This window comes from Streptococcus vicugnae (assembly GCF_016461705.1).
In the GTDB taxonomy this organism is placed as follows: Bacteria; Bacillota; Bacilli; order Lactobacillales; family Streptococcaceae; genus Streptococcus; species Streptococcus vicugnae.
Window position 1 is genome coordinate 634386 of sequence record NZ_JAEMHW010000002.1, and the last position, 53452, is coordinate 687837.

At 37.1% G+C, this 53452-nt stretch carries 55 protein-coding genes, 7 tRNA genes and 1 pseudogene (1 of these 63 running past the window's edge); 10 read left to right on the forward strand and 53 right to left on the reverse strand.

The features are described 5' to 3' along the window. From JG537_RS06645 to JG537_RS06685, 9 genes are all read right to left on the reverse strand, one after another. On the reverse strand, positions 1 to 357 hold the 5' end (the start) of the coding sequence (locus JG537_RS06645; RefSeq protein ID WP_199544446.1) for a UDP-N-acetylglucosamine--N-acetylmuramyl-(pentapeptide) pyrophosphoryl-undecaprenol N-acetylglucosamine transferase. It extends 720 nt beyond the left edge of the window; the window shows 357 of its 1077 coding nt (coding positions 1–357); the start codon lies at positions 355 to 357; the stop codon falls past the left edge of the window. A gap of 2 nt (positions 358 to 359) precedes the next feature. After that, positions 360 to 1715 carry a UDP-N-acetylmuramoyl-L-alanine--D-glutamate ligase gene (gene murD, locus JG537_RS06650; RefSeq protein ID WP_199544448.1) on the reverse strand — a complete coding sequence of 452 codons (1356 nt, stop codon included), beginning with the start codon at positions 1713 to 1715 and terminating at the stop codon, positions 360 to 362. Positions 1716 to 1857: 142 nt separating this feature from the next. After that, positions 1858 to 2130 (reverse strand): DUF3165 family protein, encoded by a 273-nt coding sequence (locus JG537_RS06655; RefSeq protein WP_199544450.1) that lies wholly within the window; start codon positions 2128 to 2130, stop codon positions 1858 to 1860. A gap of 89 nt (positions 2131 to 2219) precedes the next feature. Continuing rightward, on the reverse strand, positions 2220 to 4064 hold the full coding sequence (gene typA, locus JG537_RS06660) for a translational GTPase TypA (RefSeq protein WP_199544457.1): 1845 nt from the start codon (positions 4062 to 4064) through the stop codon (positions 2220 to 2222). Positions 4065 to 4241: 177 nt separating this feature from the next. Further along, complete coding sequence (locus tag JG537_RS06665) at positions 4242 to 5288, reverse strand: hypothetical protein (RefSeq protein ID WP_132869550.1); 1047 nt, start codon at positions 5286 to 5288, stop codon at positions 4242 to 4244. A 14-nt stretch (positions 5289 to 5302) separates the two neighbouring features. Beyond that, on the reverse strand, positions 5303 to 5683 hold the full coding sequence (locus JG537_RS06670) for a rhodanese-like domain-containing protein (protein WP_132869549.1): 381 nt from the start codon (positions 5681 to 5683) through the stop codon (positions 5303 to 5305). A gap of 13 nt (positions 5684 to 5696) precedes the next feature. Further along, complete coding sequence (locus JG537_RS06675) at positions 5697 to 6665, reverse strand: ROK family glucokinase (protein ID WP_039697292.1); 969 nt, start codon at positions 6663 to 6665, stop codon at positions 5697 to 5699. Beyond that, positions 6658 to 6867 (reverse strand): YqgQ family protein, encoded by a 210-nt coding sequence (locus tag JG537_RS06680; RefSeq protein ID WP_006531568.1) that lies wholly within the window; start codon positions 6865 to 6867, stop codon positions 6658 to 6660. The genes JG537_RS06675 and JG537_RS06680 overlap by 8 nt, the downstream gene beginning before the upstream one ends. A 134-nt stretch (positions 6868 to 7001) precedes the next feature. Continuing rightward, complete coding sequence (locus tag JG537_RS06685) at positions 7002 to 7526, reverse strand: Dps family protein (RefSeq protein WP_132869548.1); 525 nt, start codon at positions 7524 to 7526, stop codon at positions 7002 to 7004. Between the two features lie 137 nt (positions 7527 to 7663). On the opposite strand from JG537_RS06685, the gene JG537_RS06690 reads away from it, so the two are divergent. Both JG537_RS06690 and JG537_RS06695 read left to right on the forward strand, forming a co-directional pair. Beyond that, a complete protein-coding gene (locus tag JG537_RS06690) occupies positions 7664 to 8335 on the forward strand; it encodes a prepilin peptidase (RefSeq protein ID WP_199544460.1) in 672 nt (223 codons plus the stop codon). A 71-nt stretch (positions 8336 to 8406) separates the two neighbouring features. Further along, complete coding sequence (locus JG537_RS06695) at positions 8407 to 9747, forward strand: Nramp family divalent metal transporter (RefSeq protein ID WP_199544463.1); 1341 nt, start codon at positions 8407 to 8409, stop codon at positions 9745 to 9747. A 33-nt stretch (positions 9748 to 9780) separates the two neighbouring features. Here the strand turns inward: JG537_RS06695 and trpA are convergent, their stop codons facing one another. From trpA to rsmD, 22 genes are all read right to left on the reverse strand, one after another. Further along, positions 9781 to 10563 carry a tryptophan synthase subunit alpha gene (gene trpA, locus JG537_RS06700; RefSeq protein ID WP_132869561.1) on the reverse strand — a complete coding sequence of 261 codons (783 nt, stop codon included), beginning with the start codon at positions 10561 to 10563 and terminating at the stop codon, positions 9781 to 9783. A gap of 3 nt (positions 10564 to 10566) precedes the next feature. Next, positions 10567 to 11769 (reverse strand): tryptophan synthase subunit beta, encoded by a 1203-nt coding sequence (trpB, locus tag JG537_RS06705; RefSeq protein ID WP_074563251.1) that lies wholly within the window; start codon positions 11767 to 11769, stop codon positions 10567 to 10569. Beyond that, on the reverse strand, positions 11766 to 12347 hold the full coding sequence (locus tag JG537_RS06710) for a phosphoribosylanthranilate isomerase (protein ID WP_132869562.1): 582 nt from the start codon (positions 12345 to 12347) through the stop codon (positions 11766 to 11768). The genes trpB and JG537_RS06710 overlap by 4 nt, the downstream gene beginning before the upstream one ends. Continuing rightward, positions 12334 to 13101 carry an indole-3-glycerol phosphate synthase TrpC gene (trpC, locus tag JG537_RS06715; protein ID WP_132869563.1) on the reverse strand — a complete coding sequence of 256 codons (768 nt, stop codon included), beginning with the start codon at positions 13099 to 13101 and terminating at the stop codon, positions 12334 to 12336. The genes JG537_RS06710 and trpC overlap by 14 nt, the downstream gene beginning before the upstream one ends. Further along, entirely contained in the window at positions 13098 to 14102 is a 1005-nt protein-coding gene (gene trpD / locus JG537_RS06720) for an anthranilate phosphoribosyltransferase (RefSeq protein WP_199544465.1), read from the reverse strand. The genes trpC and trpD overlap by 4 nt, the downstream gene beginning before the upstream one ends. A 15-nt stretch (positions 14103 to 14117) precedes the next feature. Beyond that, a complete protein-coding gene (locus tag JG537_RS06725) occupies positions 14118 to 14687 on the reverse strand; it encodes an aminodeoxychorismate/anthranilate synthase component II (RefSeq protein ID WP_074481843.1) in 570 nt (189 codons plus the stop codon). After that, positions 14684 to 16039 (reverse strand): anthranilate synthase component I, encoded by a 1356-nt coding sequence (trpE, locus tag JG537_RS06730; protein WP_199544466.1) that lies wholly within the window; start codon positions 16037 to 16039, stop codon positions 14684 to 14686. Before trpE ends, JG537_RS06725 begins: the two co-directional genes overlap by 4 nt. A 728-nt stretch (positions 16040 to 16767) precedes the next feature. Beyond that, entirely contained in the window at positions 16768 to 17925 is a 1158-nt protein-coding gene (locus JG537_RS06735) for a permease (protein WP_199544467.1), read from the reverse strand. Positions 17926 to 18054: 129 nt separating this feature from the next. Then, a complete protein-coding gene (locus JG537_RS06740; protein WP_199544468.1) occupies positions 18055 to 18651 on the reverse strand; it encodes a response regulator transcription factor in 597 nt (198 codons plus the stop codon). 1 nt (position 18652) lies between these two features. Further along, the gene (locus tag JG537_RS06745; protein WP_199544469.1) at positions 18653 to 19744 is read right to left on the reverse strand and encodes a sensor histidine kinase; all 1092 of its coding nucleotides are present in this window, start codon (positions 19742 to 19744) and stop codon (positions 18653 to 18655) included. Further along, positions 19741 to 20472 carry an ABC transporter permease gene (locus JG537_RS06750; protein WP_199544470.1) on the reverse strand — a complete coding sequence of 244 codons (732 nt, stop codon included), beginning with the start codon at positions 20470 to 20472 and terminating at the stop codon, positions 19741 to 19743. Before JG537_RS06750 ends, JG537_RS06745 begins: the two co-directional genes overlap by 4 nt. After that, a complete protein-coding gene (locus JG537_RS06755; protein ID WP_199544471.1) occupies positions 20469 to 21347 on the reverse strand; it encodes an ABC transporter ATP-binding protein in 879 nt (292 codons plus the stop codon). Before JG537_RS06755 ends, JG537_RS06750 begins: the two co-directional genes overlap by 4 nt. Positions 21348 to 21500: 153 nt before the next feature. Next, the gene (locus tag JG537_RS06760) at positions 21501 to 23246 is read right to left on the reverse strand and encodes an ABC transporter ATP-binding protein (protein ID WP_199544474.1); all 1746 of its coding nucleotides are present in this window, start codon (positions 23244 to 23246) and stop codon (positions 21501 to 21503) included. Further along, positions 23236 to 24981 (reverse strand): ABC transporter ATP-binding protein, encoded by a 1746-nt coding sequence (locus tag JG537_RS06765; RefSeq protein ID WP_199544483.1) that lies wholly within the window; start codon positions 24979 to 24981, stop codon positions 23236 to 23238. The genes JG537_RS06760 and JG537_RS06765 overlap by 11 nt, the downstream gene beginning before the upstream one ends. Before the next feature lie 113 nt (positions 24982 to 25094). Beyond that, on the reverse strand, positions 25095 to 25601 hold the full coding sequence (locus JG537_RS06770; protein WP_199544485.1) for a VanZ family protein: 507 nt from the start codon (positions 25599 to 25601) through the stop codon (positions 25095 to 25097). Between the two features lie 9 nt (positions 25602 to 25610). Then, positions 25611 to 26711, reverse strand: coding sequence for a dual-specificity RNA methyltransferase RlmN (rlmN, locus tag JG537_RS06775; RefSeq protein ID WP_132869404.1), 1101 nt, complete (start codon positions 26709 to 26711; stop codon positions 25611 to 25613). A gap of 20 nt (positions 26712 to 26731) precedes the next feature. Next, positions 26732 to 27292: a YutD family protein gene (locus JG537_RS06780; protein WP_199544487.1), complete on the reverse strand. Its 561-nt coding sequence runs from the start codon at positions 27290 to 27292 to the stop codon at positions 26732 to 26734. A gap of 31 nt (positions 27293 to 27323) precedes the next feature. Beyond that, the gene (locus JG537_RS06785) at positions 27324 to 28646 is read right to left on the reverse strand and encodes a bifunctional metallophosphatase/5'-nucleotidase (protein WP_199544488.1); all 1323 of its coding nucleotides are present in this window, start codon (positions 28644 to 28646) and stop codon (positions 27324 to 27326) included. Positions 28647 to 28770: 124 nt separating this feature from the next. Continuing rightward, positions 28771 to 29007 carry a DUF3923 family protein gene (locus JG537_RS06790; RefSeq protein WP_132869401.1) on the reverse strand — a complete coding sequence of 79 codons (237 nt, stop codon included), beginning with the start codon at positions 29005 to 29007 and terminating at the stop codon, positions 28771 to 28773. Positions 29008 to 29148: 141 nt separating this feature from the next. Further along, a complete protein-coding gene (locus tag JG537_RS06795; RefSeq protein ID WP_199544490.1) occupies positions 29149 to 30234 on the reverse strand; it encodes a SepM family pheromone-processing serine protease in 1086 nt (361 codons plus the stop codon). After that, positions 30212 to 30709, reverse strand: coding sequence for a pantetheine-phosphate adenylyltransferase (gene coaD / locus JG537_RS06800; protein ID WP_132869924.1), 498 nt, complete (start codon positions 30707 to 30709; stop codon positions 30212 to 30214). Before coaD ends, JG537_RS06795 begins: the two co-directional genes overlap by 23 nt. 32 nt (positions 30710 to 30741) lie before the next feature. After that, positions 30742 to 31281, reverse strand: a complete 540-nt coding sequence (gene rsmD, locus JG537_RS06805; RefSeq protein WP_199544494.1) for a 16S rRNA (guanine(966)-N(2))-methyltransferase RsmD — start codon at positions 31279 to 31281, stop codon at positions 30742 to 30744. 131 nt (positions 31282 to 31412) lie between these two features. Here rsmD and JG537_RS06810 point away from each other — a divergent pair, with 131 nt between their 5' ends. Together JG537_RS06810 and JG537_RS06815 are read left to right on the forward strand one after the other, a co-directional pair. Beyond that, complete coding sequence (locus JG537_RS06810; RefSeq protein ID WP_199544495.1) at positions 31413 to 32255, forward strand: hypothetical protein; 843 nt, start codon at positions 31413 to 31415, stop codon at positions 32253 to 32255. Positions 32256 to 32380: 125 nt separating this feature from the next. Then, on the forward strand, positions 32381 to 33124 hold the full coding sequence (locus JG537_RS06815; protein WP_199544498.1) for a hypothetical protein: 744 nt from the start codon (positions 32381 to 32383) through the stop codon (positions 33122 to 33124). A 107-nt stretch (positions 33125 to 33231) separates the two neighbouring features. On the opposite strand, the gene asnA is transcribed toward JG537_RS06815, so the two are convergent. The 12 genes and pseudogenes from asnA to JG537_RS06875 all read right to left on the reverse strand — a co-directional run bounded on the left by asnA (position 33232) and on the right by JG537_RS06875 (position 45083). Then, complete coding sequence (gene asnA, locus JG537_RS06820) at positions 33232 to 34224, reverse strand: aspartate--ammonia ligase (RefSeq protein WP_199544499.1); 993 nt, start codon at positions 34222 to 34224, stop codon at positions 33232 to 33234. Between the two features lie 331 nt (positions 34225 to 34555). After that, entirely contained in the window at positions 34556 to 35761 is a 1206-nt protein-coding gene (locus JG537_RS06825; RefSeq protein ID WP_199544501.1) for an MFS transporter, read from the reverse strand. Positions 35762 to 35862: 101 nt separating this feature from the next. Further along, complete coding sequence (locus tag JG537_RS06830) at positions 35863 to 36945, reverse strand: MmcQ/YjbR family DNA-binding protein (RefSeq protein ID WP_199544503.1); 1083 nt, start codon at positions 36943 to 36945, stop codon at positions 35863 to 35865. A 72-nt stretch (positions 36946 to 37017) separates the two neighbouring features. Then, positions 37018 to 37423: pseudogene (locus tag JG537_RS06835) on the reverse strand (oleate hydratase); the annotation flags it as partial. 188 nt (positions 37424 to 37611) lie between these two features. Further along, positions 37612 to 37815 (reverse strand): type II toxin-antitoxin system mRNA interferase toxin, RelE/StbE family, encoded by a 204-nt coding sequence (locus tag JG537_RS06840; protein WP_199544506.1) that lies wholly within the window; start codon positions 37813 to 37815, stop codon positions 37612 to 37614. 94 nt (positions 37816 to 37909) lie between these two features. After that, positions 37910 to 39328, reverse strand: coding sequence for a hypothetical protein (locus tag JG537_RS06845; protein WP_199544507.1), 1419 nt, complete (start codon positions 39326 to 39328; stop codon positions 37910 to 37912). Between the two features lie 103 nt (positions 39329 to 39431). Further along, positions 39432 to 39764 (reverse strand): hypothetical protein, encoded by a 333-nt coding sequence (locus tag JG537_RS06850; RefSeq protein ID WP_199544509.1) that lies wholly within the window; start codon positions 39762 to 39764, stop codon positions 39432 to 39434. Positions 39765 to 40411: 647 nt separating this feature from the next. Continuing rightward, the gene (locus JG537_RS06855) at positions 40412 to 43063 is read right to left on the reverse strand and encodes a valine--tRNA ligase (RefSeq protein WP_199544511.1); all 2652 of its coding nucleotides are present in this window, start codon (positions 43061 to 43063) and stop codon (positions 40412 to 40414) included. Between the two features lie 59 nt (positions 43064 to 43122). Next, positions 43123 to 43701 (reverse strand): GNAT family N-acetyltransferase, encoded by a 579-nt coding sequence (locus tag JG537_RS06860; protein ID WP_199544513.1) that lies wholly within the window; start codon positions 43699 to 43701, stop codon positions 43123 to 43125. After that, entirely contained in the window at positions 43694 to 44263 is a 570-nt protein-coding gene (locus JG537_RS06865; protein ID WP_061459268.1) for a flavin reductase family protein, read from the reverse strand. The genes JG537_RS06860 and JG537_RS06865 overlap by 8 nt, the downstream gene beginning before the upstream one ends. A gap of 245 nt (positions 44264 to 44508) precedes the next feature. After that, positions 44509 to 44826: a helix-hairpin-helix domain-containing protein gene (locus tag JG537_RS06870; RefSeq protein ID WP_199544515.1), complete on the reverse strand. Its 318-nt coding sequence runs from the start codon at positions 44824 to 44826 to the stop codon at positions 44509 to 44511. A gap of 2 nt (positions 44827 to 44828) precedes the next feature. Beyond that, complete coding sequence (locus JG537_RS06875; protein WP_004230643.1) at positions 44829 to 45083, reverse strand: DUF1912 family protein; 255 nt, start codon at positions 45081 to 45083, stop codon at positions 44829 to 44831. Positions 45084 to 45338: 255 nt separating this feature from the next. On the opposite strand from JG537_RS06875, the gene JG537_RS06880 reads away from it, so the two are divergent. The 3 genes from JG537_RS06880 to pnuC all read left to right on the forward strand — a co-directional run bounded on the left by JG537_RS06880 (position 45339) and on the right by pnuC (position 47872). Continuing rightward, positions 45339 to 46106: a nucleoside phosphorylase gene (locus JG537_RS06880; RefSeq protein WP_199544517.1), complete on the forward strand. Its 768-nt coding sequence runs from the start codon at positions 45339 to 45341 to the stop codon at positions 46104 to 46106. Positions 46107 to 46495: 389 nt separating this feature from the next. After that, entirely contained in the window at positions 46496 to 47134 is a 639-nt protein-coding gene (locus tag JG537_RS06885) for a deoxynucleoside kinase (protein WP_199544519.1), read from the forward strand. Between the two features lie 6 nt (positions 47135 to 47140). After that, positions 47141 to 47872 (forward strand): nicotinamide riboside transporter PnuC, encoded by a 732-nt coding sequence (gene pnuC, locus JG537_RS06890; RefSeq protein ID WP_199544521.1) that lies wholly within the window; start codon positions 47141 to 47143, stop codon positions 47870 to 47872. A gap of 83 nt (positions 47873 to 47955) precedes the next feature. Here pnuC and JG537_RS06895 read toward each other — a convergent pair whose 3' ends face one another. The 3 genes from JG537_RS06895 to JG537_RS06905 form a co-directional block, all read right to left on the reverse strand. Then, complete coding sequence (locus JG537_RS06895) at positions 47956 to 48528, reverse strand: GNAT family N-acetyltransferase (RefSeq protein ID WP_132869427.1); 573 nt, start codon at positions 48526 to 48528, stop codon at positions 47956 to 47958. A gap of 136 nt (positions 48529 to 48664) precedes the next feature. Further along, positions 48665 to 50017 carry a 23S rRNA (uracil(1939)-C(5))-methyltransferase RlmD gene (gene rlmD, locus JG537_RS06900; protein ID WP_132869425.1) on the reverse strand — a complete coding sequence of 451 codons (1353 nt, stop codon included), beginning with the start codon at positions 50015 to 50017 and terminating at the stop codon, positions 48665 to 48667. After that, the gene (locus tag JG537_RS06905; RefSeq protein ID WP_246454340.1) at positions 50017 to 50919 is read right to left on the reverse strand and encodes an aldo-keto reductase family protein; all 903 of its coding nucleotides are present in this window, start codon (positions 50917 to 50919) and stop codon (positions 50017 to 50019) included. The genes rlmD and JG537_RS06905 overlap by 1 nt, the downstream gene beginning before the upstream one ends. Before the next feature lie 59 nt (positions 50920 to 50978). Between JG537_RS06905 and recX the strand changes: the two genes are divergently transcribed. The 3 genes from recX to JG537_RS06920 all read left to right on the forward strand — a co-directional run bounded on the left by recX (position 50979) and on the right by JG537_RS06920 (position 52739). Next, positions 50979 to 51755 carry a recombination regulator RecX gene (gene recX, locus JG537_RS06910; RefSeq protein ID WP_199544523.1) on the forward strand — a complete coding sequence of 259 codons (777 nt, stop codon included), beginning with the start codon at positions 50979 to 50981 and terminating at the stop codon, positions 51753 to 51755. Between the two features lie 85 nt (positions 51756 to 51840). Continuing rightward, complete coding sequence (gene ntdP / locus JG537_RS06915) at positions 51841 to 52374, forward strand: nucleoside tri-diphosphate phosphatase (protein WP_199544524.1); 534 nt, start codon at positions 51841 to 51843, stop codon at positions 52372 to 52374. A 53-nt stretch (positions 52375 to 52427) separates the two neighbouring features. Next, positions 52428 to 52739, forward strand: coding sequence for a DUF960 domain-containing protein (locus tag JG537_RS06920; protein WP_132870052.1), 312 nt, complete (start codon positions 52428 to 52430; stop codon positions 52737 to 52739). A 54-nt stretch (positions 52740 to 52793) separates the two neighbouring features. Here JG537_RS06920 and JG537_RS06925 read toward each other — a convergent pair. From JG537_RS06925 to JG537_RS06955, 7 genes are all read right to left on the reverse strand, one after another. Next, positions 52794 to 52865: transfer RNA gene (locus JG537_RS06925), tRNA-Glu, on the reverse strand. An 11-nt stretch (positions 52866 to 52876) separates the two neighbouring features. Further along, positions 52877 to 52950, reverse strand: a tRNA-Ile gene (locus JG537_RS06930). A gap of 27 nt (positions 52951 to 52977) precedes the next feature. After that, positions 52978 to 53050, reverse strand: a tRNA-Thr gene (locus JG537_RS06935). Between the two features lie 14 nt (positions 53051 to 53064). Continuing rightward, positions 53065 to 53146: transfer RNA gene (locus tag JG537_RS06940), tRNA-Leu, on the reverse strand. A 9-nt stretch (positions 53147 to 53155) separates the two neighbouring features. After that, positions 53156 to 53228, reverse strand: a tRNA-Lys gene (locus JG537_RS06945). 3 nt (positions 53229 to 53231) lie between these two features. Beyond that, positions 53232 to 53304: transfer RNA gene (locus tag JG537_RS06950), tRNA-Asp, on the reverse strand. Between the two features lie 24 nt (positions 53305 to 53328). Further along, positions 53329 to 53401, reverse strand: a tRNA-Val gene (locus JG537_RS06955). Between the last annotated feature and the right edge of the window lie 51 nt (positions 53402 to 53452).

Here is a 53452-nt window from a genome sequence, read left to right on the forward strand (position 1 = left end):
AGGAACACCTAGTGTTTTCGCTGCAATAACTGGTGGGACTGACACAAAGCCACCTTTTGAAAAGAGGGCTTGTGGACGAATTTTAGCAATAATAGCAATTGATTGAAGAATACCAAATGAAACTTTAAACACATCAAGCATATTTTGCCATGAGAAATAACGTCTTAGTTTTCCTGTTGCAATAGAATGGAAAGTGACATCTAGACCTGATTTTTCAATTTGTTCATGCTCGATTCCGTGTTTATCACCGATATAGTGAACTTCCCAACCATCTTTGATGAATTTCGGGATAAGAATCAAATTCAAGGTAACATGACCTACGGTACCACCACCGGTAAAGACAATTTTCTTAGCCATGCTTATTCTCCTTTAATGGCTTCAAAAGTTGCGATGAATTCATCACCACGAACTTCAAAACTCTTGTACATATCCCAGCTTGCGTTAGCAGGACTTAGGAGAACGACATCTCCAGCTTCAGCTTTACCATAAGCAATACGAGCTGCATCAGCAACGTCTTTAGCATCAACATAAGGAACATTAGCTTTATCTGCTGCACGTTTCACACGAGGTGCCGATTCACCAAGAATAACCATTAATTTAACGCCAGTAATATCTGGAACAAGTCCATCAAATTCGTTTCCGCGATCAAGTCCACCAGCAATCAAGATAACTTTTGAATTATCAAAACCAGAAAGAGCTTTTTGAGTAGCTAGAATGTTAGTTGATTTAGAATCGTTATAGAATTTAATACCATTAACTTCACCAAGGGATTGAAGACGGTGTTTAACACCACCAAAGTGAGCTAATGTTTCCTTAATGGCATCATTTGCAATTCCTGACAATTTAGCTACTGCAATTGTTGCCAAAGCATTTTCAACATTGTGGCTACCAGGAACACCGATTTCAGATGCTTTCATGATAGCTTCATCTTTGAAATACAAAGTATCACCATCTAGGTAAGCACCGTCAACTTTCTCAGTTGTAGAGAATGGGACAACTTGTGCTGCTGTTTTTTGTGCTAATTCTTTTGCCAAATCTTGGTTAAAGTTAAGTACCAAATAATCTTCTGCTGTCATATTCTTTTGAATATTCCATTTTGCAGCAACATATTCTTCAAAGCTACCATGGTAGTCAATATGTGTTGGCATAAGGTTTGTAATAACAGCCATGTGTGGGTGGAAAGTATCTGTTCCCATCAATTGGAAAGAAGATAATTCCATAACCAAAGTGTCTTTATCTGTAGCAGTCTGTGCCACTTCAGAAGCAGGAAAACCAATATTTCCTGAAAGAAGACCTGATTTACCACCATTATTAAGTGTTTCAGCAATCATAGTTGTTGTTGTTGTTTTTCCATTTGAACCTGTAATCCCAATAATTGGAGCATCAGAAATCATATAGGCTAATTCAACTTCTGTGATGACTGGAATATTTTTTTCAATCGCACGAGCTACCATCGGATTGTCGTAACGAATACCTGGGTTTTTAACCATTAATTCGAAATTTTCATCCAAAAGTTCCAATGGGTGGCTACCGCAAATAACTTTAATTCCTTCTTCAAGAAGTGATTGTGCAGCTGGATTTTCATCAAATGGTTTACCATCATTAACGGTGACAATGGCACCCAATTTTTCAAGGAGTCGCGCTGCAGCTTCTCCAGATTTTGCTAAACCAAGAACTAAGACTTTTTTATTTTCAAATGTTTCAATTTTTTTCATAATATATCCATTCTAACATTGCAAATATAATATTATTCTACCTTTATTTAAGGCGTTTTTCAATCATTCTACGGCATTTAAGACAATCTTAGTGTCGCAATGTCTGATAGAGTGTTTATGACAAAAAAAGCTGAGTAAATACTCAGCCTCTTTCGCTATATTGCTCTTTTTCATTTTTCTTAACAGGTAAGCGATAGACGTCCCTTAATGCGAAAAATCCCAAGGCAACCATAGCAAGTGCAAGAAAAATTTCTGGTGGTGATTGCATGATTCTAACAAAGCTCATTACCGCTAATACAAGTAGCATAGCTACTAAGCCAACCAAGCCAATCATTCCAAGAGTATTACGAACTGTTTTAGGAGCCATGAAAATATAATATGAAATAATTAAGATTGCAATAATTAAATAAAACATTTCATGATTCCTTCCTACAATTCAAATTTATGTGTATTGTTTTCCGAGTTTATTTTAAGTTTAGAACTAAAATAGTCTAGCAGACTATTTTACTCTTCAGCTGATTTTTTCTTTTTAGCTGCTTTTGCACGTAAGTTTTTATCAAGGATTTGTTTACGCAAGCGGATTGATTCTGGGGTAACTTCCATGTATTCATCATCATTCAAGAATTCAAGTGATTCTTCAAGAGTCAAGATACGTGGAGTTTTGATAACAGCTGTTTGGTCTTTAGTAGCTGAACGAACGTTTGTCATTTGTTTAGCTTTAGTGATATTAACTGTCAAGTCGTTTTCACGTGAATTTTCACCGATAATCATACCTTCGTATACTTCAGTACCTGGGTTAACGAAGATTGTACCGCGTTCTTCAACAGACATGATTGAGTATGTTGTTGCTTTACCTGTATCGATAGATACAAGAGCACCACGACGACGTCCACCGATTTCAGCATTGATTACTGGCATGTATTGGTCGAATGTGTGGTTCATGATACCGTAACCGTGAGTCATTGAAAGGAACTCAGTTGGGTAACCGATAAGTCCACGAGCTGGTGCCAAGAAGACAAGACGTGTTTGACCATTACCAGTTGATTGCATGTCAATCATTTCACCTTTACGTTCTGACAATGATTGAATTACTGAACCTTGGTATTCTTCTGGTGTGTCGATTTGAACACGTTCGAATGGTTCGCATTTCACGCCATCAATTTCTTTAATGATTACTTCTGGACGTGATACTTGAAGTTCGTATCCTTCACGACGCATTGTTTCGATAAGGATTGACAAGTGCAATTCACCACGACCTGAAACAGTCCATTTATCAGGTGAATCAGTTGCTTCAACACGAAGTGATACGTCAGTTTGCAATTCAGCAAGCAAACGTTCTTCAACTTTACGAGATGTAACGTATTTACCTTCACGACCAGCAAATGGTGAGTTATTTGCCAAGAATGTCATTTGAAGAGTCGGTTCATCAATGTGAAGGATTGGAAGTGGTTCAACACAATCAGTCGGAGTGATTGTTTCACCAACGAAGATATCTTCCATACCTGAGATAGCAATCAAATCACCGGCTTTAGCTTCTTGGATTTCACGACGTTCAAGCCCGAAGAAACCAAACAATTTAGTAACACGGAAGTTTTTAGTTGAGCCATCAAGTTTAGAAAGTGTAACTTGGTCACCAACTTTAACAGTACCGCGGAAGATACGTCCGATACCGATACGTCCAACGAAGTCGTTATAGTCAAGAAGTGACACTTGGAATTGAAGTGGTTCTTCTGAGTTATCAACCGGAGCTGGAATATGGTCAATGATTGTATCAAAGACTGGAGCCATTGTGTGTTCTTGATCAGCTGGATCATCAGAAAGTGATGAAGTACCGTTGATAGCTGATGCGTAAACAACTGGGAATTCTAATTGATCATCGTCTGCACCAAGTTCGATGAAGAGTTCAAGAACTTCGTCAACAACTTCTGCTGGGCGAGCTGATGGTTTATCAATTTTGTTAACAACAACGATTGGTGTTAAGTTTTGTTCAAGAGCTTTTTTCAACACAAAACGTGTTTGAGGCATAGTACCTTCGTAAGCATCGACAACAAGCACAACACCATCAACCATTTTCATGATACGTTCAACTTCTCCACCGAAGTCCGCGTGTCCTGGTGTGTCCATGATATTGATACGAACACCATTGTAAGCAACTGCAGTATTTTTAGCAAGGATTGTAATTCCACGTTCTTTTTCAAGATCGTTTGAGTCCATTGCACGTTCTTGCAATTCTTTACGTTCGTCAAGTGTGTGTGATTGTTTCAATAATTCATCAACAAGGGTTGTTTTCCCGTGGTCAACGTGGGCGATAATCGCCACGTTACGAATATCTTCTCTTAATTTAGTCATGATTCCTCGATTTATTTTTAATTTATTCTAACTTTTGAATTATACCACAAATCCTATGAAAAAACAGCGATAAAACAAGTGTAAATGTTTTCAGACATGGATTTAGCTTCTATAGTATGTAAAAAGATGGGAACCACATCCCATCTTTTGTTATGCTTTAACTATTTCAGCATTGTCTTATTCGACATAAGCGGTGCTGACAACGCTCCAATTGGTTGCTTCGAGTGTTCCTTGTTCAAGATAGCCGTCTGCGTTAACACGATATAAGGCTAAACGTGTTTTTGAATCGCTGTTTTTACGGACACTAGCATAAACCAAATTGTCATCATATGCTTTGACATTTACAAAATAATTCTCTTTATCTTCATCAGATAATTGATTTTGCGAAGCATAAATGGTAAGAACCCAAGCTTCCACTTGCTCAGTCGTTAAATTTTTAGTATCAATGGCATCAGCAACAGCTGCTTTGTCGGTTGGTACTAATTTGAGATTAGTGTTTAACGAATAAGTGAATTTGCTAGAGGTTGTTGTCCAGAATTGTGGATAAATATAGCCATTTTTGACATAAATTCCCGAAGCAAATTTTGGTGTTGTTTGGTAACTACCACCGATACCACCAAAAATAAGTGCCCCGATGGCTTCACTACCACTTCCATCAGCAGGATAAAAACGATAAACACCTTGCGCCACTTCCTCATAACCAGAAACACGCTCTGTAACAATATAATTAGACTGATTTTTGGTCATTGTGCCATCTTCACTGATTGTCAGAATAACTCCGTCATAATCAGCTGTTTTCCAATTTCCAACAAGCTCCGCAGGGACACCTTGTTTTATCGTTGAAGAGGTCTTGGTCTCGCTCGTGCTTGAAGAACTTGAAGAACTTGATGTACTTGTTGACGTAGCCGTTGTAGATGGCGACCATTCCGCCTTATTATTGGCGGTTGTTTCGCGATTGAAAGCTGTGACGAGATACAAAATAATCAGAGCCAAGAAAACCAATGGACTGATTAAAAGAATCCTGATTAAACGACGTTTCTTGTTTTCTTGCAGCTTCTCGACATAAACATTGCGTAACGCTTCAAGTTTCTTTTTCTCATCTTCGTCTGTTACTTGGCTTAATTCCAAATCCAATTGAAAAATCTGATTTTTGAGGTATTTTGATTTCAGGGTATCCTTACTCTCATCGTTTTTTCTCTTTAAATTTTCTTTTTCAAATTCCATATTTTGGTAAATGATTAACTTTCTTTAACTTTTCCTGTCCAGTAGTCAAAGCCGTCTTTAAGGACGTAAAGATTTGTGTAACCAGCTTTTTTAAGTGTTTTTATAACACGTGGAAGAGAAGTACTTCTACTGCTGTCGTATAAAAGAACTGGTTTGTCTTTACGAATAGCTGAATATGACATTTGAATTTGACTAGCTGGGAGATTACGTGCTCCCATAATATGTTTTGTTTTAAAAGCAGCCGCTTCACGAACGTCAATTAATTGACTAGTGTGAATCATGCTTTCAAACTCCGCGTTATCAATGAATTTTGCTGCGCGACGTACACTAATGTATGTCCATGCGAACCACCCTACGATAACGACTAGAGCAATTAGAAAAACTATCCAGTTCATTTTTTGCCTCTTATTAATCTACGAATTGACTTGCAAGACTTGCAGCACCGATGATACCTGCATCGTTACCAAGTTCAGCGATTTTCACTTTAGTTGTTTTACGAACTTGTGGGAATGCGTAAGTAACGAAGTATTTTTCAACACGGCTACGCAAGAATTCACCTGCAGCAGATACACCACCACCGATAACAACTGAATCTGGGTTCAAGATGTTTGCGATGTTTGCAGTTGCTTGTCCAAGGTAGAAACCTACTTTTTCAACAACTGAATCTGCGAAATGATCACCAGCTTCAGCAGCTACAAAGATATCTTTACTTGTTACAACATCACCATTGTCGATAGCTGCTTTAATTTTTGAATCACCTTCATATTCTTCTGCCAAGTGACGAGCTACACGAACAACACCTGTTGCTGAAGCAACTGTTTCAAGACATCCTTTGTTACCACATGTACATTCGAAACCATCGACTGGTTCAACATTCATGTGACCAATTTCTCCACCAGCACCAGCAACACCGTGGATAAGGTTACCGTCAGCGATAACACCACCACCAACACCAGTTCCAAGTGTTACGAAAACAACATCAGGGTTGTTAGCACCAGCACCTGTCCAACGTTCACCAAGTGCGGCAACGTTAGCATCGTTATCGATAGCAAATGGAATACCGAGTTCACGTTCGATAACTGAACCAACTTCTTCAGTATGTGCCCAGTTCAAGTTGAAGGCACCTGTAACAGTTTTGTTTTCACGGTCAACAGCACCTGGTGAACCCATACCGATACCTGCAAAATCATCTTTTGTCAAACCATAAAGGTTCAAGCGGTGTTTGATTGATTCAACGATGTCAGGAACGATGTGTTTACCATCTTCAAGTGTATTTGTATCGATTGCCCATTTTTCTTGAACTTCACCTTCAAGAGTTAGGATACCGAATTTAATCGTTGTTCCACCTAGGTCAATCCCTAAAAGTTTTTTAGTCATTATTTTCTTTCTCCATTTCTAAACGGTGCTCGCGACGCAAAATTAATTCTGCATTCAGGTAGTCAGCCTTGTCAATCAACCCATTTTCATACAATTTCTCAAGCTCAAGTTTCATGACCTCTATATCATAAAGACGTTTACCGATATAGACAAAAATACCGAACCGTTTTAACAGTTGCTGCACGTCAAATAAAGTTTTCATACAATGCATTTTATCAAAAATAAGACGTTTTTTCAATAGGACATGCAATCGTTTTCTTTATTTTCACGTTTTCATTTGTTTTCATGAAAAAAATAGCGGACCAATCAGCCCGCTATTTGCTATTTTTTAGAAAATTATTTGATTCCAGGAGCTTGTCCACGTTCTGCTTGCAACATCCAGATTGTTTTTTCAGCATCAGCTTTTGCTGCTGTGAAAATGTCATTTGATGGAGCATCGCCTTCTTCATCAGTCACGTCTAGACCAACTTGATAAAGAGCTGAAAGATAAGTGTAAACTTCAACCAAACGAGCCAAATTTTCATCCATTGTTTTGTCAAATGAACCTTTAGTTTCTTCTAACTTGGAATTGTCATCGAATTCTTTAAGAGTTGAGTATGGTGCTCCACCGATTGTAATCAAACGTTCGCTGATTTCATCCAAGTTAGCGTTAAGAGCATCCATCAATTCGTCCATTTTTGGATGAAGATAGAAGAATCCTGCACCACGCATGTACCAGTGAATTTGGTGAACAATAGAAGCAGCTTTTGAAAGGTCTGCTACTGCTTGATTAAGCACAGCTTTTGTTTTAGCATTTTTTGCATTTTGTGAAATGTTATGTGTTACAGATGCATAAATTGTTTCAGTCATTGTTTGAGTCATAAGCGACCTCCTCTAAAAAATAAAATCAATGTTTTTAGGAAATATTTCCTTTTCTTTACGATTCTATTTTAGAATAATTCTAAATAAGTAGCAACTAATATGCTCATAACTTTTAAATTTTTTTCGAATAATAAGGTATGGACACTTTATTATTCTTTTTTCTTGGGGCATCGCTTGCTTCATTTATTGGTTTAGTCGTTGATCGTTTTCCTGAAGAATCCATTTTATTTCCAGCTAGTCATTGTAATGCTTGCGGGAAACAACTGAGACCAGTAGATTTAATTCCAGTCGTTTCTCAGATTTTAAACCGTTCACGCTGTCATTTTTGCAAGGCTAAAATTCCTTTATGGTACGGATTTTTTGAATTTGCCTGCGGATTAGCTACCGCTTTTTGTTACCACGGCATTATCGCTTTATCAACTCTTTTTATTTTCTTCTTTAGTTTAACCCTTAGCTTATATGATTTTAAGCACCAATCCTTTCCAATATTAATATGGTTAATTCCTAGTTCACTACTTCTCTTTTTTCTCCCTATTAATAAACTAACCATTATTCTTCTTTTACTTGGAATCATAGCTTATCTTTTTGACATAAAAATGGGAAGCGGTGATTTTTTCTATCTTGCAACTTTGAGTCTCTTTTTTGACTTACAAGGTGTTTTATGGATTATTGAATTTGGATCATTGGCTGGCATTCTTTTTTGTATCTTTTATAAAAATAGACGTATTCCCTTTGTTCCCTTTCTATTTTTAGGATATGTTTTGGTTGTATTTTTAAGCACACTTAATTTTTTTGTTAAATATAGTTAAAAATACTTTATTTTTAAAATTCTTCTGCTATAATAGGCCTTGAGTAAGAGTTTTAGAAAAGAGGGCTGCCTTTGGAAACTATTGTCAATTCTCAAAAGTCACTCAGTGAGGTCAATCAAAGTATTGCTGTTCCAAAAAATGCCTCATTTTGGCGTACACTTCGAGCCTTTGCCGGTCCAGGAGCCTTAGTGGCTGTTGGTTACATGGATCCTGGTAACTGGATTACTAGTGTTGTCGGCGGAGCTACCTATAAATATTTACTTTTATCAGTTGTATTGATCTCATCTTTGATTGCTATGCAACTGCAGCAGATGGCAGGAAAATTGGGTATTGTGACTCAGAAAGATTTAGCACAAGCAACTGCTGCTCATTTGCCAAAAAAGTTACGTTACTTTTTATTTGTTGTCATTGAATTAGCCTTGATGGCGACTGATTTGGCAGAAGTTATTGGATCTGGGATTGCGCTTCATTTATTATTTGGATGGCCGTTACTGTTTTCCATTTTGATAACTATTTTAGATGTTTTTATTCTCTTATCCCTGATGAAGCTTGGTTTTCGTAAAATTGAAGCCTTGGTTTCAACCTTGATTGCAACGATTTTGCTTATTTTCTTATATTTAGTCCTGTTATCAAAGCCAAGTTTTTCAGGTATTTTACATGGCTTCATCCCACATCCATCTATTATGGATTTACACCAAAGTGCTGTTAATAGTAAATTAACACTCGCTCTAGGAATTATTGGTGCAACCGTAATGCCACATAATCTCTATCTTCACTCATCCATTTCACAAACACGTAAAGTTGATTATTCCAGTCAATCTTCTATTAAACAAGCGGTTCGTTTTATGACTTGGGATTCTAATATTCAACTAACAGTTGCTTTTGTGGTGAACTCACTTCTTCTTATCTTAGGAGCATCACTCTTTTATGGACACGCTAATGACATTAACGCTTTTTCACAAATGTATGATGCCCTTCAAGATTCAAATATTGCAGGAGCTGTTGCTAGTGCTGCTTTGTCAACTCTATTTGCTATTGCGCTTTTAGCCAGCGGACAAAACTCTACCATCACTGGAACTCTAACTGGACAAATTGTCATGGAAGGTTTCTTAAAACTGAGATTACCTCAATGGTTAATCCGACTAGTCACGCGCTTAGTTGCCTTAGCTCCAGTCTTGATTATCGCACTTCTTTACGGTAGTCAAGAAAGTGTCCTTGATCAATTAATTGTTTACTCGCAAGTCTTCCTATCTCTTGCACTTCCTTTCTCTATTTTCCCTTTGGTGTATTTCACATCAAATCGCAAGATTATGGGAGACTTCGTCAATAGCAAATGGAATTCTATTTTAGGCTACTTAGTAGCAATCATTTTAACTGTCTTAAACTTAAAATTAATTATTGATTTGTTTTAAAACCAAAAAAACCACTCATTGAGTGATTTTCTTTTATTTTTGATAAGATGAACCGTATTTAACAAATTCTGCAACGTCTGCAGCCTTTCCTTCGTGTAAACCTCGAACGATTTTAGTTCCGACAATAACGCCGTCAGATACTTTATTAAAGCGTTCAATATCAGCTTTTGTTGACACTCCAAATCCTGTTAATACTGGAATATCAGCTACTGCTTCTAGGTTCGTCAAATGTTTATCCAAATCATCTCGGTAATTACCTGTTTTACCAGTGACACCATTAATGGCTACTGCATAAATAAAGCCTTCTGCCCCTTGGCACAATGTTTTTTGACGTTCAATACCAGTTGTCAAACTAACAAGTGGAACAAGCGCAATATCTGTATTGTCAAGATATGGTTTAATCATATCTTCATGTTCATGTGGCAAATCAGGAATAATCAAGCCTTTAACAGACGTATTTTTTAAATCATGGATAAATTTTTCGATGCCGTATTGATAAACAGGGTTAATATAAGTCATGATCACCAAAGGCACATCGACAGTTTGTTCTTGCAATTTTTTAACAATCGCTGTCAAATTCACACCCTTAGCCAAGCTACGTTGACCAGCTAATTCAATAACTGGACCATCAGCGACGGGGTCAGACCATGGAATCCCTACTTCAATGGCAGAAGCTCCACTATTTTCCAATAAATCAATCGTCTCAAATAAGCCATCAAGACCTTTATCATGGTCACCTGCCATAATGTAAGGAACAAAAATTCCTTTGCCGCTAGCTTTAATCTCTTGAAGATGTTTTGTAAGTGTCTTAGTCATCGTTTACTTCCCTTCTGCTTCCAAACGTTCTTTTACTTGAACAACATCCTTATCTCCGCGTCCTGATAGACAAACGATAATTGATTTGTCTGGCCCAAGCTCCTTAGCAACTTTTTGGGTAAGCGCAACAGCGTGACTTGATTCAAGCGCTGGGATAATCCCTTCAAGTCGTGACAAAAGCATAAATGCTTCAAGTGCTTCTTCATCCGTAATTGAATCATAGGTTGCACGACCGATATCTTGGAAGTGACAGTGTTCAGGACCAACCCCAGGGTAATCAAGACCTGCTGAAATTGAGAAAGCTTCCATGATTTGTCCGTGACGGTCTTGGAGAACATTCATCAAAGCTCCATGCAAAATGCCTGGACGACCTTTGGCAAAAGTTGCTGCGTGCTCTTCAGTATCAAGACCATGTCCTGCAGCTTCAGCACCATAAAGGGCAACAGATTCATCTTCAACAAATGGATAGAAAAGTCCGATTGCATTTGAGCCACCACCGATACAAGCTAGAACAGCATCTGGTAGTTTACCACCTGAGATTTCTGCGTATTGTTTTTTAGCTTCTTTACCAATAACTGATTGGAAGTCACGTACGATTTCAGGAAATGGTGCAGGTCCAAGTGCTGACCCCATAATATAGTGAGTATCTTCGATATTTGCTACCCACGCGCGAAGAGCTGCATTAACAGCGTCTTTCAAAACACGTGAACCATCTGTGACAGCGTGTACTTTAGCACCAAGCAATTCCATACGGAAAACATTGAGGGCTTGACGTTTGACATCTTCTTCACCCATGTAAATAGTACATTCCATGTCAAAAAGTGCAGCTGCTGTAGCTGTTGCCACACCGTGTTGACCAGCTCCAGTTTCGGCAATGATTTTCTTTTTACCCATGCGTTTTGCAAGGAGAACTTGACCAAGGGCGTTGTTGATTTTGTGAGCACCAGTGTGGTTAAGGTCTTCACGTTTAAGGTAAATCTTAGCACCACCGATATGCTTAGTTAAGCGCTCTGCGTAATAAAGCGGTGTTTCACGTCCAACATAGTTTTTAAGTAGTTCATCAAGTTCTGCTTGAAAACTTGGGTCAGCTTTTGCTTCGCGGTAAGCTTTATCAAGTTCGATAACGGCTGTCATCAGCGTTTCAGGGACAAACTGTCCACCGAATTTTCCATAAAATCCATTAATATCTGGTTGGTTATAGCTCATTTTTTCACACTTTCTATAAATCTCATAATCTTCAATAAATCTTTTTTACCATCCGTCTCAACACCAGAAGAAACATCAACAGCGTAGGGTCGAAAGAAAGTTATAGCTTGTCCGACATTATCGACAGTCAATCCACCTGCTAAAAAATATGGCTTCGCTATTTTTTTATCCTTTAGCAGCTCCCAATCAAATGTCTTTCCGGAACCAGCTAGGGGGGCGTCAAATAATAGAAAATCCGCTTTAGTATGAATTTCTCCCAGTGTTTTTTGGACAGGAATGGCACGAATACTTGGAACTTCAATTTTGTCAAAGTCCTCATCCGCAAATTCTCCATGAATTTGCACAAGATCAAGAGGCACTTTGGTTATGGCTTCTTGAAGTTCCAAGAGAGTCGGACTTACAAAAACACCCACTTTTTGGACAGTTTCTGGAATAAACTGAGCTAAATGGCTAGCTTGTTTTATGCCGACTTGACGTTTACTTTTGGCAAAGACAAAGCCAATGTAATCAGCTCCGCTTTTTACCGCTTGTTCGACAGCTTCTTTAGTTGAAAGTCCGCAAATTTTAACCTTTGTCAACTTGCAACTCCTTCACTTTTTCAGCAACATTATCAGCTTTCATAAGTGCTGTTCCTACTAAAATCCCATTGAAAAATGGAGCAACAAGGCTAGCATCTTCTTTAGTAAAAATAGCTGATTCTGAAATATAAACAGCATCTGATTTAAAATGCGCTGATAATTCTAAACTTGTATTGATATCTGTTTCAAAGGTCACTAGATTACGGTTATTAACTCCAATAATCTTAGCTCCAATACGATGAGCAACTTCTAACTCTGCTAACTTATGTGTCTCAAGCAAAACTTCCAGGCCAAGACCAGTTGCAAAATCGTAAAGTTCTTTTAAACGCGCTTCAGAAAGAGCCGCTACAATCAGTAGAACAACAGTCGCTCCTGCATTACGGCTTCGAATAATTTGTTTTTCATCAATGATAAAATCTTTAGCTAAAGTTGGAATCTTAACTTGACTTGAAATCTGACGCAAATAATCAATATTCCCCTTGAAGAAAAAGGGATCAGTCAAAACAGAAATCATCACCGCGCCGCTATCTTGATAAGTCTTAGCTTGTTTAACAATATCAACATCGAGATTAATATCACCTAGACTTGGACTGGCTTTTTTTACCTCAGCAATAACTTGAAGATTATTAGCGTTATTTTTAAGATAGTCATATAATTTATAAGTCTCACGAAGAGGTTGTAATGGTTCAAGTTCTAGACTTTCAACTTCCTTAGCTTTTTGTTTCAAGATGGTTGGTAAAAATTCTTTACTCATACTTGTACCTCTTGCAGTTGACGAAGCTTAGCAAGTGCTGAACCATCAGCAATTAATTGACGAGCAAGTTCAACACCGTCTGCTAGGCTGTCAACTTTTCCGTTAGCATAAAAACCAAGTCCCGCATTAAGTACGGTTGTTTCAAGATATGGACTAGCCTGATTTTCCAAAACACTCATCAGAATTTCAGCATTTTGTTTGGCATCACCACCAACAATGTCATCTAGTTCAACTTTTGGCATACCTAAATCTTTATAGGTAAAGCGATGTTGGCTGATTTTTCCATCTTCAAGCAAAGTATAAGTATTTTCACCATAAAGCGCTGCTTCGTCCATATTATTTGGGCCAGTGACGATAATGGCACGTTTACGACCAAGTTTTTGCATCACTTGTGCCGCTGTTTCTTGTAAATCTGCACGATACAAGCCCATTAACTGCGTTTCAAGGTCAAGTGGATTTGCTAAAGGACCAACAATATTCATGATAGTTGGAATGCCAAGTGTTTTGCGAGCTGGACCGATAAAGCGCATAGCTGGATGCATGGTTTGCGCAAAGATAAAGGCAAGTCCCACTTCATCAAGTGCTTTTGATAATGTGGCTGGTGAAGCAGCAATATTGATCCCTAAAGCTTCAAGAACATCAGCTGAACCAGATTTTGAGGATACCGAACGATTGCCACCTTTTGCAATACGAATGCCACCTGCTGCTAAAATAAAGCAAGCCGTTGTTGAAATATTAAAACTGTAAGATTGGTCACCACCTGTACCGCAATTACACATAGCATCTGTAAAATCTTCTGGTAAATCAACGGCATGACTTTTCAGAGCACGAACAATACCAGTAATTTCAGAAGGTGTTTCACCTTTTACTTTAAGTCCCATTAGAAAAGCGGCAATTTCACTTTCTGAAATAGTATTATTTAGAATACTATCAAATAATGCTTCGACTTGTTCTTCTGATAAATCTTCTCTGTTAGCAATTTGATTAAAGAGTTCTTTCATTATCTCTCCCTCACTTTACTTTTCAACAACTAATCGTACAAAGTTTTCAATCATCTTAAGCCCATCTGGTGACCCAATACTTTCTGGGTGAAATTGAAGGCCATAAATTGGTAACTGTTTATGCTGGATAGCCATGATTTCTTGGTCATCAGTCGTTTTTGCAGTAACCTCAAAATCTTCTGGCATATCTGTCACCACGATTGAATGGTAACGCATGATAGGCATTTTCTTAGCTAAGCTTGCAAAAACTGGTGTTTGTGTCAGTACTTCAATCTCACTTTGTTTACCATGCATAACATTTTTAGCTAAACCAAGTTTGCCACCAAAGCTCTCTGCAATAGCTTGATGCCCAAGACAAATGCCTAACATTGGCTTTTGACCCGCAAAAGCTTGAATCATATCTTCCATCTTTCCTGCATCTGCAGGCCAACCTGGACCTGGTGATAGAACAATGGCATCTGCTTCTTGAGCAGTTTTTTCAAGTGTGTCATCATCATTTCGTAGAACTTTTACCTCTGCAAATGTCCCAAGGTACTGTGCTAGGTTATAGGTAAAAGAATCGTAATTATCAATTAATAAAATCATTTGCTATCCCCTATTCGTGTCATGGCTTTGGCTTTATTGATGGTCTCGTAAAATTCATTTTCTGGAACGCTGTCATAAACAATTCCTGCACCTGCTTGCACATATGCTTTTTGATTTTTAAGAATCATTGTTCGAATCGCAATGGCAAAATCCATGTCCCCAGTTGCCGAAAGATAACCAATCGCTCCCGCATAAACGCCACGCTTTTCTTCTTCCAATTCATAGATGCGTTTCATGGCACGAATTTTCGGTGCCCCTGATACGGTACCAGCTGGCAATGTTGTTTTTAAGGCATCAATACTTTGAACACCTGGTAACAGTTGCCCTTTAACCACACTGGTTAAGTGCATGACATAACGGAAATACTCTACTTCCATGTATTTGGTTACTTTGACTGTGCCGTTTTGAGAAATCCTTCCAATATCATTTCGCCCTAAATCAACTAACATGCGATGTTCAGCTGTTTCTTTGATATCAGATTGCAAGTCTTTAGCTAGCGCAGCATCTTCAGCATCATCAGCACCTCTTGGACGAGTTCCAGCAATTGGATTCGTTGTTACTTCACCATTTTTCACAGAAACCAAACTTTCAGGACTTGCTCCGATAATTTGATAATCCCCAAAGTCATAGAAATAAAGATAATTTGACGGATTAGTCACGCGCAAATTACGATAATAATCAAGTGGATCACCAGCAAACGGGCTTGAAAAACGTTGACTCAACACACATTGGAACATATCTCCTTGTCGAATCAATTGCTTGGCTGTATCAACCATGTTTTCAAATTTTTCTTTTTCAATGTGGTGTTTAAACTCAAGAGAATGCAATTCCTGTGGTGAAAATTCGTTTGGCGCTTGCGTCTGCAAATCTTTGACGACCTTACCAAGCGCTTGACGTGTCGCATCATTGTCACGATGACTGTAAATATTATCTTCAACCACGTAAACTTTCTCCGTCTTATGGTCAAAAATCAAATAAGATTCATAAACAAAGAAATGCATATCTGGCGTTCCAATAGTGTCTTCTGGAATCTCACCGATATTTTCATAAAGACTAATCATGTCATAACCAACAAAACCAATCGCGCCACCACCAAACGGTAGATCACTACTTGCTCCTTTAACCGTCAGCTGATTAAGATAGTCTAGTGGATCACCAGCAATCACTTGACCATTTTCTGTTAGTTGTCCATTTTCATATTTGATTTCAAAGACTGGGTTATATGCCACAATTGAAAAACGTGCATTTTCTTTTTCTCGTGGAATTGATTCAAGAATAACTTTGTGCTCACCCTGAACTCGCATATAAGCAAGAATAGGGGTTAAAGTATCAGCAGTTAGAATTTTTCGCATGTCATGTCCTCTCTACATGAATTTTTAATAGTGATTAATTTTTTAATTCTAGCAGCTACTTCGCCAGCCTTTATCTCTTCTTCTCATGATTTCCTCCCAATTAAACAAAAATCCCCACACAGAAAAAACCTTCTGTGTGAGGGCGTCTAATGATAGCGCGGTACCACCTCAATTAACGAAAAATATTTCGTCATCTCTATCTCCTCTAACAAGGAGCTGCACGATAAGGAGTGCCTACCTGAGACTTACCATCACTCACGATGTTTATCTCACTTGTATCTTGAAATCTTCTTCAGTATTATATCAATCACCGAATCTAAACAAAAAACCTCACACAGAAAAAACTTCTGTGTGAGGACGTCTAATGTATAGCGCGGTGCCACCTCAGTTTAACGGAAATCTCATCTTCCGTCATCTCTATCTCCTCTAACAAGGAGTTGCACGATAAGGGGTGCCTACCTGAAAAATATTTCTTATCTTCAACAATATACCATCAGCCCAATTTCACAACCACCTGCTACTCGTTCACAGTAACCACGAGCTCCCTGTAAGCAAATCCTTGCTACTTTCTGATTGATTATCATTATAAACACCTAATTCTATCTTGTCAAGTATTTTTGCGAATTTTCTAAAAAATTAAACATTTTTCATGTTTCTGTTGATTTATTCAAAAAAATCCCCAAGCTATCTTATCGACAATCCGCTAAAATAGCTTAGAGATTCAATCATTATTCCAATGTTACAGTCATTACCTTCGTTTCAGGAAGCAATAAGGCTTCTAAGTGAGTGATTAAGCGAATCAACCAGGCAAAAGCTAGCATGAAGGCACTCAATTCAAAAGCCGTCAATGACAAGTAATGCACCACTTGAAAAGCTATTTCTAGACCAACCAACATACCACCGATAGCATATGACATGACTAAGAAATCACGTGTCACTTCTGGTAACAACCATTTAACACTAATAATCAAAGCAATGATAATCAAGACTAAATAACCTGCTACCCTTGTGTGTAAAAGGTGAGAACTCGCATCATTTGGGAAAAAGCCAACTGCTCCTAAATCAATTCCCAAAATGGTTAACATGACACGAATCGCCGTTAATTTCCAATTCTTACCATATTTTTCACTAAGAGCGACAAATAAATAATCAACCAAGGCAACTAAGATTAAGGCTGACAAAATCAAGGTTAAGTTAAATTGCCAACTTGCCTTAGCTGCTTGTGTGCCTAAAAAGCTAAGATTAAAATGCCACCACTGCAATGTACGATTACTTGCCATTGCGACAAAGACACCACTCACCATAATAATCGTAAAGACAGTTGTTAGCCAAGTCGCCCTAATCTGCTCTGCAATTTGTCCCCAGAAAAGACTAACCACATAAACAGAAACGCCTAGAATCAAAGTCGAGGTAAATTTATCAAAAGATGCACCTGTAAAAATCTGCTCCAGCAGCCAACCAAAACCCAGCAATGCTAACAATAAAATCACTGCAAATGACGCCACAATAACTGGAAGCATCCGCCAAAAAACACGCACCTTAATACCACCAAGAAAGACCGTTCGATTACGAATAAGCGTCGTGGTAAAGATGGTCATTCCCAGAATCCCACCAAATCCTATCAAAAAAGTAATGATAGAATAATCACCAACTAATAAAATCTGGTCCATCTTCTCGATGGAACTAGCTGCGTAAAACAAGCAACACAAAACAATAGTTGATATAATTAGAACCCAACTTGATAAGCGTCCTTGCTTAGGAGACTCCTCCTTTTGCAAAACTAATTTATCGTTATATAATTCAGCTTTTAATTGCTGCCCTTTATCAAGATCTAGTTGATCAATAATGGCTTGATCAAGCACAATACTCACTTTTTTATTTTCCATAATTATCATTATAGTATGCTAATGACTACTTGTAAAACGCAAACAGTAATAAACTATCAAAAAACTGAAATAGATTTTATAAAATAAAATAGTCTGAAATAAATCATCTTATTCCAGACACATTTTCTTTTATAACCAGCCTTTATCTTCAGCAATTCTGACTGCCTCAGTACGATTATTAGCAGATAATTTATTAAAAATAGATGACGTGTAATTTCGTACAGTGCCATTTGACAGATAAAGCGTGTCAGCAATTTCCTGATTCTTCTTACCAAGTGCTACTAATTTTAAGATACGTTTTTCTTGTTGGCTAAGCGGATTATCCTGAATCATCATGTTTTCCATAAGCTCTGGCGAATATTCTTTTTTCCCAGCAAGCACTGTGTGAATCGTTGTCATTAATTCAGAAGTCGAACGATCTTTCAAAACATAAGCATCAACACCAGCTTTTACGGCACGCTCAAAATAACCAACTCGTTTAAAGGTTGTCACAATGATAACCTTCATCTCCTTATTTTTTCGAATCCACTCCAAAACATCAAGGCCTGATTTTTGTGGCATTTCCACATCAAGAATCGCCACATCTGGAGACTCCGTTTTTAATAATTCAATAGCTTCTTTACCATCTCCAGCTTGCAAAATCTCATCGACATCATCTTCCATGAGCAACAATTGGCACAAAGCATCTCGCAACATGGATTGATCTTCAGCAACTAATAATTTCATCCTATTTCTCCTTTAATCCCAATTCAACTTGGATAAGTGTCGGTTGAGCTTGTGACAGAATCTGAATATTCCCCTCAACTAGAAGAAGCCTACCACGAATAGATTGAAGTTCATCTCCAGTTATTTTTTCAAAACCAACACCATTGTCTTCTACTCTGACAAATACCTTTCCTTCTTTTTCAAATAAATGAAAACGACATTGATTAGCTTGACTATGCTTAATGACGTTATTGCTTAGTTCTCGCAAAATCATGCACAAAGTCGATTGCAAAACCGGTGCCATAGTTTCTAAATTCAAATCATTTTGCAACTGATAATCAATCTCCGTCATAGCAAAGAAATGCTCCAACTGCTCAATCTCTTCTTCAAGTGTTCTAAATTTGAGGTTATTGATAATATTTCTAACATCATGCATCGAAGAGCGGCTAGCTTGGTTTAATTCTTCTAATTGCTTTTTGACAAGGTCGTATTTTCCCTTCTCCAATTGCTTAAGTGCTAACTCTGTTTTTAAGGTCATGGCAGCAAAGACATGGCCCAAGGTGTCATGCAAATCACGTCCAATACGGTTTCGCTCATTTTCAGCTAATAACAAATTAATGGTACGATTCTTTTCCATGATAGCTTTTTCTTGCGCTTCATTTTTTCGAGCATTCATCCAGTGAAATAAAATGGCATAATTCACAACAGGAACAAGAAAAATCATCACACGAGTCGTTATGTCCTCTGCCAAAGTCATTCCTACAAACATCATCAAAAGCATGGCTAAATCATAGGAAATAAAACGAAATGAGCGATAATCATCTTGAAATTGAAAAATAAGCAAACTATTAAAATAAAAAGTAAACCACATCATGCCACCGTCAACACAAATTGTCATGTAGATAATATAAGATAGCATGAGTAACCAGCAAGGATTGGTTAGGGTATTTTCTTCAAAATTGACAAGAAAAAGGTAACCAAGCAAAAAAGCTGCCGTTATTCCCAATGTCCAAACTGGATAGCCTAAAAAGAAAACACCCAAAACAGGAAAAGCTAAGAAAGCTAAGGGCATATAAAACAAGGGATGAACATTCCTAATCCTTTTCAACATCATTTAACCTCAGTTTTATTCTTAATCATAAGCGCTAACGCTGCTATTATTATGGCATAGCCAAGCACGATAATCAAGGACTGCCAGTTTAATTGAGCATTTTTAGCGAAGTCTGTCACCAAGGTATTCACATGATAAATCGGTGTTACTTTGGATAACTTTTGCATCCAATCTGGAAAAGTCTCAATTGGCATCCAAGAGCCACCGATAATAGCCAATCCAAGAAAGGCAATATCACCGACAATTGTCATTAACTGCTGTGACTTAATTTGTGAAATCAATAGCCCGAAAGCTAAAAATAGCAAACTTGACAATAGCAATAAAGCTGCTGAGCCCAACCAGCGGCTAAGCGACATTGTCACCCCACGAAAAATCGCACCAAATAAAAACGTTGCTGAAATAGACAATAAAAAGCAAACCAAAACTCGAATCACTTTTGATAGATAATACTGCCAAATTGAAACCGAAGAATGTTCAATAAAAGTCAACCAATAGCTAGTCTTATCTTCCACAAGCATAGCTGGAAATGAGAAGAAGCCAAAGCTTGACATTGAAAATGCTGTCATGGTTAACATATAACTCATCACCAGCACCTTCTGCTCTTTTAAATCTGGAGAGAGTTCCATCCCAGAAAAGCACAAGAAAAAGAAAACCGGCATTCCAATAGATAATACAAAGGTTATCCAAGTACGTTTCGTTTTAATCCATTCAACTTTTAATAAAGCACTCATTTTTCATTCTCCTGTGTTTGGTCAAATAATGTATTTAATAAGGTTTTGTTTTGAATCTCAATGTCAGAAATCTGGCAACCTTGTTTCTGTAATTTCTGCCAGACACTCTCAATCTCTTTCGTCATAAAAGTCACTGAATCATTCTTTACTTTAATGCGATAACCATTTGCTAAGCTATTAACAAACGGTAAAAATGTTTTTGGCAAGGTAACTTGTTTTTCATGTTCAGCTTCTCTCATAGCAAATGGAGTCGTATCACGTAGCAACTTTCCATGATGTAAAACTAAAATGCGCTCAGCCGTGTGTTCGACTTCTTCGATATAATGACTTGAGTAGATAATGGTCACGCCTTTTCCCTTTAACGATTGGATAATTTGCCAAAAATGTTGTCGTGTTGAAGTATCCATTGCTGCCGTTGGTTCGTCTAAGAAAAGAATTTTGGGTTGGCTAATAAGGCATAAAGTAAAAGCCAACAAGCGTTTTTGGCCCCCCGATAATTTCTCGGTTAGCTGATTTTTTTGTTCCTTGCTAAATTGCAAAATGTAATCAATCTCTTTATCAGTTAAAGGGGTCTTGCTAATCGCTTTAAAAAATGCAATTAATTCACATACTCTCAATTTTTCTGGCAAGCGATTTTCTTGTGGTAAAACAGCTACTGAATCTTTTAATCGCTGACTATTTGGGGCTAAACCATTGATGACAATCTTTCCTTTACTAATTTTCAAATCTCCTAACAAGCATGACATCAAAGTGGTTTTCCCGGCACCATTTGGACCAATCAGAGCCACACAATCTCCGTCAGCCACTTCAAACGAGATGTCCTGTAAAATAGTTTTTCCTTTAATGGTCTTTGAGATATTTTCAACCGTAATCATTTCATAAGCTCCATTTTTCTCTTTATTTGATGATTTTATTTTAGAAAAAAATAGCTGAGCTTTTTAGCTTATAATGTCATGACATCGCATGACTTTTGTCATGTTTTTGGTAACAAAAAAACCAATCTGCTCTTTAGCAAATTGGTTATCAGTTTAATTTTCCATCATACCTGCTTGCAGTTGATACATACGATGGTAAGTTCCTTTCAAACTTAGCAATTCATCATGAGTTCCTGACTCAATAATCTTACCTTTGTCTAGGACATAGATACAGTCAGCATCTTGAATGGTTGATAAGCGGTGAGCAATGGCAATGGTTGTACGACCTTGACGCATTTTCTTCAAAGACTCTTGAACAGTGTTTTCCGTTTCTGAATCAATGTTTGCTGTCGCTTCATCCAAAATTAAAATCTTCGGCTGAATAGCTACGGTTCTTGCAAATGCCAAAAGTTGACGTTGACCTGTTGAAAAACTTGAACCACGTTCTGTCACTTTTGTCTCATATTTATCAGGTAATTTTTGAATGAACTGATCAGCATCCACAAAGGCTGCGGCAGCTTGAACAGCATCATCAGAAATATCCTGATACATTTTAATATTAGATTTCACAGTACCATGATACAAGAATGGTTCTTGCAGTACCAAACCAACATTTTTATGCAAAGCTTTTTTAGAATAATCACGAATATCTTTACCATCCAGTAAAACTTGACCTGATTGGAACTCGTAAAACCTCATAAAGACATTAATAATTGATGACTTTCCTGATCCAGTCGATCCTACAAAGGCAATCGTCTCACCTTGATTAACCTTAAAGGAAATATTGTCTAAAATCCGGCGTCTTCCATCATAAGAAAAACTCACATTTTTAAACTCAATATTGCCATCTTGCACAAAATCTAACACACCATTTTGTTCAGGTTCATATTGCCGTTCATCAATCAAATCAAACACCCGTCCAGCTGAAACCATTGAGGTTTGCAAAGTTGAAAAATTCTGAGTCACTTCAATCAAAGGATCAAAAAGACGATTAACGTATTGGATAAAGGCATACATCAAACCAGCAGAAATACCAATTTCCATTCCACGAAAACCAAAATATGCCATTAAAATAGCATATGCTAATAACTTCAGAAGTGACATAGCAGGGCGCAAGAAAAGACTATCTAATGCCATCGAACGATTAGCATAAAATACATGTTCTTCATTGATAGCTTCAAATTCATCTTTCAAACGCTCTTCTTGACTAAAGGATTGAATAATTCGGATCCCTTCGATGCTCTCAGACAATTTACTGTTAATATCTGACAACAATGCACGTGTTTTTTCAATCACACTTACCGATTTTTTGCGATAAAGATTAACCAAAACAAAGATAAATGGCAAGAAAATCACAACCCAAGCTGTCAATGTCGCATTCAATTTCAACATGGTTAACAGAGTTACTGAAAAGATAAAAATAGCCGAAATAAAGCTTGATAAAAGGCCTGAAAACATATCACTGATAGCTTCAGTATCATTTGTAATACGAGACACAATGGAACCCGCGGGAGTTTTGTCAAAGTAAGCCATACCGAGTTTTTCCATGTTTGCAAAGGCATCTCTTCGAATATCTCTAACAATGCTATAAGACACACGCGCAAAGAAGAAATTTCCAAAATACTGGATAAGCGTCTGCAAGACATACATGAGGTAATAACCAACTAAAATCAGCATGGCAGTCTGATTCATATCCGTTAAAAAATGATCAATAAAGTAAGAAGCAATCAGTGGAATCAGACTCTTAACAACCGTTGTTAGTAGTAAAAGACCTAGAGGTAAGGCGGTTAAGAATTTATAAGGTTTGAGATAGCTCATGTGGCGCTTAAATACACGCCACTGATTTGCATTATTCTTCATCACTATCTCCTTCCATTTCTAATTGCTGAGCTTCATAAGTATCTGCATACCAGCCACCTTGCTTAATAAGATCCTCATGACGTCCTCGTTCAATGATATGCCCATCTTGCAAGACTAAGATTAAATCAGCATGAACCACCGCACTCAAACGATGTGCTGTGATAATTGTCGATTTATGTTGACGAGTTTGCTTAAGATTCTCAATAATAGCATGTTCTGTCTTAGCATCTACTGCTGATAAAGAATCGTCCAAAATCAAAATTTCAGGATCAAGAATCATGGCACGACTCATAGCAATCCGCTGTTTTTGACCACCAGAAAGACTAACCCCTTTCTCACCAATCAAAGTTTCAAAGCCATCTGGTGTTGCCATAATGTCATCATAAACTCGAGATAACTTCGTTGCTGCTTCAACCTTTTCTAAAGAGGCACCAGGATTTCCAAAACGAATATTTTCTAAAATACTAGTGGCAAATAAGAATTGATCCTGTGGGACATAACCAATCAAACGGCGTAAATCAGATAACTTGTAATCCTTGATATTGTTGCCATCAAGCATAATCCGACCATCAGTCAAATCATATTCACGTAACAACAAACGAATCAAGGTAGTCTTACCAGAACCGGTCTGCCCAACTAATCCCAGCGTTTGTCCCTGTTCTAGAGCAAAATGAATATCTGATAACGTCTCCTCATTTTCATAATGAAACGAATCAATATCATAAGCCAAAGTTCCATTCTGAATAGTCTGCAAAGGCTGTTTACTTTCTTGGACATCAGATGTTTCTTTCAAAAGACGATTAATACGATTATAAGAGACAGAACCGCGTTGAATCATATTAAAAAGAAAACCAATTGCCATTAAGGGCCAAACTAGCATATCTAAGTAAGTGATAAAGGTTACTAAATTACCAACCGTCACTTGACCGGCTGATACCATAAAAGCTCCCATCAACAATGACAAAACATAACTTGCCCCGATAAATAAAAGTACTAAAGGATCAAACATGACATCATATTTCATGGTTTTCATGTTCTTAACAAAAGTCATGTCATTGATTTCTTGAAAAGACTGAAGTTCATCTTCTTGATACCCAAATGACTTGGTCACTTTGATACCTGACACGGACTCCTGAACCTTATTATTTAATTCTGAAAAGGCAGCTTGAGATTTTCCAAACGCTTGGTGAGTCTTTCGTCCTAAACGACTTGTTGCATATGCCATAAATGGCAAAGGAATCACCGCTACCAAGGTCATTTGCCAAGAAATACTAAAAGCCATTGTCACCAAAGTCACAAAAGCCGTAATTGTCGCATCTACTGCTGACATAACTCCAGCGCCTGCTAAACGTGTCAGCGCATTAATATCATTAGTAGCATGCGCCATCAAATCACCCGTACGATGTTTTTGATAAAAACTAGGTGACATTTTTGTAAAATGATCAAATAAGCGAAAACGCATAATCTGACCAAGACGATACGACGTTCCCAAGATATACATTCGCCAAATATAACGTAAAAAATACATAGCAAAAGCTGATAAAACCAACAAAAATAAGCTCATCAGCAATTGCCCTTGTGTTAACTCACCAGATGTCACTCGATCAATAACTCCGCCCATAACTTTTGGAGGGACAAGGTTTAAAATTGCCACCAAAATAAGAGCAAGAATTCCGATAATATACCGTTTTTTCTCCAGCCTAAAAAACCACCAGAGATCCTTTATAATTTTCATTAAAACCTGCTTTCTAGCTGATATTATACACCCTTGAGTAGACTCTAAGTCAAGTTTCCTGCCCTAAGTTTCTCATATGAAAAAGGTCAGGAGTTTTTCCTGACCTATAATAACTACTTGTGATATTTTTTGTAAATAACTGTGTAAAGCACCAAAGCTAGTAAGCCACCTAATGAATTAGTCCAAAGATCATCAATTTCAAAGACCCGATTAGCATTATAGAGTAAGTCTACAAGCAACTGAGTCGTTTCAATCACTAGACTCACTCCAAAAGCAAATAGCCAAGCTCTCTTCCAATGACGTAGTTTTGGAAATAGCCAAATCAAGCCAAACATCAATGGAAAAACAAGAAACATATTGGTGACATTTTGCGCAAATACCCAAAATGCTTCAAAGGCACTATCAAGCTGACCAATACCAATCAAACTGTTAAACGGCACCAAAAGCAAACGTAAGTGTCCATAATAAATGATATTGGGTGTCTCAACCCCATCGATTTTAAATGGTTGCGGACTAAAACACAAGAAGCAAAGGGCAAGGATGTAAATCCCCACCAAAGTTATTGCCACCTTACGCCCTATGCTTGTCAACTCAAGTTCTTCATCACATAGCTTTCTCATTTTACCTTCTTATTTTGCTTTAGCAGCTTTTTGGCGGTCACGTTTCATTGTATTTGAACGCAATTGACCACAAGCGGCATCAATATCAGTTCCATGTTCTTGACGAACGACACAGTTGACACCATTTTTCTTAAGAACATCGTAAAAGGCTGCAACGTTTTCTTTACTTGAACGACGGTATTGATCGTGTTCAGAAACTGGGTTATATGGAATCAAGTTGATGTAAGACAATTTGCGGATTTTTTTCGTCAAATCAGCCAATTCTTGTGCGTTTTCTGGTGAGTCATTAACATCATTTAACATGATATACTCAAACGTCACACGACGGTTAGTTGTTTCAACGTAGTATTCAATCGCAGCAAAGAGTTTTTCAAGTGGGAATGAACGGTTAACACGCATGATTTGTGAACGTAATTCATTGTTTGGTGCGTGAAGCGAAACAGCCAAGTTAACTTGCAAGCTTTCGTGAGCGAATTCACGGATTTTGTGTGCTAAACCTGATGTTGAAATTGTGATGTGACGCGCACCAATAGCAAGACCATTGTCATTGTTAATGGTACGTACAAAACGAAGAACATTGTCGTAGTTATCAAATGGTTCACCAATCCCCATAACAACGACGTGACTCACGCGCTCATCTTGACCACGTTCGTCAAAGTATTTTTGTACCATCATGATTTGTGAAGTGATTTCACCACTTGTCAAATCACGTTGTTTTTTAATCAAACCACTGGCACAGAATGAACATCCCATATTACAACCGACTTGTGATGTCACACAGACAGACAAACCATAGTGTTGACGCATCAATACAGTTTCAATCAACATACCATCTGGCAATTCAAATAGGTATTTGACCGTTCCATCTGACGCTTCTTGGACAACACGTTGTTTCAATGGGTTAACGCAGAAATTTTCGTTTAAAATAGCGATAAAATCTTTTGAGATATTAGTCATCTCTTCAAAAGATTGGACACGTTTACGGTAAAGCCAATCCCAAATTTGTGTTGCACGGAATTTCTTTTCACCGTGTTCGATTGCCCATTCGATAAGTTCATCACGTGTTAAACCGTAAATAGAGGGCTTCATGTCCTTAGTTTCTGTTTGCATTCTGTAAATTTATTTCCTTCCTATTTCTCTTTGCGGCGAATGACAAATTGTTTAGCCGACTGAATTTCTTTTTGCTGTTCACGTTTTTGGTGGCGTTCATTGCGTCCTTTACTTTCTTTACGTTTTTGACTAGTAAAGTGTTGATTGCCGGAGCGCTCTGCTTTTTTCTTACCAGAAGAACGTTTTTGTGATTTATGACGTCTTGCTTGTTTTTCTTCTTCAGATTTCACAGGACGTGGTTCTTTATTTTCAAGAACAAAATAAGCACAGCCAAAGTTACAATATTCTTTAAGGTAATCATCTAAACGTGAAATACGATTAGCCTTTTTAACGTCTCGGTCATCTTTGTAAAAACCTTTTAGACGTAGTTGCTCATTTCCCCAATCTCCGACGATATAGTCATACTTAAGCAAGATATCTGAAAAACGTTGACTAAAAACAGCTGCATCAAAAGCATTCTTCTCATTTTCCAAAATTAACAATTCAATATCATCACTCTTGACACGGTCAGAAAACGCCACAAATTGCGGACCAGGAAATTTATTGTAATTGTACATTTCAGGAGAGATATCTTTTCTCATCGGTCTCCTCTCTTAATCGCTAAAATTCATATTATTTTTTTAGGTAGGTCTCTACCAGTTCACGTAGTAATTCGGGAAAAAGTAACTCTGCTTGGTGAGATTTTATGGTCTCAAAATAACGTGCAAAGTAATATTGATCAACCAAGACTAAACTGATAGTGTCCTTTTCATTCGTAACCTTTTTATTATACACTATTTTTCCGTTTTTGTAAGCAAAGCCACTTGTTAAAACGGTCCCAAATTTCTTACCACGAAATCCCATTCCTCGGATTTGTTGTCTAGCTAATAATTCTGCTTGCGAATAAACATCCTGACAAATTTCTGCTAACTCAGCAGTCGTAATTTCTAACCTTGCTAATCGCATTTGGTGCGGAAGCGAATGGTGCAAGGTATCTTTGGTTATTTTCTTAGTAAATGGTTCGACAACTAAACCTGAATTTATCATAGCAATATCAGCATGAGCATAGTCTTTCATAGCATCCATAACTAGCTGACAAGAAGACTCTAAAGTCAAGTCTTCATCAAATTGCTTAATTTCTTCTCCATCTAAAAGCTGACGTCCATCTGAAACAATATTTTCTACCCACTCTTTATCACCAGGTTTGCTAGCCATATGACTAGTTTCGTGCGCGTGAATGGTGATGTCTGTTAATTCATGATTATCAAAACTTAAATTAATTTCACCAACGAACTGACCGTACTTTCCTGCTGCAGCCATATAAGTGCCGTTAAGGCACGCCCCATCTTCAAAGACATGGTGTGTATGTGCTCCTATAATAAGATCTATCTCTGGGCATTTTGTAGTAATCTTCTCATCCCAAGGAAGTCCAAGGTGACTAAGCAATATCCTAAAATCAGCTTCTTGTACTTCCTTGATTGCAAGATCTCTTTTTAAACACTCTAAGGGATCAAGAACTGTCCAACCACCTGGTTTATAAGTTAAATAATAAGGAAAAGTATAGGCTAAAAAAGCAACTTTAGTTCCTGCTTTGGTCTCATAAATTTTATAAGGTACTGCCCAGTCGGGGCGACCATTATCGTCTTCTAAGTTTCCTAAAATAACATCAAAGTCAGCCTCTTGGTAAACTTGATTTAACCAGTTTTTAGCTAAACCAATACCTTCATTATTTCCAATCGTCGCAAAATCAATCTTTAAATCATTTAGCAACTGAACATTACATTTTCCTTTACTAATATCCGTCATTGGGTGCCAGCGGTCAATATTATCACCAATATCAAGACGAATCACCTCATCTGTCTCAGGATATTCTTGAAAATAACGTTTGATTTTTGGATAGGTCTCAAAATGAGAGTGCCAATCATTCAGATGTAAAATCGTTAGCTTTTCTGTCATAAAAATATTATAGCATTTTCAACCACAATAGTGATATTTCAGTGGTTTTACAAATCGATGATCAATAAAAACAGCTAGATGACTCACCTAGCTGTTACATATAATACGACACTCAGTGAGTGCTCTAGTGCTTTTTAGCTAATTTCACATGCTTAACAAACATATAAGCAATTCCCTGGAACATCCATAACGAAGCATAGCAAAGCAGCCAAATAGAGAAAGTTATCCATTTCATCCCTAGTGTCTGGTAAATGCCGTTCCCGTTAACTGACCTGATAAAGATTAACAAACTAACATCTAAAAAAATAAATAAGGCTGCAATATTAAAGCCTATAATAAAACGTTTCTGCCAGTTTGTCATATGCCCCTCCAATCTTCTGAATTTGTTTCTTCCGCTCCATTTTAAATCATTGTAATCAATAAAGCTTAAGAAAACATTAACTGATTGGAAAAATATAAAAACTCCCCTCCTCTAGACTAAATAGAGGGAGGAGTTTCATAATTAATTTGTACTTCTCAAATAATCGATTGCCTCTTGAACCGTTGTTACCGGAACAATTTTCATATCTGTATCAAGATCTTTTGCTGCTTCTTTGGCTTCTTCGTAATTTGTTTTAGCATCAGGATCTTTTTTCAATATTTCTTTATCAACAGGATTATTTGGAACAAAGAAAATATCCGCACCAGACTTAGCAGCCGATACAACTTTCAGACCAGCGCCGCCAATATCACCTACAGAACCATCTGATTCAATCGTACCAGTACCTGCAATTTTACGACCTTTACGAAGGTCTTCGTTATTAACTTGATCATAAATATCAAGGGTAAACATCAAACCTGCACTTGGTCCACCAACACCACTCGTATCAAAATCTACATCAACATCAGATAACACTTTGGTATGGTCAACCAAGCCAATTCCAATACCATTTTTACCATTTGGCAATTCAATGATTTTACCAGAAACCTCTTTTGTTTTACCGTTTGAAATTTCTTGAACAGTGACTTTAGAACCAAGATCTAAATCAGCAACATAAGCCATGAGCTCTTGCGAACTCTCAAAAGTCTTACCATTCACACCAGTCACAGTATCGGCCAGATGCAAAAGCCCTTTGAAGGTCGAATTTTTGGTCACGTTTAAAACATAAACCCCTTCATAATTCAACTTAACATCTTTTCCTGCTAAAGTTAGAGCTTGATAAGTCGCTGTATTTTGTGACGTTTCCATATAATACTGATTAATACGCATATAATCTTCATTACTGTAGCCACCTGTTGTCGCTGCCGCAGTTGAAATTTCTGTATGCGGTGTTAACCAAGCGTAAACTAGTTGAGCTAATGTTGCTTGACTCACACTTACAGCTACAAAATTATAAGACCCTTTATCCTTATCAGCTTTATTATTAACCGTTAAAACACTACGAACATCGTAGGCACCACCAGGCATTTCAATATAATAATCAAGTGGATAGAATAGACTAAAGATGAGAAAAATTGTTCCCACGGCTCCTAAAATCCACCATTTTAAGCGGTATAAAATACGACCTAACTTTTTCAAAATCCCTTTAAATGCGTTTAAGATTGTCATATTTTTCCTCCACTTTTTTCACAACACTGTCTGGAACAAATGCTGAGATATCAGAATGAAAATGCATCAATTCGCGTACACGACTAGATGACACATAATGCCATTCAGGTGAGGTAAGTAAATAAACACTCTCAATATCATTAGCTAAGTGATGATTGAAGAAATCCATACTTGCCTCATATTCCAAATCTTTAGCATCTCGAATTCCTCTAACCAAATAGCCAGCCTTTAACTCTCTTGCCACGTCAACAGCTAAAGAATCCTGTGCTGTCACTACTTTCACGTTAGAATAAGGCTCTACTGCCTCTTCTAGCATCTGCTTTCTCTCAGCAATCGTAAACAGACCAGATTTATTTCTATTATATAAAATCCCCACATAAAGCGTGTCAAAGAGTCTACTTGCACGAGCAATGATATCAAGATGCCCTTTTGTCACAGGATCAAAGGACCCAGTCACCAAACCAATTTTAGCCATACTGCCTCCATTAGTGATTAAATCATACTGGTTTATCTAACATAAACCGTCACCTTACTAATTCCATACGTTTTTTGCTTCCAGATACCAAAGTTTGAAATTTCTTCTGGCAAATCAACCGATTTATCTGTCTCACAGACAATCATAACATCTTCAGATAAAAGACCATTTTCTTCCAACGTTGTAATATTTTTAACAATTTCTTCCTTAGCATAAGGTGGATCCAAAAGTACTAAATCAAATTTTCCACTAACAACATCCAAAGCCTTATTAGCATCCATCTTCATTAGGTGAAATTGCTTTTCAGCCTTAGTCATTTTGATATTTTCTGTGATAATAGCTTGCGCTTGACGATTACGTTCGACCATAACCGCCTCATCCATTCCACGCGAAATAGCTTCAATAGCCAAACTACCACTACCAGAAAACAAATCCAAAACACGTCCACCGTCAAAGAATGGACCTATCATATTAAAAATAGCGCCCTTAACCTTATCGGTAGTTGGACGAGTAATTTTTCCATCGAGCGTCTTCAAAGGACGCCCACCAAAATTTCCTGCTACAACTCTCATAAGAACCATTATAGCAAAATTCGTGCAAAATGCCTTAAAAAATTCTCAAGCACCTTTACAGCAAAAATGTGATTTGATATGATTAGTAAGATAATTTCAATCATCAAAGTTTTTAGGATAAAGGAGTTATGATGGATTTAAAAAAATTCTTTAAAGACAAGAAGAATCTTGCAATCACAATCTTGTCAGTTTTATTGATTGGTAGTTTCTCTGCTCAAGGAAATAAAAGTCAAGAACTTACCCAAGCTGAAACTAAAATTGAGCAGCTCAGTCAAGAAGTAGACAATGCTAAATCAGATTTAATTGATAGTCAAGATAAACTCAGCGATTTCAAGGAAGAAAACGCTAAATATATTGAACTTGGTAAAAAAGAATACCAAAAAGTTAAAGCTATCGAAAATGAGGCTGAAGCTGCTGTCAAGAAATTAGAAAATGACCAAACACAAGCTAATCTCGATGCAGCTACAACCAAAGTCAACGCTGTTGATGATACAAAGATTAAAGAAAAACTCCAAAAGCGTATTGCAACTGTCAAAACGGCTATTGAAACTAAGAAACAACAAGAAGCTATTAACTCTGCTGAAACTGCTGTTAAAAAACTTGAAAATGATCAAAAACGTGAGAACGTTGATGACGCTAAAAATAAAGTTAACGCAGTAACTGATTCAGCTAAAAAAGAAGCCTTCAATAACCGTATCAACGCAGTCGTTTCAGCAATTGATACCAAAGAAGCTGAAGCTGCTCGTCAAGCTGAGGAAGCAAGAAAAGCTGAAGAAGCTAGACAAGCACAAGAGCAAGCTGCCGCTGAAGCTGCTCGTCAAGCACAGGAACAAGCCGCTGCTGCCGCTCAACAAGCGCAACAACAAGAACAAGCCGCTGGTGGATATAAAAGAGATTATCGCGGTAGATGGCATCGCCCAAATGGACAATATGCTTCAAAAGCAGAAATTGCAGCTGCAGGTCTACCTTGGTAGCCAGCAATCTTAAAGTCGTTAGAAATTTTTCTAGCGATTTTTTTCTTTGCTATATTTACAGAACTATTTCAAAGTGATATCCTTCTAGTGTAAACTTTTATAGTTCAAATTATTTGGAGGATACAATGAAAAAGAAACTAAAACTTGCCCTATTATTGATGACCGCCCTTGTTCTTGGCACATCTCAAGACCTAGGAGTTTTAACCCCTGCGTCATTTGGAAACAATCATGTCGTTTTAGCTGATACTAAGACTAAAAGTAAATCAGTTAAAAAAGACGACAAAGCAATCAAAGCTGCTAAAAAAGCTGTCAAAAAACTTGAAAAAGATCAAACCCAAGAAAATCTTGATTTAGCTACAAAAAAAGTTAAATCTGTCAAAAATAAAAAAGTAAAAAAACAACTTAAAAAGCGCATCGTAACTGTTAAAGCTGCCATCGAAGCTAAAAAACAAGAACAGGCAGCTCAAACTGCAGCCGAAGCCGCCGTTGCAAACTTAGAAGCTAATCAAACCCGTGAAAACGTTGATGACGCTAAAAATAAAGTAAACGCGGTATCTGATTCAGCTAAAAAGGATGCCTTTAACAACCGTATCAATGCTGTCGTTTCAGCTATCGATGCCAAAGAAGCTGAAGCTGCTAGACAAGCCGAAGAGGCTCGAAAAGCTGAAGAAGCTAGACAAGCTCAAGAACAAGCTGCTGAAGCTGCACGTCAAGCCCAAGAGCAAGCTGCCGCTGCTGCCGCTCAACAAGCGCAACAACAAGAACAAGCCGCTGGTGGATATAAAAGAGATTATCGCGGTAGATGGCACCGCCCAAATGGACAATACGCTTCAAAAGCAGAAATTGCAGCTGCAGGTCTACCTTGGTAGCCAGCAATCTTAAAGTCGTTAGAAGTTTTTCTAGCGATTTTTTTATAATCAAAAAGCCGACTGAGTATCAGCCGACCTTTTTTAGTCCTTAAATTAAGTTTCTTCTACTAAAGAATGTTTTCGTAAGTGTCACGAACTTCTTTTGGCCAAACACTTGATTGCACTTCACCAATGTGTTTTTTACGAAGCAAGAACATTGCCATACGTGATTGACCGATACCACCACCGATTGTAAGTGGGAAGAGACCATTGAGAAGAGCTTTATGCCATTCTAATTGCAAACGATCTTCGTCACCAGTGATTTTAACTTGACGTTTAAGAGCTTCTTCGTCAACACGAATACCCATCGAAGACAATTCAAATGCAGAACCCAAAGCTTCATTCCAAACAATGATATCACCGTTAAGACCATGGTAACCATTTTCTGATTCAGAAGTCCAGTCATCGTAGTCAGGTGCACGACCATCATGGCGTTGACCATCAGGCAAAATACCACCGATACCAATAAGGAAAATAGCTCCGAATTCTTTAGCGGCAGCATTTTCACGTTCTTTTGGTGTCAAATCTGGATAACGTTCTACCAATTCTTCTGTGTGAATGAAAGTGATTTTCTTAGGCAAAACAGCTTCAATATCAAAACGTGCTTCTACTGCTAGTTCTGTCAAACGAATAGCTTTATAAACTTGTTCAACAGTTTCTTTCAAGTATTCGATGTTGCGACGACCATTTGGAATAACTTTTTCCCAATCCCATTGGTCGACATAAATTGAGTGGATTGGGTCTAATTCTTCTTCATCTGGACGGAGAGCTTTCATGTGTACGAAAAGCCCTTCTCCTTCATTGAAGCCGAAACGTGCTAAGGTATGACGTTTCCACTTAGCAAGTGAATGAACAACTTCATATTCAGCATCAGGAATACGTTTAACGTGCACAGATACAGGATGTTCAACGCCGTTCAAATTATCTTGCATACCATCCCCGACCTGACTAAGAATAGGTCCTTGCACTTCAACAATGCCAAGTTTATCAATCAAATATTGAGTAAAAGTATTCTTGACAAAAGAAATCTCCTGCTGTTGATGAATAAAGCTTTTCTTCATATGCTCCTCCTTAAAAATTTTTTAAATTTGAAATACCAAAATGATAATGAACGATAGTGAGGTATATTTTGTATTTCGTGATCGCTTTACAACGATAGAGCTATTATACACCTATGTTTTTAAAAAATAAACACTTTTTTGCAAATTTTCGCAATATTTTTGAATTTTATGTTAGATAATCTGACAAGGAATGGTAAAACAGCTATTTATAGCCATTTTTTAACTCAAAAATTAACTTGAATGATTAAAAAAATTGAAACTCCAAACAAAAAACGACTTAATTTTTTCTAATAATCAAGTCGTTGTCGAAATAGTATTTAAATATAGACAGTTATCCATTACTTTGTAATAACCTCAAGAAAATAAGGCTCAGTATCATAACAGAAATGCCAAGATAGAGAAGATTTCCAGGATTGCTTGGACTAAAAATGATTGTAAAAAGAGCTGTTCCAAGGGGCATAAATAAAATAGCAACCGTAAAAACAATTCCTAATACTCGTCCCAAATATTCACTAGCGACTTCTCTTTGAATTAAAGAAAATGAATGGATGTTAAATAAGGTCATAAAAATCCCTGAACCAACAGGTGATAAAACCAGCAAAAAAAGTTCTGGCTTCACAAAATAAAGCACTGGAGCAAGTGCGACAAAACCACCAAAGACAAATAACATTCCCATTAATTGACTGGTTGATAGTTTTCGCCTAATTTTTCCACTAACTACCGCTCCAATCACTCCGCCGATAGCTTCTGCAGTTAAAAAAGTAGCATAAATATCTCCAGTGACTTTGGGAAACATTTGATTACCATAAGGAAGTAGAAGGCTGTAACCTGCCATGAAAAAATTGACTCCAGCTGATAGAGCAATCAAGAGATAAATCTGACGATTACTGATAACATACTTAAAGCCACTAACCAAATCATCGATAATGACCTTGGCTGAAAAATCATCATTCTTACTTGTCTCTTCTAAAATAGGTTGAACAAAAACTACAATCATAGCTGATAATAAAAACGACAAGCCATCTAGAATCAAAGCCCCATTAATGCCAATCACATGATAAATCCCCAAAGCAAGCATAGGCACAATGATTTTAACTAGCGTAGCAACCGTCTGCAGATAAGAATTAACTAGTGTAATCTGTTCTTTTTCAACAATTTCTTTGGTAAAAGCATTATAAGCTGGCGTCGAAAAAGCTGACAACAATGCCAACAAAGCATTTGTCAAAATCACTGCATACATCAACCAAGTTTGCTGAGTGATAAAAGACAAAATCAGACAGATTAAACCACTTAAAAAATCAGTCAATATAATAATTTTCTTTCGCCGAAAACGGTCCGCTATCACACCACCAAAGAGATTAAAAAGAGCGCCAATGATATTTTCCGTTGATTGATAGATTCCCACTAAAACCATTGACTTGACATTCATACTAGCCAAAAATGAATTATTAACATAATCAAATAAGACATCTCCGACTTTTGAAATTGTACTACTTGTAACCAAAAGTCCAGTATTTTTCTTCTCAATTTTTTTCATACAAACCTCCTTTTTCAGACAGTATACGCTTGAAAAGGTCGTTTTGCAATATTCTTTCAAATTATTTTCAAAAAAGCACCACACATCGTACGGTGTTTGATTTATCTTAGTAATGGTTTAATGTAAGCAATCAATTCTTTGGTCATTCGTCGTGGGCCGCGTACAGCTTTAACACCATAGGATTTTAGATGTTCAAAGGTTACTTCGTTATCAGAAAATGACTGTAGCAATTCAATTTTCATTAGTTTCTTAATAGAAGTATCATCTCGGTAAGCATCATTTGGTATATTAGCTTCAAGGACTCGGCAAAAATAACGAACTGCCTTAGTTGGTGCAGTCATGTAAATCGCGACAAAATCACCTTTTTTAATACTTGCTTTTTGCGTCCATAAAATGATTTTGCTTGCTGCAAATTCCGCATCAATATCATAATACTTTGGATTAGCTGGGATAATCCAATAATCTGGACCACTACCACTCCCTAAAGACTTCCCAATCACCAAAGCTCTGCTATTGTCCACCAAAGAAAAAAGTAAATCATCTGAAACAGTCTCATCCAAAACCACAGTCACCCAAGACTTCTTATTCATGTGATAAGACGGATAAACGCCCTTGATTTCAATCAATTCAGGCAACTTAGCTTGTTCAACCTTAATATTGATTATTTCAACTTTGTCATCCAGCGCTTCTTGCGGCCACTGCTCCTCACCAAGGTCTAATTTGCCACGCGCAATCGTCATCACAAGCCCATACCACTTCTGATTATCAGGATAGCGAAATGAAGAAAAATCAGGATATTTTTCAAAAGGATGGTCATACATGTCGCCATATGTCGCTTGCAAGTAGTGTGCGAGACGATTGGTTTGTGGATTGAGAAATGGCAGAGCTTCAAAGCAAGCTGTCGCCACACGTTCAAGCACCGCAAGATAAGCTTCTCTGACTTGCCCAACAAAATTTCCCATTGCTTGCGCCACATGAATGGCAAGATATTCCTCGTTCAAATCAGTATCAATCACATGAGTTGACACCTCCCCATCTGCCGCAACATGAACACGCACTTCAAAAGCGCCGTCCAAAATAGTTTCGCGGAACTCATAACCACCCTGTGATTTCTGAAAACCAAACGGTACCAAACGCTCAAACACCACCCGCTTTTTCCTAAAAATATCCGATTCAAATGACATAAGGACTCCTTTCGTTTAGCATAAGTATAACAAAAAAAGGCTGGAATGGCATTTTCCAGCCCTTTCTTTTCATCATTGAATGAGGTAATATTCTCGTAAGAGTTTTTTTCAATATCAGGTTCCTTCTGTCTTACGAAGAGCTTGCTTGAGGATAAATTTTTCGAAAAAATTCAACTTCATATCAGTAATAGCCTTGTCATCGCGTAGCACAACTGTCGCATGAAGCAAGTCACGCACATTATAGGTGCTCCCCCAAACTTCTGGAACACCACGGTCAATATCCAAGAGCATGTAAACAGCTTCCATACCTGTTCGAATAGAATATTCGGTGATAGACTGCGTCTCCGCAAATTGTCCTAAAAAGGCAAAGTTAACAGCGCCATCTGGCACGACATTTGGACGATCTCCTTTTTTCACGTGGCATGAAAAAGGCTGTTATATAAGGCATCATACAAGGAACAGTTTTGGCACTGTGACGCGTAAACCAACCACCTTTTCCTCAACCACATCAATCATAAGCTGATAGATCAACTGATAAAGGCTGTACCAGACGACCATTGGACAAAATATACTGTACCGTCATCATAAATATCAGTACTTTCGCGATCACCTCCAGCAGAAGCAACATAGGAACGTGATAAATAGATTGAAATACCATTCTTCTGATTACTTTGCTATATGAACATTCATAATGACAAAGTCCTCATCATTAACCTTGGTAATAATATAATATCCTACACGAAAGCGAATATAGTCAGACAACATCCCTGCCAGATATTTTCCCAGCGCCTGTGGAAAAACAACATCTATTAAATATTTATCAATCCATCGGGCAATGACTTTCTGTCTTCCCCTATCCAATTTATCCATAGCCCTGAAAAAGTTGAAGCATAGCGAACTTGATATTTAGCTATAATACTTTATCAGCTAATTTATAAAATCATATTAAAACGTGATTACTAATTCACTTGGTTAAATCATACAGAATATTACTAATTTTTTTACTATAATTATCTAGAAGATACTCTGATCGGTGGCTTTCCACTCCTCTTTCCAAACCAACACTTTCATTTAAAAATACTTCTATATTTCTTGATGAAAAGCCTATTTGTATTTTTTCACTTGGATTTTGAAAGTTTATGGCATTAAGAAGAGTTTCAAAATCTCTAATATATTCCAATAAAAAATTTTTATCCATTTTATCTGAAAAATTTATATATTTATCATAAAACCACTTGATATTTAGATTATTGTTATTAGCCCACCCACCAATATTGTTTTCAAAGTAATTACTATCCCTATCATATGGGAAATTACCAACAAAGATATCTTTTTCACGAAGTAACTCTTGGATAACTAGTAAAATTCTCTCATAAAATTCCCTAGTATCTGTTCCCTTCTTATTTGCAATATAATTCAAAGTCCTCCCTAATAGTAAACCTATGTTGTATTCTTCTATAATTTCCATAATCTTTAAGTTTTCATCAGAAGAAATTCTATCTATAAAATCTGTATTATCTTGTCTATAAATTTTATCTAAAGTTCGAACAAAACGTTTCAAGGCAAGTATTTTTACTGCCGGTTGACTGATTGTTTCCTTGTAGATTTCAATTCTTTCTGTTATCTGTTCTTTTATACCAATAAATTCTATTAAATATTTTCTATCTAGATACTTTTTATATTTCTCTATCTCATCTAGACTTATTACTCTTCTAAGGTGAAATGATACTTCTCCATAATAGTAGAAATAATAAATTTGTTCTTGGTAAATCGTTTTACATAAGATTAAAATAAATTCTATATCTTCAATATCTTGATTTAATATTGGTAAGTTAATATTTCCAGATTGTAGAGTTCCAATATTTTCTGATTTTATCACATCATTTTTATCTGAAAAACTTTTTACAAAAATACGTACATCATCAATAAAAGAATCATTTATATAAACGTCTAGTTTATAACTCTCTTTCCCATTACTCCCAACCTTATTGACCATGAATGTTGGTCTAACTTTTTGAAGCTCTCTTTCATTACTAACAAATCTTTCAATTGCAGCTTGCTTTTCTTCTAATTCTCGCCGATTTCTTTCACCCTCTATCCTATTTTGCTCATCTCTATAGCGTTCGCCTTGTTGCCTATTCCATTGTTCTATTGAAACCCTAATCTGTTTGTTTACTGACCAAATAGTCAAAATAATCGTTAATATGGAAAAAATAAGGCCTAAATAAGTTTCATTTTTTTCAATATAGCTATATAATTTCCCAATTATGTTATTTTCCTTAAATAATGGCAATACTACCAACAAGGTAGTAACAGTAAAAAGTAGTATTACTCCAAAAACTTTAAATATGAAACGGAAAAAACTAGAAATATAGCTTATCACCACTTTACCCTCCATCCTTTAAAAATTACTGTGCCATATTATGCTAAAAATATGACCTTTGTATTGAATAGTATCTGGACAACTTAAACGAGTGCTCAAATTTTTATTTTTGTACTTGTTCTGCCGTAAGCCATTCCATATTTCCTTTACTATTCTGCTTTACGGTACATTTCCACCATGTTCCATCTTGAACAGTTGCCATATTAATTTCACTTCTTTTTGGATTATATATTTCTCCATGTTTCCATGCAAAAAGACGATAACGTTTTCCTTCTCTATCAGTAAAATAACATACTAAACTGTTACTTTTGAATTTATTCCACCCTCTAAATTCTAGTTTCAAAAGAAACTCTCCCTCTTTATCAAAAGCATCATACAACTCAAAATTATGCTCAGTTAATTCTTCATAAGTTGTTAGTACACCATTTATATTCATAACCATGTCTCCTAAATTTTTTAATTTTATTATACCAAAAAAACACGGTCTTTAGACTGTGTTTCCTTAGTCAATTTATAAACATTCTTATACCTATTTAATCCATTCTAAACACCTAATAATATTTGAAATTCCTATTTATATAACCTAAACATTCCAGTTCTATAATTACCTTAAGAAAATTTTTACTACAATAATCAATATGGGAGCAAGGACTATACTCATGGAGTTAAGCCTATTAACTAATTCTGTTTTTGTCCTAGTTTATATACTAAAATTAAATTGAATAACCTTTTAACCAAAATATTTAAGCCAAAGAATAAAAGTAATAAAACAACTAATATTATGGAGATAATTACTGAGAACTCGGATAAGGAAGTAGGGTATTTGAAAGATTGCACAACTCCTTGTTTAGTTCCTAAATAAGTGATTAAGTAAATGATAAAACGGGTATTCCATATGTGATAAACAAACCTATTCCGTTTATAATATTTTTCAATTTTATTATCTCCTAACAACTTCTCCATCTCACTTAAAATTGTGTATTGCCCTCGATAAAAAATTTGAAGACTTGTTTTATTTTTAACAAACCAATAACCCCACCTCAACCATTAGTTGAAGTGGGGCGTTCTTTTATAATCGATTTATTATTTCACCAACTTTTTCATGTCTTCGATACGCGCAACTGTTGCGTCGTATTTAGCTTGGTAGTCAACTTGTTTGTTGCGTTCTTTTTGGACAACTTCTGGTTTAGCGTTAGCGACGAATTTTTCGTTGCCAAGTTTACGTGCAACCATATCCAATTCTTTTTGCCATTTAGCAAGTTCTTTGTCAAGACGTGCCAATTCTTCTTCAACGTTAAGAAGGTCAGCAAGTGGCAAGAAGATTTCTGCGCCAGTGATAACGCTAGACATTGCCAATTCTGGAGCTTCAATATCAGAAGAAATTTCTAGTTTTTCAGGATTTGTGAAACGTTTGATATAGTTCACATTGCTGTTGAAGAAATCTTCCAATTCTTTGTCGCTTGTCTTAACAAGAAGTGTGATTGGTTTGCTTGGTGCAACGTTCACTTCGCTACGTGCGTTACGAACGGCACGGATAAGGTCTTTAAGACTTTCAACACCTTTGTGCGCAGCTTCATTTTCAAATGCTGGGTTAACAGTTGGGTATTCAGCTGTTACGATTGAACCTTCAGAAATTTGTTCAAAGATTTCTTCAGTTACGAATGGCATGATTGGGTGAAGCAAACGAAGGATTTTATCAAGTGTGTAAAGAAGAACTGAACGAGTGATAACTTTTTCGTCTTCATTGTCGCTGTAAAGCACTTCTTTAGTCAACTCAACATACCAGTCAGCAAATTCATCCCAGATGAAGTTGTAAAGAATGTGACCAGCCACACCGAATTCAAATTTATCAAAGTTTTCAGTGACTTTAGCGATTGTTTCGTTCAAGTTGTGGAGGATCCAACGGTCAGTCACGTTACCAGCTGTTCCAGCAGCAACTTTTTCAACATTAGCGCTAGCTTGTTCAAGTGTAAGGTCTTCATTGTTCATCAAAATGTAACGAGAGATGTTCCAGATTTTGTTAATGAAGTTCCAAGCTGCATCCATTTTTTCGTAAGAGAAACGAACGTCTTGACCTGGTGCAGAACCGTTTGATAAGAACCAACGAAGCGCATCAGCACCATATTTTTCGATAACGTCCATTGGGTCAATACCGTTACCAAGCGATTTAGACATTTTACGTCCTTGTTCGTCACGGATAAGACCGTGGATAAGCACGTTTTCAAATGGACGACGTCCTGTGAATTCCAATGATTGGAAAATCATACGTGATACCCAGAAGAAGATGATATCGTAACCAGTTACCAATGTAGATGTTGGGAAGTAACGTTTGAAGTCTTCTGCTTCTGTATCAGGCCAACCCATTGTTGAGAATGGCCATAGCGCTGAACTGAACCAAGTATCAAGCACGTCTTCGTCTTGAGTCCATCCGTCACCTTCTGGAGCTTCTTCACCGACGTACATTTCGCCTTCAGCATTGTACCATGCAGGAATTTGGTGACCCCACCATAATTGACGAGAAATAACCCAATCGTGAACATTTTCCATCCATTGAAGGAAAGTATCGTTGAAACGTGGTGGGTAGAATTTCACTTCGTCATCAGTGTCTTGGTTAGCAATAGCATTTTTAGCCAATTGGTCCATTTTAACGAACCATTGTGTTGACAAACGAGGTTCAACTGGCACACCTGTACGTTCTGAGTGACCAACGCTGTGAACCATTTTTTCGATTTCAACAAGAGCTCCGATTTCTTCCAATTTTTTAACGACAGCTTTACGAGCTTCGAAACGATCCATACCAGCAAATTCACCAGCAAGTTCGTTCATTGTACCATCGTCGTTCATGACGTTGATTTGTGGCAAGTTGTGACGTTGACCAACTAAGAAGTCATTAGGGTCGTGTGCAGGAGTGATTTTAACCACACCAGTACCGAATTCTGGGTCAGCGTGTTCGTCACCAACGATTGGAATAGCTTTGTTTACGATTGGAAGGATAACATTTTTACCAATCAAATCTTTGTAACGATCGTCATTTGGGTTAACCGCAACGGCAACGTCACCAAACATTGTTTCTGGACGAGTTGTTGCTACTTCAAGGCTACGTGAACCATCTTCCAACATGTAGTTCATGTGGTAGAAAGCACCTTCGACGTCTTTGTGAATAACTTCGATATCAGAAAGAGCTGTACGAGCTTTTGGATCCCAGTTGATGATAAATTCACCACGGTAAATCCAACCTTTTTTGTAAAGTTGAACAAAGACTTTACGAACTGCTTTTGACAAACCTTCATCAAGGGTGAAACGTTCACGTGAGTAATCTACAGAGATACCCATTTTACCCCATTGTTGTTTGATTGTTGATGCGTATTCATCTTTCCATTCCCAAACTTTGTCAAGGAATTTTTCGCGACCAAGGTCGTAACGTGAAATACCATCTTCAGCAAGACGTGCTTCAACTTTTGCTTGAGTTGCAATCCCCGCATGGTCCATACCAGGAAGCCATAAAGTATCAAAACCTTGCATACGTTTTTGACGGATAATAATATCTTGCAAAGTTGTATCCCAAGCGTGACCAAGGTGAAGTTTACCAGTTACGTTTGGTGGTGGAATAACGATAGAATACGGATGAGCTTTCTTATCGCCAGAAGGCTTGAAAACATCTTCATCCAACCATTTTTGATAACGACCAGCTTCAACTTCAGCTGGGTTATATTTTGGTGAAAGTTCTTTTGACATAATGTGTCCTTTCTACAATTTTTTCAATAAGTTAATCAATTCAATTTATCAGGTGCTGCTTATAACTTCTCCCACTCACTTTTTAACAATCCATAACGTAATAAATCACAACGTTTTCCTTGTGCATCCTTACGATCACGGATTTTTGATTCAAGAGTAAAGCCAAGTTTTTCAGCTACACGCTGGCTAGCTTTGTTGTAACTATAACATTCAATTTCGATTTTATGGAGGCCTACCAGATTAAAACCAACTTCTAAAAGCGCACGCGCAGCTTCTGGCACGAGTCCTTGCCCCCAATAATCTGGATGAAGCAGATAGCCCATTTCAAGAACATCATCAGCATGGCGCTTATTAAAATCAACCGAGCCAATGACTTTATTTGTCCCTTTTAAGCAAATACCATAACCAGACGGTACCTTTTGCTCAACCCAGCGCTTTGGCATAATGTTTTCAAGATAATATGCCTCTGCTTCCACACTTTCTGCAGGTGGAAAACCAGCTGGCCAAGTCACTTCTGGCAAGCTCGCATAAGCAAAAATATCCTCAGCATCTGAGACCAGACGTTGACGCAAATATAGCCGTTCTGTCTCAGTATCAGGAAGTTTACTGTCCTTAATCTGACCTAAAATTTTAATCATATTTTGAACTCCTTATAAAAGTTCCTAGTTTATCACTATTCTTGTCATCTAAATAACGATAAACACGTCGCTTTTCATCACCAATATACTCAATTGGAGAGAATATAGCACTCTTAAAATTCCCTTTAGTATCAAGTAATGTCTCATCACACCAACGATTAATAATACGAGCTGTAAAATTGACGTACTCACCAAATTCTTGAATCTGCTCTACCCGACACTCCATAGATACAGGGCATTTTTCTAATAATGGAGCATCTATTACAGAGGATAATTCATAAGGAACTGATAATAATGTCAACTTATCTCTTTTTGTTAAGAAACCGGCTTTTTCCATTAAAAAACCTTGTTCCTTAGTTGGAATATTAATCGTAAATTCTTTAAATTTACTAATTTGCTTAACTGCATTACTCCCCTTAAACATTCCAATAACTACCATATCACCCAGACTAAACGATGAACTGCATGTCGTAATGTTATAGGAAAATTTTTCATCTTTATAACCTAATATAAAAATCGGAAAAGCATAATAAAATTTTGAAGTATTAAACGTTTTTTTCATCTGTTAACACCTACAATCAAAAAATCGCCCCTGTCTTTCGACAGGGACGAACTTTTATAAATCCGCGGTACCACCCACATTCGAGTGACTAGCACTCGCAACTTTGTTATTCAGTTACAACCTTCAGCAACCAGCCTCGACATTTGTGCGGATTTCTCAATAACACCGCTCCCTGTAACAAATGGTCTTCAAGACACCTCTGAATGTTATTATTTTAACAGATTTGGTCAGCTAACGCAAATGGATTAAGCTTTGAAAGCTACGCCATTTTCTTTAAGTTTGTTAACTGTTGCTGGACCAATTCCTTTAAAGTCCAAAACTTCTTTTTCAGTGAAGTTAGCAAAATCAGAAACTGATTTGAGTCCTTCATTGTAAAGTGTCTCAACAAGTTTTGGTCGAATGCCTTCTACGGCAGAAATCGCTGAAAATTCTTCCAAAGTAAGAGTCGCTTTTGAAACAACGTTAGCAGCAGCTTTAGCAGTTGATGCAGCAGCTGTTTTGATGATACCTGCACGTTTTAATTTCAATAAATACTCTTTTTTACGATTCTTTTTCTTTGCCATTTTTAATAATTTCTCTCCCCTAAAAGATTATCTGGTAATTCGTGGAAACCTTTACCGGCTTTATAATTAGCAAATTTGCCTTGGATATAACGGTAAGCATCTAACTTACTTTCGTAACGGATGTAAGCATCAGCAGCACGTTCATCCTTATCTTCTTCCACAATTTTACGGCTGGCTTCCATTGCCATTTCATTAACTGTAATTTGTGAATCTACCCAAGCTTCAAATTCTTTTAAAAATTCTTGTTCGTAAGTCATAAATACCTCTCGTCTGATTTCCTAGGTCATATTATAACACAAACCTTGATAAAATGAGAGCCTTGTAAAGGATTTGTAACATGATTTCCATGAAACAGCTTCTTTTTCAAGATGTTTTTCTGAAAAGATAGGTCAAATCATTGAAATAGCTGAAAATTTGACAACTTTTTACTCATACAATCTTGTCTTTTTCTACCATGTAAGATAGAATATTAAAAATATTTTGACAAGATATTCTTGGAAGGGAGTTTTAAAATGATTTTATCGCAATTTGATGCTAAACAAGAAGCTATTATCAATCCAAAAGATATCGTACAAGCACTGCCGGATTTTCCAAAAACCGCTGTAACTTGTTTTGCAAGAGGCACTTTTGCGAGAATCTTAGCTGAATTTCCGCACCGTAAACTTACCAAAACAACTGTGGCTAATCTCGAAATTCCGGTTTATGCACTAGACTTTCACGGTCAAGAAGTTGCCTTTTTCAATTCTTATGTTGGAGCCAGTGGCTGCGTGGCTATCTTAGAAGACATTATCGCCATGGGGGCTGAAAACTTGCTTGTCTTTGGGACTTGTGGAGTACTTGATAGCAATATCAAAGAAACATCAATCATTATCCCTACAACAGCTATTCGCGACGAAGGGACAAGCTATCACTATGCTCCTGCAGCTGATGAAATTTCCCTTAACCATACTTATCGCAAGCATTTTAAAACTTTCCTTGATCAGCTAAACATCTCTTATACCGAAGGAAAAGTCTGGTCAACTGACGGTATTTACCGCGAAACACATGGGAAAATGTTAGCCAGGAAAGCACAAGGCGCTATTGCTGTTGATATGGAATGCTCTGCCATTGCTGCACTTGCTGACTTTAGAAAAATAAACCATTTCCAATTCTTTTACTCAGCTGATAATTTAGATGCCGAAACATGGGACGCTAGAACACTAGCTAACGACGCTGATTTGGAAACCAAAGACCGCATTGCAAACCTTGCCTTAAGCTTTGCAACTCAAGTATTTCAATAATAGTCTAAGAAACTCAGCCTTATTAGCTGAGTTTTTTTGAAATTTTTTTATTGCTGTTAATGCTTGATTTTTAGCTATCTTTGACTTTTTAATCCAAAAAAATCAGTTTTAAACTCTTGTCAAACACAAAATATAGTGCTACTATTTTATCCGGGCACAAGATATTGTGTCTGAAAAATTGTCTCGACAAGGCAAGGCCTTAATTTGTCAAACATAGATATTATATTGGGAAAGGAGGACATGTTTCACCTATTTCCACACCATAATACTCACCCAAACATACATTTACTAACCTTTTCATAAAACAGATAGCCTAAGCTATCACACATACATTAACATTTTACACATATTCACAAAATAAAAAAGCATACTGGAGGTGCATTACCATCGTGATTATTCTAGCAGGAATGATAGGAGTCGGAAAAACTACCTACACTTCTCTCTTAGCCAAAGAACTTGGCACAACAGCTTTCTTTGAACCTGTTGATAATAACCCAATTTTAGATAAATACTATGAAGACCCAGAAAAATATGGGTTTGCTTTACAAATTTACTTCTTGAACAAGCGCTTCAAATCAATCAAAGAAGCTTACGAAGCAGACAATAATGTCTTAGACCGTTCAATCTACGAAGATGCTTTATTCACTTATATCAATACCCTTCAAGGAAGCATCAGTGATCAAGAATACAATATCTATTTGGAATTGCTAGACAACATGATGGAGGAAATTGACGGACTTCCTAAAAAAGCTCCTGATTTGCTTATCTACCTCGAAGGAAGTTTCGACCACATCATGAAAAATATCAAAAAACGTGGACGTGATTTTGAACAACCAGATGACGAAAATGGTCTAACAGATTACTACAAACTCCTTCACAAGCACTACACTAAATGGTATGAAGATTACCAATACAGTCCCAAAATGAAAATCAACACCGACAACCTCGATGTTACCAAAGCTGAGGACTGGGATAAAGTGTACCAAATGATCCGTCAAGAAATGAAATCAATTGGAATTGGAGATTAACATTTTTTGAAAAAACAATTATCACTAAAAGAATCATTTAATAACGCTTGGAATCGTTTTGACCTTAAAGAAAAGATTTTCGTAGTCTTTGCCTTCTTAGTTTCTCTCGGATTTACTCTTTATGGAATGATTCCAACACTCTTCTCAGGAAACCTTAACATTTTGCATGTTCTCTCAATTATCATGTCTATCTTTGGTTTTGTTGGGACATGGACGTTAGCGATTCAGTGGCAACATACCTTTAAAGCCAATGGTATTCAAAATGTTGCTGGGATTTTAGTGGCTGGCATTCAAGGTGTTTACGGTGAAATGTTCAAAAGTTGCTACTACCTTGCAACAGAGTTTATCGGTCATTATAACTGGAAAAAACGCCGCAATGATAATGGTGAATTAGTTGTTGATAAAAAATTCAGTCTAAAAGACGTTCTTATCGCTGTTTTCTTCTGGACATTTGGCTTAGGATTTATTTCTTACTGGATGGGAGGACAAAAAATTGTCCTTGATGCCATCACAAATGGTCTTTCCTTTACTGCCCAACAACGTCAAGTCAAAGGTCACATCGATGGCTACTACATTTGGCTAGTTGTTGATTTGCTCAGTTTCATCCTTTACCTATCTATCGGAAACCCAATTGTTGCCTTCAGTTACCTAGGTATGGTGGCACAAGGTTTCGTAGGAATTATCATCTGGAAGAAGAGCCAAGGACAAGAAAGTCTTGCTCAAGAAACCGTTGCTTAATATAAATCGAAAATCTGGGACATCAATCTCAGATTTTTTTGATATCATCAGCAAACATAGTCAAAAAGCCTAACTCAAAAGAGTTAAGCTTTTTTTGTAATCTCATGAATGGACTTAACTGGTGCAACGTCCGCTCCATGCTCTCCAAGCATTTTTTCCATCCAAATCATGTCATACCAACGGTTGAATTTATAACCCGAATCATGAAATTTTCCAACCAATTGATAACCAAGTGCTCGATGGAATTTCTCGCTTCCATTTGTCAGATAGGCATCTTCGACATCAGTTGAAGCAATACAAGCATTAAGATTGAGGATACCCATTTGAGTTAGATAATCTTCTAACTTTCCATAGATTTGACGTCCTACACCCTTACCACGCGCAGCCTTATCCAGATAAACCGTCGCTTCTGCTGACCAAGCATAAGCAGCTCTAGGATGGAATTTAGAGGCATAAGCATAACCAAGAATCTTGCCATCCTCTTCGGCTACCAAATAAGGATAAAAGGCCATAATTGTACGCATACGAGCTGTAAATTCCTCTAAACTAGGCACATCGTACTCAAATGTAATAGCTGTTTCTTCAACATAATAACGATAAATATCAAGCAGAGCTTTTGCATCATCTAAGCTTGCCAAACGAATCGTAATGGCCATTCTCACAGGTCCTCCAAAAATAATCAATAATTTAGTATAACGATAAAGTAGCCCAGTGTCAAAATAAACATAACACCACTTGTCAAATTCACGATTATTAAAAAACGCAAGGAGCCCCTTACGTTTCATCATTTTCTTATTTCTTGACTAACTTAACAACTGCTTCTGTCCTTGCTGTATGCGGAAACATATCCACTGACTGAATATAATGAACGTCATAAACTTTACTTAATTTTACTAAGTCACGAGCCAACGTTGCTGTATTACATGACACATAAACCATTTTAGCAGGTTGATACTTCAAAATAGTATCTAAAAGCTTATCATCAAGACCTGTACGTGGTGGATCGACGATTAAAGCATCCGCACGATAGCCTTCTTTATACCATTTTGGAATAATCTCTTCTGCACGCCCAGCTTCATAGTGAGTATTATCAAATCCCATACGCTGTGCATTTTTCTTAGCATCAGCAATTGCCTCTGGAATAATATCCATACCACGAACACTTTTTACCTTATCAGCAAAAGCAAAACCAATTGTCCCAACACCACAATATGCATCAATGACATGGTCATTTTCAGTCACATCAAGCGCTGCAACAGCTTGACCATACAAAACTTGTGTTTGTTCAGGATTCAATTGATAAAAGGCACGTGGTGACAAGCTGAATCGGTAATCCAACACCTCTTCAGAAATATCTGCATCACCCCAGATAACTTCTGTTTTTTCGCCATAAATATCGCTTGATTTTGAATGATTATAGTTTACTGCAATTCCTTTAATCTCTTCAAATTCTGCTGTTAAAGCCTTAATCACAGGTGCCAAGAAGATATCGCGGCTAGTGATAAAAATAATTTGAACTTGGTTGCTTGACTTTGCCTTACGAATCATTACAGTTCGAATACCAGCAATCTTGCGTTCATCATAAATAGGAATATGATGCTTTTCTAAAAGTTCTGTCACACGGTTGATAATTGTTTGCGTCAACTCATCTTGTACCAAACAATCCTTGATATCAACAAGACGGTGACTGCCCTCTTCAAAAAGCCCAGCCTTCACATTACCTTTAAAAGAACGTGTCTGGAACTGCAACTTAGCACGGTAATGATAAGGCACTTCCATCCCAAGTGTATGACGAATTTCGAATTTTTCATAACCAGCAGGCTTAAATTTCTTCAATGACTGTGCAATCAAATCGTCTTTAAATTCCAATTGCTTGTCATAACGCAAATGCATGATTTGACAACCACCACATTTTTGATAGATCGGGCATTTTGGTTCCACACGAAATTTTGATTTCTTATTGATTGTAAGCAGCCTAGCCTGCGCAAAATTTCGCTTAACTGAGGTAATCTGACAAAAAATATCTTCCCCCTTCAAAGCACCTGGGACGAAGACTAAAGTCTTCTTATAAAATCCAATTCCTTCACCATTAATTCCCATACGCTTGATTTTCAAAGGAATTTTTTGTTTTACTTTCAAATTCATTAGTGACTAAATATAACTCCTGCTTCTTTCAATTTTTCTAAAGTCGCCTCACCAAACTGAGGTAGGGCTAAAATTTCTGCTTCTGTCCAAACTTGAAAATCTTGCAAATGATAAATATCATGTGCTAGCAAAATATCAATTTGGAATTCTGTTAAAAATTCTAAGGATTCAACTTCTGACTGCCCAACTTTATGCTCTGAAAAATAATCATTCAAGTAAGCTTGTACATAATTTCCAGCAGTCATTAACAAGGGCAAAATGCGATAAAATCCGACATATACCGCTTCTAGACTATCCTTTTGATGAATTCCAGACGCCCCAACAGACATAATATCATCCATTAAAAAATCAGGTGATTGGCAAAAAATAGTAAAATCTTTCACATTTACATTCAAAAGCTCTAGCAAGTGATGAGCCATTTCATCGTGCCCACTCAAAATAGCACCAACTAATAGAGGTACTTCTAATAAAATATCATGTTCATCTGATTTTCCCTTGAAGAAAGCTAGAGCTTTATCGTACTGAGAAGTCAAAATATAGAGAGCCATCATCTCATGGGAACAGGCAAAAAGATCGGATGAATCAAGCTCAAAGACCTCTTCAAATTGCTCAAGAGCTCTTTGATAAAGCCCATTTTGTTTGTATAACATCCCAAGATTTACTTTTGAAAAATAGTAATCTCTCTCTGAAATCTCATTCTTTTCAAAGAGTTCTTGATAATAATCAACACGCTTTTTAAGCTCCGTCAGATCCTCATATAAATTCCAAGTTTCAGAATTTAATGCATCGTCTTCATCTTCCCAAAAATCATCATCACCAGCAATTTCTTCGTGACTAAACTCATCATCACACGCCCTTAAAAAACGATACTCTTCTAAATTAATTATTTTACTATCTCTCACCACATCACCTCCCTATACTTTAATCACTACTATTTTAACATTTTTGTTATAATGAATGTATGAAAATCACTAAAATCGAAAAGAAAAAAAGGCTATATCTTTTAGAAATTGACGAGAAAGATAAACTTTACGTAACAGAAGACACTATTGTTCACTTTATGTTAAGTAAAAATATGGAAATTGACGAAAAAACATTGAAAGATATTCAAAAATATGCTCAATTTTCATATGGTAAAAATCTGGCTCTTTATCAAATTTCCTTCAAACAACGCACTGCAAATGAAGTGAAAACATACCTAGAAAAGAATGAAATTGATAGCCGATACATTCCAACAATCATTGAAAATCTCAAAAAAGAAAACTGGATCAATGATGCTCAATATGTCGAGACATATTTATCACAAAACCTTACATCAGGTGATAAAGGTGGCTATGTTTTAAAACAAAAATTACTTCAAAAAGGAGTTGATGCTCAGCTTATTGACCATCAATTAGCAAATTTAGACTTTTCAGACCTTGCAGAAAAAACAGCTCAAAAACTTTTACGAAAGTACCAAAACAAACTCTCAACAAAAACACTTAAAGATAAAATCATCCAAAATATGATGAACAAAGGTTTCTCTTACTCCGAAGCAAAAAATGCCTTTGAAACACTTGATGTTGAAAAAGATGAAGAGCAAGAATTCGAGCTTTTAAATAAAGAACTTGATAAACAGTATCGAAAATTTAGTAAAAAATATGAAGGTTACGAACTAAACCAACGATTAACACAAGCTCTTGCCCGAAAAGGCTTCTTGTATGACGACATTAAAAGTGCACTTAGAGATTATTTGTGAAATAAATTGCATTTCTAAGTGTCCTTTTTCAGAAAATTATGATAAACTATAACAGATAAGTTTAATTGTAGAAAGTTGGTAAGGCATGAAATTACCTAAGGAAGGCGACTTTATTACAATTCAAAGTTATAAGCATGATGGTAGTTTGCACCGAACATGGCGCGACACTATGGTACTAAAAACAACAGACAATGCTGTTATAGGAGTTAACGATCACACACTAGTAACTGAAAGTGATGGGAGACGTTGGGTTACGCGAGAACCAGCCATTGTTTATTTCCATAAAAAATACTGGTTTAACATTATTGCAATGATAAGAGATAACGGTGTTTCATACTACTGCAATCTTGCTAGTCCATACGTCATGGACGAGGAAGCCCTCAAGTATATCGATTACGATTTAGATGTCAAAGTCTTTGCGGATGGTGAAAAAAGACTACTTGATGTCGACGAGTACGAAATACACAAAGAAGAAATGGGCTACTCTCCAGACATTGATTTTATTTTAAAAGAGAATGTCAAAATACTTGTTGATTGGATTAACAATGAAAAAGGACCATTTTCAGAAGCCTATATTAACATTTGGTACAAACGTTATCTTGAACTTAAGAATCGTTAAAGTTGCGAGCACTCCACAAGGGGTGCTTTTACGCTAAAGGAAGGAGTTACTATATGGCATTTGAAATCAGTAAAGAAAGATACGCTAGTTTTGGCGTAGCAACAAGTCTTCCACATGAAATTATTGATACTTTCTGGGATATTCTTGATAACTACCTCAGAGGTGTCTTCCCACTTGATTCAGTCATTAGATTTCGCTTGACTGAAAATAACGGGAAACTAACTATTAGGTACCAGAATCAAACAAACCAGACAGTAATTTCTTTCGATTACAACTATCCATATGATCCCTATTTTCCAACCATCGTCTACCTTATTGACCAATCTGGAACTGAAACACTGTTACTACCACATGAATTAGATTGAAAAAAAGAAGGCCAAAGCCTTCTTTTTAAACCTTTTAAACAAAAATAAATAAAATAGTCCGTACGGGATTCGAACCCGTGTTACCGCCGTGAAAAGGCGGTGTCTTAACCCCTTGACCAACGGACCATATTAATAAATGGGCACAAGTGGACTCGAACCACCGACCTCACGCTTATCAGGCGTGCGCTCTAACCAGCTGAGCTATGCGCCCTAAGCTAATACTATTAACAAAAGGTTATGCCGGCTACATGACTTGAACACGCGACCCTCTGATTACAAATCAGATGCTCTACCAACTGAGCTAAGCCGGCAACTTCTTATTTAATGCGGGTTAAGGGACTTGAACCCCCACGCCGTTAAGCGCCAGATCCTAAATCTGGTGCGTCTGCCAATTCCGCCAAACCCGCATATTAATATGACCCGTACTGGGCTCGAACCAGTGACCCTCTGATTAAAAGTCAGATGCTCTACCAACTGAGCTAACGAGTCAAACGGTCCCGACGGGAATCGAACCCGCGATCTTCGCCGTGACAGGGCGACGTGATAACCGCTACACCACGGGACCTTTTGGTTTATATACCATTGTTAATGGGAGTTAACGGGATCGAACCGCTGACCCTCTGCTTGTAAGGCAGATGCTCTCCCAGCTGAGCTAAACTCCCTTTTGCTAAGCGACTACCATATCTAACAGGGGGCAACCCCCAACTACATCA

What these genes read in the sequence shown, in the direction of transcription:
- murD (WP_199544448.1), bottom strand. Translation starts at nt 1,715, where the DNA reads ATGAAAAAAATTGAAACATTTGAAAATAAAAAAGTCTTAGTTCTTGGT.
- JG537_RS06655 (WP_199544450.1), bottom strand. Translation starts at nt 2,130, where the DNA reads ATGTTTTATTTAATTATTGCAATCTTAATTATTTCATATTATATTTTC.
- typA (WP_199544457.1), bottom strand. Translation starts at nt 4,064, where the DNA reads ATGACTAAATTAAGAGAAGATATTCGTAACGTGGCGATTATCGCCCAC.
- JG537_RS06665 (WP_132869550.1), bottom strand. Translation starts at nt 5,288, where the DNA reads ATGGAATTTGAAAAAGAAAATTTAAAGAGAAAAAACGATGAGAGTAAG.
- JG537_RS06670 (WP_132869549.1), bottom strand. Translation starts at nt 5,683, where the DNA reads ATGAACTGGATAGTTTTTCTAATTGCTCTAGTCGTTATCGTAGGGTGG.
- JG537_RS06675 (WP_039697292.1), bottom strand. Translation starts at nt 6,665, where the DNA reads ATGACTAAAAAACTTTTAGGGATTGACCTAGGTGGAACAACGATTAAA.
- JG537_RS06680 (WP_006531568.1), bottom strand. Translation starts at nt 6,867, where the DNA reads ATGAAAACTTTATTTGACGTGCAGCAACTGTTAAAACGGTTCGGTATT.
- JG537_RS06685 (WP_132869548.1), bottom strand. Translation starts at nt 7,526, where the DNA reads ATGACTCAAACAATGACTGAAACAATTTATGCATCTGTAACACATAAC.
- JG537_RS06690 (WP_199544460.1), top strand. Translation starts at nt 7,664, where the DNA reads ATGGACACTTTATTATTCTTTTTTCTTGGGGCATCGCTTGCTTCATTT.
- trpA (WP_132869561.1), bottom strand. Translation starts at nt 10,563, where the DNA reads ATGACTAAGACACTTACAAAACATCTTCAAGAGATTAAAGCTAGCGGC.
- trpB (WP_074563251.1), bottom strand. Translation starts at nt 11,769, where the DNA reads ATGAGCTATAACCAACCAGATATTAATGGATTTTATGGAAAATTCGGT.
- trpC (WP_132869563.1), bottom strand. Translation starts at nt 13,101, where the DNA reads ATGAGTAAAGAATTTTTACCAACCATCTTGAAACAAAAAGCTAAGGAA.
- trpD (WP_199544465.1), bottom strand. Translation starts at nt 14,102, where the DNA reads ATGAAAGAACTCTTTAATCAAATTGCTAACAGAGAAGATTTATCAGAA.
- JG537_RS06725 (WP_074481843.1), bottom strand. Translation starts at nt 14,687, where the DNA reads ATGATTTTATTAATTGATAATTACGATTCTTTTACCTATAACCTAGCA.
- trpE (WP_199544466.1), bottom strand. Translation starts at nt 16,039, where the DNA reads ATGCGAAAAATTCTAACTGCTGATACTTTAACCCCTATTCTTGCTTAT.
- JG537_RS06735 (WP_199544467.1), bottom strand. Translation starts at nt 17,925, where the DNA reads ATGGAAAATAAAAAAGTGAGTATTGTGCTTGATCAAGCCATTATTGAT.
- JG537_RS06740 (WP_199544468.1), bottom strand. Translation starts at nt 18,651, where the DNA reads ATGAAATTATTAGTTGCTGAAGATCAATCCATGTTGCGAGATGCTTTG.
- JG537_RS06745 (WP_199544469.1), bottom strand. Translation starts at nt 19,744, where the DNA reads ATGATGTTGAAAAGGATTAGGAATGTTCATCCCTTGTTTTATATGCCC.
- JG537_RS06750 (WP_199544470.1), bottom strand. Translation starts at nt 20,472, where the DNA reads ATGAGTGCTTTATTAAAAGTTGAATGGATTAAAACGAAACGTACTTGG.
- JG537_RS06755 (WP_199544471.1), bottom strand. Translation starts at nt 21,347, where the DNA reads ATGATTACGGTTGAAAATATCTCAAAGACCATTAAAGGAAAAACTATT.
- JG537_RS06760 (WP_199544474.1), bottom strand. Translation starts at nt 23,246, where the DNA reads ATGAAGAATAATGCAAATCAGTGGCGTGTATTTAAGCGCCACATGAGC.
- JG537_RS06765 (WP_199544483.1), bottom strand. Translation starts at nt 24,981, where the DNA reads ATGAAAATTATAAAGGATCTCTGGTGGTTTTTTAGGCTGGAGAAAAAA.
- JG537_RS06770 (WP_199544485.1), bottom strand. Translation starts at nt 25,601, where the DNA reads ATGAGAAAGCTATGTGATGAAGAACTTGAGTTGACAAGCATAGGGCGT.
- rlmN (WP_132869404.1), bottom strand. Translation starts at nt 26,711, where the DNA reads ATGCAAACAGAAACTAAGGACATGAAGCCCTCTATTTACGGTTTAACA.
- JG537_RS06780 (WP_199544487.1), bottom strand. Translation starts at nt 27,292, where the DNA reads ATGAGAAAAGATATCTCTCCTGAAATGTACAATTACAATAAATTTCCT.
- JG537_RS06785 (WP_199544488.1), bottom strand. Translation starts at nt 28,646, where the DNA reads ATGACAGAAAAGCTAACGATTTTACATCTGAATGATTGGCACTCTCAT.
- JG537_RS06790 (WP_132869401.1), bottom strand. Translation starts at nt 29,007, where the DNA reads ATGACAAACTGGCAGAAACGTTTTATTATAGGCTTTAATATTGCAGCC.
- JG537_RS06795 (WP_199544490.1), bottom strand. Translation starts at nt 30,234, where the DNA reads ATGACAATCTTAAACGCATTTAAAGGGATTTTGAAAAAGTTAGGTCGT.
- coaD (WP_132869924.1), bottom strand. Translation starts at nt 30,709, where the DNA reads ATGGCTAAAATTGGTTTGGTGACTGGGTCCTTTGATCCTGTGACAAAA.
- rsmD (WP_199544494.1), bottom strand. Translation starts at nt 31,281, where the DNA reads ATGAGAGTTGTAGCAGGAAATTTTGGTGGGCGTCCTTTGAAGACGCTC.
- JG537_RS06810 (WP_199544495.1), top strand. Translation starts at nt 31,413, where the DNA reads ATGGATTTAAAAAAATTCTTTAAAGACAAGAAGAATCTTGCAATCACA.
- JG537_RS06815 (WP_199544498.1), top strand. Translation starts at nt 32,381, where the DNA reads ATGAAAAAGAAACTAAAACTTGCCCTATTATTGATGACCGCCCTTGTT.
- asnA (WP_199544499.1), bottom strand. Translation starts at nt 34,224, where the DNA reads ATGAAGAAAAGCTTTATTCATCAACAGCAGGAGATTTCTTTTGTCAAG.
- JG537_RS06825 (WP_199544501.1), bottom strand. Translation starts at nt 35,761, where the DNA reads ATGAAAAAAATTGAGAAGAAAAATACTGGACTTTTGGTTACAAGTAGT.
- JG537_RS06830 (WP_199544503.1), bottom strand. Translation starts at nt 36,945, where the DNA reads ATGTCATTTGAATCGGATATTTTTAGGAAAAAGCGGGTGGTGTTTGAG.
- JG537_RS06840 (WP_199544506.1), bottom strand. Translation starts at nt 37,815, where the DNA reads ATGGATAAATTGGATAGGGGAAGACAGAAAGTCATTGCCCGATGGATT.
- JG537_RS06850 (WP_199544509.1), bottom strand. Translation starts at nt 39,764, where the DNA reads ATGAATATAAATGGTGTACTAACAACTTATGAAGAATTAACTGAGCAT.
- JG537_RS06855 (WP_199544511.1), bottom strand. Translation starts at nt 43,063, where the DNA reads ATGTCAAAAGAACTTTCACCAAAATATAACCCAGCTGAAGTTGAAGCT.
- JG537_RS06860 (WP_199544513.1), bottom strand. Translation starts at nt 43,701, where the DNA reads ATGATTAAAATTTTAGGTCAGATTAAGGACAGTAAACTTCCTGATACT.
- JG537_RS06865 (WP_061459268.1), bottom strand. Translation starts at nt 44,263, where the DNA reads ATGAAAAAAACGTTTAATACTTCAAAATTTTATTATGCTTTTCCGATT.
- JG537_RS06870 (WP_199544515.1), bottom strand. Translation starts at nt 44,826, where the DNA reads ATGGCAAAGAAAAAGAATCGTAAAAAAGAGTATTTATTGAAATTAAAA.
- JG537_RS06875 (WP_004230643.1), bottom strand. Translation starts at nt 45,083, where the DNA reads ATGACTTACGAACAAGAATTTTTAAAAGAATTTGAAGCTTGGGTAGAT.
- JG537_RS06880 (WP_199544517.1), top strand. Translation starts at nt 45,339, where the DNA reads ATGATTTTATCGCAATTTGATGCTAAACAAGAAGCTATTATCAATCCA.
- JG537_RS06895 (WP_132869427.1), bottom strand. Translation starts at nt 48,528, where the DNA reads ATGGCCATTACGATTCGTTTGGCAAGCTTAGATGATGCAAAAGCTCTG.
- rlmD (WP_132869425.1), bottom strand. Translation starts at nt 50,017, where the DNA reads ATGAATTTGAAAGTAAAACAAAAAATTCCTTTGAAAATCAAGCGTATG.
- recX (WP_199544523.1), top strand. Translation starts at nt 50,979, where the DNA reads ATGAAAATCACTAAAATCGAAAAGAAAAAAAGGCTATATCTTTTAGAA.
- ntdP (WP_199544524.1), top strand. Translation starts at nt 51,841, where the DNA reads ATGAAATTACCTAAGGAAGGCGACTTTATTACAATTCAAAGTTATAAG.
- JG537_RS06920 (WP_132870052.1), top strand. Translation starts at nt 52,428, where the DNA reads ATGGCATTTGAAATCAGTAAAGAAAGATACGCTAGTTTTGGCGTAGCA.